General features: G+C 52.0%; 50 protein-coding genes and 2 pseudogenes. 22 read left to right on the top strand and 30 right to left on the bottom strand.

Going from position 1 to position 57,671, the window contains the following annotated elements; all coding sequences use genetic code 11:
- The first annotated feature begins 29 nt into the window (after positions 1–29).
- On the top strand, positions 30–449 hold the full coding sequence (gene umuD, locus UC15_RS00265) for a translesion error-prone DNA polymerase V autoproteolytic subunit (RefSeq protein WP_112286574.1): 420 nt from the start codon (positions 30–32) through the stop codon (positions 447–449).
- A gap of 266 nt (positions 450–715) precedes the next feature.
- Positions 716–1,288 carry a manganese efflux pump MntP gene (gene mntP, locus UC15_RS00260; protein WP_112286573.1) on the top strand — a complete coding sequence of 191 codons (573 nt, stop codon included), beginning with the start codon at positions 716–718 and terminating at the stop codon, positions 1,286–1,288.
- A gap of 10 nt (positions 1,289–1,298) precedes the next feature.
- Here mntP and UC15_RS00255 read toward each other — a convergent pair whose 3' ends face one another.
- Positions 1,299–1,787, bottom strand: a complete 489-nt coding sequence (locus tag UC15_RS00255) for a hypothetical protein (RefSeq protein ID WP_112286698.1) — start codon at positions 1,785–1,787, stop codon at positions 1,299–1,301.
- Positions 1,788–1,985: 198 nt separating this feature from the next.
- On the bottom strand, positions 1,986–2,513 hold the full coding sequence (locus tag UC15_RS00250; protein WP_232829776.1) for a hypothetical protein: 528 nt from the start codon (positions 2,511–2,513) through the stop codon (positions 1,986–1,988).
- A gap of 395 nt (positions 2,514–2,908) precedes the next feature.
- Between UC15_RS00250 and UC15_RS00245 the strand changes: the two are divergent.
- Positions 2,909–3,016 (top strand): annotated as a pseudogene (locus tag UC15_RS00245) (AraC family transcriptional regulator); the annotation flags it as partial.
- Here UC15_RS00245 and UC15_RS00240 read toward each other — a convergent pair.
- Positions 3,008–3,928: a LysR family transcriptional regulator gene (locus UC15_RS00240; RefSeq protein WP_112286572.1), complete on the bottom strand. Its 921-nt coding sequence runs from the start codon at positions 3,926–3,928 to the stop codon at positions 3,008–3,010. The pseudogene UC15_RS00245 and the gene UC15_RS00240 sit on opposite strands and share 9 nt — an antisense overlap.
- 95 nt (positions 3,929–4,023) lie before the next feature.
- Here UC15_RS00240 and UC15_RS00235 point away from each other — a divergent pair.
- Positions 4,024–4,882, top strand: a pseudogene (locus UC15_RS00235) (aldo/keto reductase family oxidoreductase).
- A 55-nt stretch (positions 4,883–4,937) separates the two neighbouring features.
- On the opposite strand, the gene UC15_RS00230 reads toward UC15_RS00235, so the two are convergent.
- Positions 4,938–5,147, bottom strand: a complete 210-nt coding sequence (locus tag UC15_RS00230) for a DUF6434 domain-containing protein (RefSeq protein ID WP_112286571.1) — start codon at positions 5,145–5,147, stop codon at positions 4,938–4,940.
- Positions 5,148–5,245: 98 nt separating this feature from the next.
- Positions 5,246–5,509: a DUF2798 domain-containing protein gene (locus UC15_RS00225; protein ID WP_112286570.1), complete on the bottom strand. Its 264-nt coding sequence runs from the start codon at positions 5,507–5,509 to the stop codon at positions 5,246–5,248.
- Between the two features lie 128 nt (positions 5,510–5,637).
- Here UC15_RS00225 and UC15_RS00220 point away from each other — a divergent pair, with 128 nt between their 5' ends.
- A complete protein-coding gene (locus UC15_RS00220; protein ID WP_112286569.1) occupies positions 5,638–6,525 on the top strand; it encodes a LysR family transcriptional regulator in 888 nt (295 codons plus the stop codon).
- Here UC15_RS00220 and UC15_RS00215 read toward each other — a convergent pair.
- A complete protein-coding gene (locus UC15_RS00215) occupies positions 6,508–7,137 on the bottom strand; it encodes a dTMP kinase (RefSeq protein ID WP_112286568.1) in 630 nt (209 codons plus the stop codon). The two genes, UC15_RS00220 and UC15_RS00215, sit on opposite strands and share 18 nt — an antisense overlap.
- Before the next feature lie 229 nt (positions 7,138–7,366).
- Between UC15_RS00215 and UC15_RS00210 the strand changes: the two genes are divergently transcribed.
- On the top strand, positions 7,367–7,822 hold the full coding sequence (locus UC15_RS00210; protein WP_112286567.1) for a GNAT family N-acetyltransferase: 456 nt from the start codon (positions 7,367–7,369) through the stop codon (positions 7,820–7,822).
- Positions 7,823–7,862: 40 nt separating this feature from the next.
- Here the strand turns inward: UC15_RS00210 and UC15_RS00205 are convergent, their stop codons facing one another.
- Entirely contained in the window at positions 7,863–8,756 is an 894-nt protein-coding gene (locus UC15_RS00205; RefSeq protein WP_112286566.1) for a LysR family transcriptional regulator, read from the bottom strand.
- A gap of 156 nt (positions 8,757–8,912) precedes the next feature.
- Between UC15_RS00205 and UC15_RS00200 the strand changes: the two genes are divergently transcribed.
- Positions 8,913–9,308 (top strand): thioesterase family protein, encoded by a 396-nt coding sequence (locus tag UC15_RS00200; RefSeq protein WP_112286565.1) that lies wholly within the window; start codon positions 8,913–8,915, stop codon positions 9,306–9,308.
- Between the two features lie 48 nt (positions 9,309–9,356).
- Here UC15_RS00200 and UC15_RS00195 read toward each other — a convergent pair whose 3' ends face one another.
- From UC15_RS00195 to UC15_RS00185, 3 genes are all read right to left on the bottom strand, one after another.
- Complete coding sequence (locus tag UC15_RS00195; RefSeq protein ID WP_112286564.1) at positions 9,357–9,959, bottom strand: TetR/AcrR family transcriptional regulator; 603 nt, start codon at positions 9,957–9,959, stop codon at positions 9,357–9,359.
- A 157-nt stretch (positions 9,960–10,116) separates the two neighbouring features.
- The gene (locus UC15_RS00190) at positions 10,117–10,797 is read right to left on the bottom strand and encodes a type 1 glutamine amidotransferase domain-containing protein (protein WP_112286563.1); all 681 of its coding nucleotides are present in this window, start codon (positions 10,795–10,797) and stop codon (positions 10,117–10,119) included.
- Positions 10,798–11,083: 286 nt separating this feature from the next.
- The gene (locus tag UC15_RS00185; RefSeq protein WP_112286562.1) at positions 11,084–11,743 is read right to left on the bottom strand and encodes an SDR family oxidoreductase; all 660 of its coding nucleotides are present in this window, start codon (positions 11,741–11,743) and stop codon (positions 11,084–11,086) included.
- A 580-nt stretch (positions 11,744–12,323) separates the two neighbouring features.
- Here UC15_RS00185 and umuC point away from each other — a divergent pair.
- Positions 12,324–13,589: a translesion error-prone DNA polymerase V subunit UmuC gene (gene umuC, locus UC15_RS00175; protein ID WP_112286561.1), complete on the top strand. Its 1,266-nt coding sequence runs from the start codon at positions 12,324–12,326 to the stop codon at positions 13,587–13,589.
- A gap of 37 nt (positions 13,590–13,626) precedes the next feature.
- On the opposite strand, the gene UC15_RS00170 is transcribed toward umuC, so the two are convergent.
- Positions 13,627–14,655 (bottom strand): alpha/beta hydrolase, encoded by a 1,029-nt coding sequence (locus UC15_RS00170; RefSeq protein WP_112286560.1) that lies wholly within the window; start codon positions 14,653–14,655, stop codon positions 13,627–13,629.
- Positions 14,656–14,723: 68 nt separating this feature from the next.
- On the bottom strand, positions 14,724–15,836 hold the full coding sequence (locus tag UC15_RS00165; RefSeq protein ID WP_112286696.1) for an MFS transporter: 1,113 nt from the start codon (positions 15,834–15,836) through the stop codon (positions 14,724–14,726).
- 314 nt (positions 15,837–16,150) lie between these two features.
- Between UC15_RS00165 and UC15_RS00160 the strand changes: the two genes are divergently transcribed.
- Positions 16,151–17,041 carry a LysR family transcriptional regulator gene (locus UC15_RS00160; RefSeq protein WP_112286559.1) on the top strand — a complete coding sequence of 297 codons (891 nt, stop codon included), beginning with the start codon at positions 16,151–16,153 and terminating at the stop codon, positions 17,039–17,041.
- 80 nt (positions 17,042–17,121) lie between these two features.
- On the opposite strand, the gene UC15_RS00155 is transcribed toward UC15_RS00160, so the two are convergent.
- The gene (locus tag UC15_RS00155) at positions 17,122–18,558 is read right to left on the bottom strand and encodes a glycoside hydrolase family 1 protein (RefSeq protein WP_112286558.1); all 1,437 of its coding nucleotides are present in this window, start codon (positions 18,556–18,558) and stop codon (positions 17,122–17,124) included.
- A 378-nt stretch (positions 18,559–18,936) separates the two neighbouring features.
- Between UC15_RS00155 and UC15_RS00150 the strand changes: the two genes are divergently transcribed.
- The 3 genes from UC15_RS00150 (at position 18,937) to yjiA (ending at position 22,381) form a co-directional block, all read left to right on the top strand.
- Positions 18,937–21,090: a carbon starvation CstA family protein gene (locus UC15_RS00150; RefSeq protein WP_112286557.1), complete on the top strand. Its 2,154-nt coding sequence runs from the start codon at positions 18,937–18,939 to the stop codon at positions 21,088–21,090.
- 59 nt (positions 21,091–21,149) lie between these two features.
- On the top strand, positions 21,150–21,353 hold the full coding sequence (locus tag UC15_RS00145; RefSeq protein ID WP_014341854.1) for a YbdD/YjiX family protein: 204 nt from the start codon (positions 21,150–21,152) through the stop codon (positions 21,351–21,353).
- Positions 21,354–21,418: 65 nt separating this feature from the next.
- A complete protein-coding gene (yjiA, locus tag UC15_RS00140) occupies positions 21,419–22,381 on the top strand; it encodes a GTPase (protein ID WP_112286556.1) in 963 nt (320 codons plus the stop codon).
- Between the two features lie 30 nt (positions 22,382–22,411).
- On the opposite strand, the gene btsR is transcribed toward yjiA, so the two are convergent.
- From btsR to UC15_RS00110, 6 genes are all read right to left on the bottom strand, one after another.
- Complete coding sequence (btsR, locus tag UC15_RS00135; protein WP_112286555.1) at positions 22,412–23,131, bottom strand: two-component system response regulator BtsR; 720 nt, start codon at positions 23,129–23,131, stop codon at positions 22,412–22,414.
- Positions 23,125–24,813 carry a sensor histidine kinase gene (locus UC15_RS00130; RefSeq protein ID WP_112286554.1) on the bottom strand — a complete coding sequence of 563 codons (1,689 nt, stop codon included), beginning with the start codon at positions 24,811–24,813 and terminating at the stop codon, positions 23,125–23,127. Before UC15_RS00130 ends, btsR begins: the two co-directional genes overlap by 7 nt.
- Before the next feature lie 99 nt (positions 24,814–24,912).
- Complete coding sequence (locus UC15_RS00125; protein ID WP_112286553.1) at positions 24,913–27,978, bottom strand: efflux RND transporter permease subunit; 3,066 nt, start codon at positions 27,976–27,978, stop codon at positions 24,913–24,915.
- Positions 27,975–29,117 carry an efflux RND transporter periplasmic adaptor subunit gene (locus UC15_RS00120; RefSeq protein ID WP_112286552.1) on the bottom strand — a complete coding sequence of 381 codons (1,143 nt, stop codon included), beginning with the start codon at positions 29,115–29,117 and terminating at the stop codon, positions 27,975–27,977. The genes UC15_RS00125 and UC15_RS00120 overlap by 4 nt, the downstream gene beginning before the upstream one ends.
- A 95-nt stretch (positions 29,118–29,212) precedes the next feature.
- Positions 29,213–30,394: a cell wall metabolism sensor histidine kinase WalK gene (locus tag UC15_RS00115; RefSeq protein WP_112286551.1), complete on the bottom strand. Its 1,182-nt coding sequence runs from the start codon at positions 30,392–30,394 to the stop codon at positions 29,213–29,215.
- Positions 30,391–31,086 carry a response regulator gene (locus UC15_RS00110; RefSeq protein WP_112286550.1) on the bottom strand — a complete coding sequence of 232 codons (696 nt, stop codon included), beginning with the start codon at positions 31,084–31,086 and terminating at the stop codon, positions 30,391–30,393. Before UC15_RS00110 ends, UC15_RS00115 begins: the two co-directional genes overlap by 4 nt.
- Positions 31,087–31,210: 124 nt before the next feature.
- Here UC15_RS00110 and UC15_RS00105 point away from each other — a divergent pair, with 124 nt between their 5' ends.
- On the top strand, positions 31,211–31,996 hold the full coding sequence (locus UC15_RS00105) for a MipA/OmpV family protein (RefSeq protein WP_112286549.1): 786 nt from the start codon (positions 31,211–31,213) through the stop codon (positions 31,994–31,996).
- A 128-nt stretch (positions 31,997–32,124) separates the two neighbouring features.
- Here the strand turns inward: UC15_RS00105 and UC15_RS00100 are convergent, their stop codons facing one another.
- A complete protein-coding gene (locus UC15_RS00100; protein ID WP_112286548.1) occupies positions 32,125–33,231 on the bottom strand; it encodes an ABC transporter substrate-binding protein in 1,107 nt (368 codons plus the stop codon).
- A gap of 304 nt (positions 33,232–33,535) precedes the next feature.
- Here UC15_RS00100 and UC15_RS00095 point away from each other — a divergent pair, with 304 nt between their 5' ends.
- From UC15_RS00095 to UC15_RS00075, 5 genes are all read left to right on the top strand, one after another.
- On the top strand, positions 33,536–33,727 hold the full coding sequence (locus tag UC15_RS00095) for a hypothetical protein (RefSeq protein ID WP_112286547.1): 192 nt from the start codon (positions 33,536–33,538) through the stop codon (positions 33,725–33,727).
- Positions 33,728–33,881: 154 nt separating this feature from the next.
- Entirely contained in the window at positions 33,882–35,669 is a 1,788-nt protein-coding gene (treZ, locus tag UC15_RS00090; RefSeq protein ID WP_112286546.1) for a malto-oligosyltrehalose trehalohydrolase, read from the top strand.
- Complete coding sequence (gene treY, locus UC15_RS00085; protein ID WP_112286545.1) at positions 35,666–38,191, top strand: malto-oligosyltrehalose synthase; 2,526 nt, start codon at positions 35,666–35,668, stop codon at positions 38,189–38,191. Before treZ ends, treY begins: the two co-directional genes overlap by 4 nt.
- A gap of 338 nt (positions 38,192–38,529) precedes the next feature.
- Positions 38,530–39,027 (top strand): ferritin-like domain-containing protein, encoded by a 498-nt coding sequence (locus tag UC15_RS00080; protein WP_112286544.1) that lies wholly within the window; start codon positions 38,530–38,532, stop codon positions 39,025–39,027.
- A gap of 347 nt (positions 39,028–39,374) precedes the next feature.
- Complete coding sequence (locus tag UC15_RS00075) at positions 39,375–39,647, top strand: YqjD family protein (protein WP_112286543.1); 273 nt, start codon at positions 39,375–39,377, stop codon at positions 39,645–39,647.
- A gap of 146 nt (positions 39,648–39,793) precedes the next feature.
- On the opposite strand, the gene UC15_RS00070 is transcribed toward UC15_RS00075, so the two are convergent.
- From UC15_RS00070 to UC15_RS00050, 5 genes are all read right to left on the bottom strand, one after another.
- The gene (locus UC15_RS00070; RefSeq protein ID WP_112286542.1) at positions 39,794–41,155 is read right to left on the bottom strand and encodes a NosD domain-containing protein; all 1,362 of its coding nucleotides are present in this window, start codon (positions 41,153–41,155) and stop codon (positions 39,794–39,796) included.
- 58 nt (positions 41,156–41,213) lie between these two features.
- Positions 41,214–42,635, bottom strand: a complete 1,422-nt coding sequence (locus UC15_RS00065) for a glycoside-pentoside-hexuronide (GPH):cation symporter (protein WP_112286541.1) — start codon at positions 42,633–42,635, stop codon at positions 41,214–41,216.
- 124 nt (positions 42,636–42,759) lie between these two features.
- On the bottom strand, positions 42,760–43,770 hold the full coding sequence (locus UC15_RS00060; protein WP_112286540.1) for a LacI family DNA-binding transcriptional regulator: 1,011 nt from the start codon (positions 43,768–43,770) through the stop codon (positions 42,760–42,762).
- A 374-nt stretch (positions 43,771–44,144) separates the two neighbouring features.
- Complete coding sequence (locus UC15_RS00055) at positions 44,145–44,981, bottom strand: alpha/beta fold hydrolase (protein ID WP_112286539.1); 837 nt, start codon at positions 44,979–44,981, stop codon at positions 44,145–44,147.
- A gap of 138 nt (positions 44,982–45,119) precedes the next feature.
- A complete protein-coding gene (locus UC15_RS00050) occupies positions 45,120–46,016 on the bottom strand; it encodes a LysR family transcriptional regulator (RefSeq protein WP_112286538.1) in 897 nt (298 codons plus the stop codon).
- Positions 46,017–46,134: 118 nt separating this feature from the next.
- On the opposite strand from UC15_RS00050, the gene UC15_RS00045 reads away from it, so the two are divergent.
- Positions 46,135–47,457, top strand: coding sequence for a serine hydrolase (locus UC15_RS00045; protein WP_112286537.1), 1,323 nt, complete (start codon positions 46,135–46,137; stop codon positions 47,455–47,457).
- Positions 47,458–47,516: 59 nt separating this feature from the next.
- On the opposite strand, the gene UC15_RS00040 is transcribed toward UC15_RS00045, so the two are convergent.
- Positions 47,517–48,629, bottom strand: coding sequence for a mechanosensitive ion channel family protein (locus UC15_RS00040; RefSeq protein ID WP_112286536.1), 1,113 nt, complete (start codon positions 48,627–48,629; stop codon positions 47,517–47,519).
- A 287-nt stretch (positions 48,630–48,916) separates the two neighbouring features.
- Here UC15_RS00040 and UC15_RS00035 point away from each other — a divergent pair, with 287 nt between their 5' ends.
- Both UC15_RS00035 and UC15_RS00030 read left to right on the top strand, forming a co-directional pair.
- Positions 48,917–49,537, top strand: a complete 621-nt coding sequence (locus UC15_RS00035; protein ID WP_112286535.1) for a hypothetical protein — start codon at positions 48,917–48,919, stop codon at positions 49,535–49,537.
- The gene (locus UC15_RS00030) at positions 49,537–49,914 is read left to right on the top strand and encodes a hypothetical protein (RefSeq protein ID WP_112286534.1); all 378 of its coding nucleotides are present in this window, start codon (positions 49,537–49,539) and stop codon (positions 49,912–49,914) included. Before UC15_RS00035 ends, UC15_RS00030 begins: the two co-directional genes overlap by 1 nt.
- 168 nt (positions 49,915–50,082) lie before the next feature.
- Here the strand turns inward: UC15_RS00030 and UC15_RS00025 are convergent, their stop codons facing one another.
- Positions 50,083–51,555 carry an aspartate aminotransferase family protein gene (locus tag UC15_RS00025; RefSeq protein WP_112286533.1) on the bottom strand — a complete coding sequence of 491 codons (1,473 nt, stop codon included), beginning with the start codon at positions 51,553–51,555 and terminating at the stop codon, positions 50,083–50,085.
- An 18-nt stretch (positions 51,556–51,573) separates the two neighbouring features.
- Positions 51,574–52,959 (bottom strand): diaminobutyrate--2-oxoglutarate transaminase, encoded by a 1,386-nt coding sequence (locus tag UC15_RS00020; RefSeq protein WP_112286532.1) that lies wholly within the window; start codon positions 52,957–52,959, stop codon positions 51,574–51,576.
- A 750-nt stretch (positions 52,960–53,709) separates the two neighbouring features.
- Here UC15_RS00020 and UC15_RS00015 point away from each other — a divergent pair.
- Positions 53,710–54,699: an aldo/keto reductase gene (locus UC15_RS00015; protein WP_112286531.1), complete on the top strand. Its 990-nt coding sequence runs from the start codon at positions 53,710–53,712 to the stop codon at positions 54,697–54,699.
- 83 nt (positions 54,700–54,782) lie between these two features.
- Here UC15_RS00015 and UC15_RS00010 read toward each other — a convergent pair whose 3' ends face one another.
- Both UC15_RS00010 and UC15_RS00005 read right to left on the bottom strand, forming a co-directional pair.
- Entirely contained in the window at positions 54,783–55,670 is an 888-nt protein-coding gene (locus UC15_RS00010; protein WP_112286530.1) for an extended-spectrum class A beta-lactamase RAHN-4, read from the bottom strand.
- A 124-nt stretch (positions 55,671–55,794) separates the two neighbouring features.
- Complete coding sequence (locus UC15_RS00005; RefSeq protein WP_112286529.1) at positions 55,795–57,456, bottom strand: methyl-accepting chemotaxis protein; 1,662 nt, start codon at positions 57,454–57,456, stop codon at positions 55,795–55,797.
- Positions 57,457–57,671 lie beyond the last annotated feature (215 nt).

Genomic DNA, 57,671 nt, shown 5'->3' with positions numbered 1-57,671 from the left:
ATATAAAACCAGTATCGCGAGAAATGAGTATGATTTTGTACACACCCGCAGAACATCTGCAAAAAATCACCCTGCCGTTATTCCTGGATCGCGTGCCTTGCGGCTTTCCGTCTCCGGCGCAGGATTACGTGGAGTCGCGTATCGATCTGAACAAGCTGCTGATTGCCCATCCCAGCGCGACCTATTTTATCCGTGTTTCCGGCCATTCGATGAGCGATGCCAACGTCAATGAAGGCGATTTGCTGGTGGTAGACAGCGCCCTGACAGCGGTTGACGGCGATATCGTGGTGGCGGCGGTGGACGGTGAATTCACTGTGAAGAAACTGCGGACTCATCCGGTGCTGCAACTGGTGCCAATGAATCCGAATTATCAGCCGATCACTTTTCAGGATGAAGAGTCACTGGAGATATTTGGCGTAGTGACGTTTATTGTTTACGCCGCACGATGAGTAAGCGCGAGCTTTTGCGGATGAGATTCCGTGAATAAAACCGGCTCGCGATAAATCGTTATGATGATTGATGTTTTTCATTCCTGCCGATGCCATTTTCAGCAATTTGCGGGCATTTCAGCCAAATATAGCCTGTGCTAACATTCTTAACCAATACTATAACACATTGAAAATTATGGTTTTTTTATTTTAAGTTCTGTGGCAAACTGCGCGCATCTTTTAATAAACAGCCTTTTTTCTTCATGAAGGCCTGACTGGTCTGTTTTATGCAACTTTACACAATCCTCATTCTGGCGTTCGGCATGTCCATGGATGCGTTCGCAGCAGCAATCGGCAAAGGCGCAGCACTGCACCGTCCGCCGTTTAAAGAGGCATTACGTACCGGACTCATTTTTGGTGTGATCGAAGCGATTACGCCGGTCATCGGCTGGGGTATTGGTCTGGCGGCCAGCCAGTTTATTATGAGCTGGGATCACTGGGTGGCGTTCACCCTGCTGCTGATCCTCGGTATTCGTATGATTGTGGAAGCCTTTAAAAAAGATACCGCAGAAGAGACAGAAGCACCGCGTCGCCACGGCTTCTGGCTGCTGGTCACCACCGCCGTCGCGACCAGTCTGGATGCAATGGCCGTCGGCGTCGGGCTGGCGTTCCTTCAGGTGAATATTGTGGTGATGGCACTGACCATTGGCGCGGCTACCACCATTATGGCGACGTCCGGTATGTTGCTGGGCCGTTTTCTCGGTGCGGCGATCGGTAAATGGGCGGAAATCCTCGGTGGCGTGGTACTGATTGGCATCGGCACGTCGATTCTGGTCGAACATCTGGGATTGCTGGGCTGAGCGTGGGGCGTTATCTAAAGCTCCATTGCACGGTGATCACAAAAACTGAAGGGATAATAATCCCGCTTTCAACGCCGAAATAATCAGTGAAGTTGTATTGAATGGCGTGATAAATATACGGTGAAAAACCAATGCCGGTGACTTTCTTGAAATCGGCATAAGATCCATCATCGCCGCAGTGTTTGAAGGCATCAAAAAAGAACTCGCCAGTGTAACCGTACACGCCTTTGAACACCCAACCCGTGTTGCTCTCCGCCCAGTCGCGTCGCATCCCTATGGCGATACAGCGGTCATCAAAGCTGTTTTTCATCGTCCCGACTAACACGCTATACTTTGAATCTTCAGAAAATTTTCTCTCAACCGAGTAGAAATCGTTATCAAATTTCTCAGTATATTGCCCGTGGTTACCGGTCAGGTGATAAACGAAGGATCCGGTGTTAATCGAATATAAGTTTAATTGATCTGCCTGGCTCGCAGGCAGAGCTACTAATAACGGCAAGCATGAAAGCCCGAAAGTTTTTTTAAGCACGTCAGCCACCGCCTTAATGAAAAAACAGTATTGAAAATCGAACAGCATCAGCCTGAATTTGAGTATAGACGCAGTGAATAAAAAGAATATCAGGAGGAGAACCGAAAGGTATTTTCGGTATATAGGGAGGCGTTATCACATTGAAAAAACACTATTTATGTCAGAACCTTATCGGAAGCTCCACTGGATACTGGTTGCAAAAATATCAGGCGCAATAATCCCCGCTTCAACGCCGAAGAAAGTGGTCGGGTTGTACTGGAGCGCGTGGTAGATGTAAGGCGAAAAACCAATGCCGGTGACTTTTTTAAAATCATGATATGACCCGTGATTGCCGCAGTCACTGAACGCTTTTGCAAAGAACTCACCGGTGTAGGCATAGACCCCTTTTATCATCCACCTGGAATTGATTTCGTGTAAATCCCTTCTCATACCCACCGACAAACAACGATCGTTAAAACTGTTTTTCATCGTGCCCACCAGCATACTGTTCTTCGACTCCTGAGAGAATTTACGCTCAACGGAAAAGAACTTATTCTTGAAAATTTCGTTATAGTCCCCGACATTACCCGTCATATGATAAACAAATGAACCGGTATTGATTGAGTATAAACTCAGTTCGCTGGCATCATTTTTAGCCGCACCTGGCCCCGTAAAGGCCAGAAGCCATAAAAGATTTACCCGGTTAACTCTACGCATAAGATGATTATTCCAGCCTCAGATAATGTATTGAACCACCGGAAAAATTCGTACCTGTTACCGATGAACTGAATTTATTTAATATCTCTTCAGTGTGTATAAAGGATATTTTTAATACTATTATTCTGAGGTGGGAAAACTAAATAAGAGTTAAACAAGGCCGGTCTATACCTTTATTAAGGTAAATGTTATTTATGAGCTTTGGATAAATATATTCTTCATGGGTAATAGTCGTGGATTATATTATGGTTGTGTTAATTATTCGTGTTTTCAAATAGCCATCGCCATCAGCACCGCCAGCAGCAAGATGACACAAATCCGGGCATGCAAAACATCAGGAACCGCAGGGATACACAGGCGGGTAAAGAGCATGCCGGAAAAGCCTGACGCCGTGATACGACAACGGCTCGTCGTTTTCCACCATGTTTCGCCGCGTGACCGGTCAGCCGCCCTCGTCTTATCATCCGGCAGCGACATCGCAGACAGCACAACGCTCAGAGTGACGTTTCGCGGCGCAGATTATCCTCACGTACAAAATCAATAAACGCCTGTAAAGGCGCGGGGATCAGACGGCGATCGTTGTAATAAAGCCACGGACCGGAAAAAGACAGCCACCATGGCTGCAACAGGGGCTCGAGTTTTCCGCTGGTGATAGCGGGGCGCAGCCACTCTTCAAACAGATAAATGATCCCCGCTCCTGCAATCGCCGCTTCCACCGCCAGATCGACCGCGCCACCCACGCTAACTACCAGCGGACCGCTCACCTGCACGCTGAGGGTTTCGCCTTCCCGCTCGAATTCCCAGTCAGGCATGATGCCGCTGGCATAACGCCCGCGCAGACAGCGATGCGGGATCAGATCCCGCGGATGCGACGGCCTGCCGTGGACATCAAGATATGCCGGTGACGCGGCGGCGGCGTAGCGCTGAATACGCGGACCAATGGGGATCGCCACCATATCCTGCTCCAGACGTTCGTCATAACGGATACCGGCATCGCAGCCATCTCGAAACACATCCTGCACATTACTTTCGGCGATGATTTCCAGCTGGATATCGGGATAGCGCTGCAGAAATTCCGGCACTAAAGCAGGTAAAACCAGCCGCGTGGCGCTGACTGGCACATTCAGACGCAATATGCCGCCGGGCGTGTGGCGATAACGGTTGAGCGCATCCAGTGCGGCATTCACTTCATTCATGGCGGGCAGCAGTCGCTCAATCAGCGCCCTGCCGGCTTCGGTCAGAACCACCGTGCGCGTAGTGCGGTGAAATAACCGGATGCCCAGTTGTTGTTCGGCGCGGCGTACCGCATCGCTGAGCCGTGATGCATTACTGCCGGTAACCCGCGCCGCCTCGCGAAATCCCCCGGCTTTTGCCACCTCAACCACTGCGTGCAACAGGGCGATATCCATCGGCATTGTGCGTAGCCTCGTACAGTTTATCCTGATTTCACCGGATAGTTGCACAGCCAGCGCAACGCTACAATCATTGAACACACATAAAGGAGAGTCCCATGTCACAACCCTCAATGACTTATCGTCTCGGCGACCGCGAAGTGGCACGTTTAGGTTACGGTGCCATGCAGCTGGCAGGTCCGGGTGTTTTTGGTCCGGTAAAAGATGAAGCCCGCGCCATTCAGGTATTGCGCGATGCGGTGGCGAGCGGTGTGAATCATATCGATACCAGTGATTTCTACGGTCCGCATGAAACCAATAAGCTGATCAAAAAAGCCCTGCATCCTTACGCTGAACAATCTGTGTATCGTCACCAAAGTCGGTGCGCGCCGGGATGAGAAAGGCGGCTGGTTAACGGCATTTACGCCACAGGAACTGGTCAGTGCGGTGGAAGATAACCTGCGCAATCTGGGGCTTGAGGCAATGGAAGTGGTGAATCTGCGCAGTATGCTGGATACCCATCAGCCGAAAGAAGGATCGCTCGAACCGCAGCTGGAGGCGATGATTAAGCTGAAAGAACGCGGACTGGTTCGTCATATTGGCCTGAGCAATGTCACGGCAAAACAGGTCGAGGACGCGCAGAAACTGACGCCGATTGTCTGCGTGCAGAATATGTATAACCTGGCCAACCGCCATGACGATGCGCTGGTGGATCGGCTGGCGGATCAGAGCATCGCCTACGTGCCTTTCTTCCCGCTCGGCGGATTTTCCCCGCTGCAGTCAACGCAACTCGATGAAGTCGCCGCTGACTTACAGGCCACACCAATGCAGGTCGCGCTGGCCTGGTTGCTCAGACGTTCACCGAATATTTTGCTGATCCCCGGCACGTCATCACCGGAACATTTGCAGGAAAACCTGGCCAGCGCACGGCTGAATTTATCTGATGAGGTGATGGAAAAACTGAACGGAATGAACTGAGGATCTTCTGAACTGAGTCCTCAGCATCGAGGACTCAGGATTTAAAATATCAGCGTTACGGTGACTGCCTGCGCTTCCACTCATCGGCCACGTCGCCCAGCGTTTTTGGCACTCCATTGCGTATCCAGGCCATAAAATCACGATCGAAGCGAAAATCCTCCCCGCACTGTTCAGTCAGGAAACGACGAACATTCTGGGTGTTTCTGTAATGCTTATCCACAAGCGTGGTACGTGTCAGTAAGGCGCTGTGCCAGTCGACTTTCATCTTTCCAGTTCCTGTAAATGCATAAAGGGCAAAGCTCATACAGCGTAGATGAGACGCCCGCCCTTTTCTATATATCTCCAGGCAGCCTGTTGAATGACTCAGTGACCGTGAACCGTTAATCCCACCAGCCGGATAACCACCGGACGGACAACGAGTATGCAGACAAAGGCCGCGGGCATAGCAACCTGATAAGCATTCATCACATTTTCCATGTAATGAGGCCCCATGCCAAATTCAGCCAGAGTGATCACCAGACTCATCAGAAACGCCATAATGGTCGCCATGTACAGCGCAAAAATGTAGGGGGAAGTACGTTTAGGAAAGCGAATACGTGGGATATTTTTAGTCACTGCGTCAGTCATCGGGTTATCCTGTTTAACGGAGGTTTGCGAAACAGCGGATAAACTAACAAGCTAGCCATGACGGTAGTAGAGCGGCTGTGCTTTAATCATTATTAATAAAAAGTGACGAATCGGGCACGGGAGAGACTATGGATGTGTTAGGGCTGATCAGCAATTTTATCCGCGTAGTGGAACACGGCAGTATCGCCGCGGCAGCACGCGGTAAAGGGATGAGTCCGGCGGCGGTGAGCCAGAGCCTGTCGCGACTTGAGACACATCTGGGCGTACGCCTGATATCGCGCACCACCCGGAGCATGACACTAACCGAAAGTGGTAAACGCTATTTCGAGAAAGTCCGTCATATTCCCCATGATATTGATCTCGCTTCGCAGGCTGCTGCGCTTGAAACCAAACCACAAGGGACGCTGTGCATCGCCACGACTGCCGCCTTTGGCCGGTATGTCATCGCACCACTGATGCCAGCGTTCAAAGCGTCATTTCCCGATATTGATGTCGAACTGATCAGCACCGATCGCAACGTTGACCACCGGCTGGAAGGCATAGACGTCAGTATCCGCATTGAGGCACAACTAAACGATCAACTGATTGCCAGAAAAATCGCCTCTTTGCCGTTTATATTCTGCGCCGCCCCCGCTTATCTGGCGCGCGCAGGCATCCCGCAGACTCCTGAAGAACTGAGCCGGCACGCCTGCCTGGTTTTTCGTTATCCCACCGACGGACGTTTTCTGCCCTGGACATTTAAGATTAACGGGCAACCCGTTAATGCGAAACTCAATCCGCAATTCATCAGCGATGACATTGATATTATTGCCAAAATAGCAGAGAACGGCGGCGGTATCGCGCGGCTGGCAAGCTTTATCGCCCAGCCGTTGATTGATAGCGGACGGCTCATGCCTTTGTTCTGCGACAGCGATGCAGAGTCCCTGCCGATGAATATCTATGCCTGCGTCAACGAACGCTCGGCACTGAATTCAAAAGTCAGAGCCTTTATTGAGTTTTTAGAAACGGGGATGTAAGAGGCCGGACACCCTGTAGATCTCAGAAATGACCTGCATCGTTGCGTCTTCTATCGTTCCTTCATTGCGGCATAATACCCAGTCATGATGTGCAACTTCTCGCTCGAACGCCGTGGTACAAGCGACATGCTCTTCCAGCTTAGAAATCACCGTACTTCCCAGCCCGCGTGACCGCGACGCGGCCCTTGCCCAGGAAATTTCAGGCGCAGTCACCACCCCGACATGCAGGTCTGGCGTTCTCACCTTTCGTTCAATGTTAAGCTGTAAAATCTCTGCAAAAGGGAGCATCCGGCGAAATGCGGCATCCGACGGATACCAGCGATCCATCAGGATAATGCAGTCCGCTGGCTGCTTAGTTAGCACATGTTCAGAAATCCAGGCACGGCTATCAGCAAGGCGCTTACAAACCTCTAATTCCAAATCCAGAGTGGGATTTCGGGCGAACTTGTTAACAAGAGCCATTGTTTCGCCCCTGTATGGATCGCTTTTTTTCTCGCAAAGGCGGACCACCTTCTTGTTGTCTGCCCTTAATACTTTCGTAATGGCTTCCAGCAGTGTGGTTTTACCGACACCCTTGGGCCCATCCAGAGAAACAAACAATTGATGACTCATTCTTCAGATGACGATTGATACACGTTTTTTATAAAGCTTGTCGCTGGCAAAAGCATCTTACTTTCCCTATGTTCCGTCCTGTGTGAGGCAGTTTAAGTGATCGGCCAGAAAAACGGAAAACATCACAGGTGGAGCTGTAGAAATCCGGCATTTAACATCATCAAATAAAACATGAGGAATTTACCTTAAACATCTTCTATTCTGACTAAGAACTTTATGAGGGTATCGAATGATAAGAGTAGAGAAATCAGACCCATTTTCGCCAGATTCTTGTTCTTTAATAGAAAAATTGTCAGCGGAGCTTGCAGCGATAACGGGTGATAGTGGAAAAAGTAATTTCACAATAGATTCAATGGATGGTGACAGATCGCTTTGGGTGCTGGCACGAAATGAAAAAGGCTATGCAACAGGATGCGGGGCTATCCGACCGTTAACAGAAAATATTGCCGAACTTAAAAGAATGTTCTCAGACCGAAGCGCCCCTGGGGTAGGAAAAGCCTTACTCAATTTCCTTGAAACATCCGCGAAAAACATGGGATATACAGAGATATGGCTTGAAACCCGACACGTTAACCATAAGGCGGTAAATTTTTATAAGAATAATGGATACGTACTCATAGAGAATTACGGACCCTATATCGGCCGGGATGAGGCTGTATGTTTCTCGAAAGTATTGCGGGACTGAACCATAGCCTGTGAAGGATAAAATTCGTGCCGCTGACGTATTATCCGTTGTCGCGCAGCATATCAATCATCAGCGCAAAAGCTGGCGGATGTTGTTTTCTGCTCGGGTAGTAAAGGTAATAGCCCGGAAACGACGGACACCACGCATCCAGCACCTGAATCAGTTCACCAGATTTCACCCGGTCCTCAACCATGTCCTCCGGCACACAGGCCAGTCCAAATCCTGACAGCACCGCATCGATTCGTTCTGACAGCAAATTAAACGTCAGTTGCCCTTCCACGCGCACCCGTAGCGGCTTTCCTTCTTTCTCAAACTCCCAGTGGTACAACCCACCGGCGGTTGGCAGACGCATATTGATGCACTTGTGGTATTGCAGCTCATGCGGAGTTTGCGGAATACCCTTTTCGGCAAAATAGTCCGGTGAACCAACAACCACCATTCGGAAATCCGGACCGATGCGGACGGCAATCATATCCTTATCTACGCTCTCGCCCAGACGCACCCCGGCATCGTAGCGACCATCGACGATATCGACGAAACCATTATCCACATGCAGTTCGACATTGATTTCAGGGTATTCTTGTAAAAACGGCTTCAGCTTTGGCCACAATAATTTTCTCGCGGAATGTTCCCCCGCCGAGATGCGGATATTCCCGGAGGTCGGGCCGTTAAGCTGAACAAGTGTTTCCAGTTCCTGCTCGAGATCGGCAAGTCGTGGTTCCAGGCAGGCAATAATCTTCTCGCCGATTTCAGTGGGCGCGACACTTCGGGTGGTGCGGGTCAAAAGGCGGATGTTTAAACGTTCTTCCAGCGCCTTAACGGCATGACTGAGTGCCGACTGCGAAACCCCCAGCTTTCCTGCTGCTTTGGTAAAACTTCGTTCTCTCGCAACGACCAGAAAAATCTGCAGTTCGTTGAAGTTTTCTTTCAGCATGGGTTCTTTCCTATAGTCACCGGCTCCCGCAAAGGGATTTTTTTATCCTGATACAAGAGATCTTATATTCTGAAACACGTTGGTTTTTACCAAAAGAACTTACTGTTGTATATATGATGCCCTGTTTAAAAAAATGGACTGGCTACGGAGCAGCAAATGTTTAGTAAGCATTATGAAGTAGATGAAAAACATATCGATTTTCAGGGTGTCGTGGATGGTTTGTATTATCCCTTCTATATGGAATGGACGCGCCATGCCTACATGCGCGAAGCGCTGGGTATTGATATCGAGGCAGAGTTTGCTCAGGGCAACATGTACATGGTGCTGGAGTATTCACTGCGCTTTCGTAAAAGCCTGCAAAAAGGCGATCAGGTTGAAGTAACCTGTGAACTGGCGAGAAATGAGAAACGTAACCGCGTCAACTTCGTTCAGCAGATCAAAGTGGATGGCGTGGTGTTTGCCGAAGCCACTTTTGTGGCAACCTGTCTGACTAACGGACGCCCTTCGATGCCTGATGCAGTGAAAAACGCGTTAGCACAACTGCCGGAATAATCATTTTCGCAAGCGAATGCCAGTCATTTAATATGGCTGGCATTATTTTCAGATGATGTGAATAATCTTTTGCGTCGTCGCCATCGCGGAATCAAACGGGCTCATGTTGCGGACAATCTTGACCATCACGCTGGCACCCAGCCAGAGCTGATACAAACTTTCCGCCACGGTGCGTGGTGTGTCATCAATCGTCAGAGATCCCTCAGCCACACCCGTTTCTAATGCTTCCGCCAGACGCGAGATAATTCCCGCCGTGCCGGAAAGCAGCGTTAAACGCATGGTATCCGACAGATCTGCAACTTCCGCGCCCAGTTTCACGGCAAGGCATTTGCCCTGACAGTCGGAGAATGACTGAGATTCCCGCCATAGCTGCCAGTAATTCATCAGTCGCTGCGCCATATTAAGGCCGGGCTGGCTCAGCGTCCTGTCGAGGTCGGCCAGATAGTCTTCAAAATAGCGCTCAAGCATTCCCACACCAAAAGCCTCTTTCGAGCCAAAATAGTGATAGAAAGACCCTTTGGGCACGCCCGCGTCTTTGAGGATTTCATTCAGTCCGACAGCAGAAAAACCCTTGCCGGCCATAATACGCTGGCCTGTCGCAAGGATATGCTCGCGGACGTCATTGTTATGGTGTTGAGTTGCAGTAGTCATAGGGCAAATTTACCAGAAACTAGACCAGTCGTCTATGAGCGAATGAAAGGACAATATCTTCACGCACGACAATACACTCTGTCACCCCGCAATAACAACAGATCGACACCTGCTAAGCGGGGCGACATTCATGCCTGCCACCCCGCGTGAGGAACGACTATGCGGCCAGTTGCTTAATCAGCAGTTCAGCCGCTTCAGCAGAAGAGCCCGGGTTTTGACCGGTGATCAGCAGACCGTCGATCACCACATAAGAACCCCAGTCCGGTCCTTTGGAATAGATACCGCCTTTGGCTATCAGTTCGTCTTCCACCAGGAAAGGCACCACGTCTGTCAGCCCTACCGCTTCTTCTTCGGTGTTGGTAAAACCGGTCACTTTTTTGCCTTCAACCAGTGGTTTTCCTTCAGAAGTTTTAACATGACGCAGTACGCCCGGTGCATGACAGACCAGCGCCACGTGCTTACCGGCCGCCAGAAACGCTTCGATCAGGGCGATAGAATTTTTATCTTCTGCCAGATCCCACAACGGACCGTGGCCGCCAGGATAGAAAACGGCGTCGAAATCAGCTTGCGACACGCTGTCGAGACGAACCGTTGAAGCCAGCTGAGCGGTTGCCTGCTCGTCGGCCTCGAAGCGGTGAGTCTGTTCAGTCTGGAAATCAGGCTCATTGCTTTTTGGATCTAACGGCGGGTTGCCACCTTCTGGAGAAGCCAGCGTAATTTCCGCTCCGGCATCTTTAAATGCATAGTAAGGCGCGGCCAGCTCTTCCAGCCAGAAACCTGTTTTACGGCCTGTGTTACCCAGTTTATCGTGTGAGGTGAGAACCATAAGAATCTTCATAATAAATCTCCGGCGTAGTGAATTGTGATTTAAGTAGACCAGTCGTCTAGATGTCAGATAAAAAAATCCTGTGAACCCATTACGAAAAGCCTTTGGATCCGGTCTGAACAAAGCAGTGTGATATCGCCCGTTCGCCTTAACCTTGTCGCTACACTAACAACAATTAGACCGGTCGTCTACAGGTAATTTAAAAAACTTTTCATTCAGGCTGCCGGCTCCCCTTTCCGATCCGGCACGCTCCTGACGGGCAAACGTTCTTCTGCCCGCCTGGGAGTGGCAAAATGTTTTAGCGTTTCGCTATATTTTCTACAGCCTGACGAACCGGCACATCTCCCGCTGTCAGTTCAATGATGACGCGGCTGACATCAGGCTGCTCAATGATTTCAGCAAGCGTGGCTGCCACGTCATCACGGGGGATATCGCCGTAAGGAATGGCGGGTCCGGCCTGAATCAGTCCGGTACCGCTGTCATCCACTAATGTTCCCGGTCTTAAGATCACCCAGTCCAGTTCGCTTTGTGCCAGCGCCACATCGGCTTCTTTTTTGACGCGCATGTAGTTTTCAAACGTATCAGAAATGTTTTTACCGCGCCCTGCTTCCGGGAATGCAGATACCAGCAAAAAGCGCGAAACGCCAGCCTGAGTCGCCGCTGCGACCGCGGTTTTCAGCCCTTCGCCATCGACCGCATTGGTCATTTCCGGTCCGCCTTTGCCACCGGCACCTGCGGTGAAGACCACCACGTCGCTGCCTTTCATGTACGCTGCCAAAGTAGTGGCATCCAGCTCTGTCAGGTTCCCGCTGACCGGTTCGGCCCCTGCCTGACGTAACGTCTGTTCCTGTTCAGGTTTACGGTAAAGTGCACGAACAGCATGTCCTTTATCTGCAAGCGTCTTTGACAGGCGGCGCCCTATATTACCCGCCGCGCCGATAATGAAAATCGTGGTCATTAATGCCTCCTTCTCAAATTGTGTGTCGCCATTATTCTTTGCAGCGACACCCGGTAAAAATGGAACGCACAAAATGCAACCACAAAACTAGCCGACCGGTCAACCATTAAGAAATCAGTATGACAGACAACCCAAATGTCTGCGTTATGGTGCTGAGTTGACTATCGCCGCAAAAGAAACCTGTTACGGCGGTGGCGCAAAAGGTTATACCGACTGGTCTGAAGGAATTTACGACTGATTTTCAGGCTGACTTTGCACAAGGTTATCCCCAGATTTTGTGGATAACCTTGTGCGGTTGGGGTAAATACGGGAGCACATCTTCACTTCTCACCTTCTTAAATGCCGCGTCGGCAAGGCGGTGGGGTATTTCACCTGACTGAGAGCAAAACTTGAGCGAATGCTGGCGACACCTTTCAATCTCGGTAAGACACTCGGTGATCAGCAACTGATTTGTATTTCCCGGCTGATTGACGACTCACCCCTTAAGCGTTTTCCATTTCCCACACTTATGATTATACTGTATGCATAACCAGTATTTTATAGGTATGAAGAATGAAACCTTATAAGCGACAACCAAACCATGTTTGCCCTCGTTGATGTGAACTCCTTTTACGCGAGCTGCGAAACCGTGTTCAGGCCAGACCTTCGCGGGCGGCCGGTGATTGTGTTGTCCAACAATGACGGCTGTGTGATTGCCCGCAATGCGCTGGCCAAAAAGGCGCAAATCCCTATGGGCGCGCCCTTTTTCAAGGCGCGTGACGCGATCCGCCAGCACAACGTGGCAGTGTTTTCATCCAACTACGCGCTGTATGCCGACATGTCGAACCGCGTGATGGAAACGCTCGAACGGCTGGCGCCTGCGGTGGATATCTACTCCATCGATGAGGCCTTTCTGGATATCACTAATATCGGAAACTGCATCTCGCTGCATGATTTTGGTAAACAGGTGCAGAAGACCCTCTGGAAGGAGACGCATCTGGCCGTGGGCGTGGGGATTGCCCCCACCAAAACGCTGGCCAAACTGGCTAACTTTGCGGCAAAAACCTGGAAAGGCACCGGTGGCGTGCTGGATTTATCGCAGACCGTGCGTCAGCGGAAACTGATGGCTCTGGTGCCGGTGGAAGAAGTCTGGGGCGTGGGGCGGCGCATCAGTAAAAAGCTCAATATGCTGGGGATCACCACGGCGTTGCAACTTGCCGACTGCCCTTCGGCGCTGATCCGCAAACATTTCAGTGTGGTGCTGGAGCGTACCGTGCGCGAACTGCGCGGCGAATCCTGTCTGGCGCTTGAAGAATCGGTGCCGACCAAGCAGCAGATTATCTGTTCGCGTTCTTTCGGCGAACGCATTACGGATTATCAGGATATGCGCGAAGCCATCTGCAATTACGCGGTACGCGCGGCGGAAAAACTGCGCGGAGAACATCAGTATTGCCGCTACGTGTCAGCGTTTGTAAAAACCAGTCCGCACGATCCGAAAGTCCCCTATTACGGCAATCATGCCGGCATCAAACTGATGACGCCGACACACGACAGCCGCGATATTCTTGCCGCCGCCGTGCGTTGTCTCGATCAGATCTGGAAACCCGGATATCGCTATCAGAAAGGCGGTGTGATGCTGGGCGACTTTTTCAGTCAGGGCGTCGCCCAGCTCAATCTGTTTGATGAATATCAGCCCAAGAAAAACAGCGATCAGCTGATGGCTACGCTGGACAAGATCCACAAGGACGGGGTCGGCAAAGTCTGGTTTGCCGGTCAGGGGATCCAGCGCGGCTGGGCGATGAAACGCGAAATGCTGTCACCGGCGTACACGACGCGGTTCAATGAGCTGGTGCGGGCAAAAGTGTAGTCCGGGCAAAGGCCCGGACTGTTGAGAATCCGCGGGGTTACTTCAGATTTTCTTTAAAGAACGCGGTCAGTTTCGCAAAAGGGATCAGATCGGTACGGTCGTAAAGATCAACGTGACCGGCACCCGGAACGATGTACAACTCTTTCGACTGGCCTGCACGTTTATAGGCATCTTCACTGAATTCTTTTGAATGCGCCTGATCGCCGGTGATAAACAGCATCGGACGCGGTGAAATGGTCTCAATGTCGTTGAACGGATAGAAGTTCATGAATTTCACATTGCTGGTCAGCGTCGGGTGCGTGGTCAGCGCCGGTGATGAACCTTTTGGCGTAAACTCGCCGCGCGGAGTGCGATAAAAGTCGTAGAACTCTTTGGCAACAGGGGGAGAGTTCTCGTCAATTTTATGCGGCGTGCCGCTGGTGTATTTCGTTTCGCCACCGGTGAATTCGCTGTAACGTTGCTCTGCCGCCTCGGCAATGATCTGTTTACGCTGCGCAAGGGTTAACGAATTATTGAGCGCGTGTCGATTTGCCGACCCCATGTCATACATGCTGACCGTCGCAATCGCTTTCATACGCGGATCAATTTTTGCCGCACTGATAACGAAACTGCCGCTGCCGCAAATCCCCAGTACCCCGATGCGGTTTCTGTCGATGTATGGGCGCGTGCCGAGGTAATCCACAGCAGCGCTGAAATCCTCTGCATAGATATCCGGCGCGACAGCATTGCGCGGTTTACCTTCGCTTTCGCCCCAGAAAGAGATGTCTATCGCCAGCGTCACAAATCCCTGCTCGGCAAGCTTTTGCGCATACAGATTGGAACTCTGTTCTTTCACCGCTCCCATCGGATGACCAATGACAATGGCCGGATTTTTCGCGCTTTCATTCATGCCTTTTGGCATGAAAAGATTGCCGGTCACATTCATCTGATACTGGTTTTTAAACGTCACCTTTTGCTGAGTCACTTTATCGCTTTTATAAAAGTTATCTGCGCCGTTGGACATATCGGCGGCTGTTGCAGCAAATGAGCTGACAAACAGCCCTAACAACATCGTTAACACTCTCATGGAATTATCCTTAATCAGGTATTGCGGTGAATGGACATCAGTTCGTCCGGTTAAAAATTCTCGTGTGATCAATGGTCATTGCGTGAAGTGATAAACGTCAGGCCGGACGCCAGTACCAGCAATGCGGCGCTGACAATAAACGTGCTTTGCCAGCCGATATGATCAAAGGCGACGCCCCCTAAGGTCGAGCCGAGCGCAATCGACAGTTGCACCACAGCGACCATCAGCCCGCCCCCGGCTTCGGCATTATCAGGGAAAGTGCTTGCCACCCAGGACCACCAGCCGACCGGTGCCGCCGTTGCCACCAGCCCCCATAACGCCAGCAGAATGATCACGATCCCGGACGAATGGCCAAGAACCATCAGCATGACGGCGATGACGGCCATCAGCAGCGGGATCACCATGAGCGTGAGATAGAAACGCTTTTTCAGAAACGTGCCGATCAGTAATGTCCCGACAAAACCCGCGACGCCAATCGCCAGCAAAATGAGGGACAGCATCTCTGCACTGACCCGTGTGACGGTTTCCAGAAACGGCCGGACATAGGTAAACAGGGCAAACTGCCCCATAAAGAAAATCCCGCACGCAGCCATACCCGCCAGCACTAAAGGATTTTTGAATAAACGAAAGACGTTCCCTGCAGAATTTTTCCTGCTTTCCGGCGCCATAGACGGCAGGCTGATCCACTGCCAGACAAAGGCGATAAGCGCCACAGGCACGAGACACAAAAAGGCACCGCGCCAGCCAATGACGCCCCCCAGATAACTGCCCAGCGGTGCGGCGACCACAGTTGCCAGCGCATTACCGCCGTTGAAAATAGCCAGTGCGCGGGGAACCTGATCCTGCGGAACCAGGCGCATAGCCACAGCGGCCGACATGGACCAGAATCCGCCAATGGCTACGCCGATCAGGGCTCGCCCGATCATGTAAGTCGTATAGCCGGGCGCTAAAGCAATCAGTCCGCCGGAAAATGCCATCAGAATTGTCAGCCCTAAAAGCAGCGCCTTGCGGTTGACGTTACCGGCCAGCCGGGAGATCGTCAGACTGGTTATCACCGCCAGTCCACCGGAGATGGCAATCCCCTGTCCGGCCAGCCCTTCGCTGACGCCCAAATCGCGGGCAACCGGTGACAGCAAGCTCACCGGCATAAACTCGGATGCCACCAGCGCAAACACGCACATCGTTATCGCCCAGACCCCGTTCCAGTGCGCGGCCGGAGTCTGGTTCACAAAATCTTTCTCTGCTGCTGTCGTCACTTGTGATCCTTTTTTCTTTCTGCAGGATGAATTTTTGGCAAGCCGGTGCCGCGTCTTATTCGTGAGAATAAAAACAGTAATTTCATGTGGTTAATCGAATCAGACTAAGGGGTTTTTATCCCGATTCTTTCGTATTCCGGCTTGCGAAAAATTCTACACGACGGGTATAGTCTTACCAGCTAATAAATACTTAATGGGGCTATAAGCTCTGCTTATAAATCGAAAGTGAAGAAGGTGCAATGAAACGTAATTTCAATGATCTCATTGCGTTTGTGACTGTGGCCCGCGAAGGCAGTTTCACACGCGCCGCAGCGCAGCTGGGGGTGACACAACCCGCACTCAGCCAGACCATCACCGCGCTTGAAAATCGCATGGATATCCGGCTGCTGACGCGGACCACGCGCAATGTGTCGCCGACGGCAGCAGGCGAACGTTTATTACAGGCTATCGGCACCCGTTTTGATGAGATTGAAGCGGAACTGGATATGCTGACAGAGATGCGTGACAAGCCAGCGGGAACGGTGCGTATCACCTGCGGCCCGCACGTTCTCAAAACCATTCTGTTACCGAAATTATCCGCATTGCTGCGCGAATATCCCGAGATAAAACTGGAGTTCGATGCCAACCACGGTTTTCGAAACATTGTCGCCGACAGGTTTGACGCGGGTGTGCGGCTTGGTGACACCATCGATAAAGATATGATTGCCATGCCGCTAACCCCTCAGCTGCGCATGGCCGCGGTGGCCTCGCCTGAGTATTTGCGCTCACACCCCATGCCCCTGACACCGCAAGATTTGCTGCAACATAGCTGCATGAATATGCGGATGGCAACATCGGGCGGGCTGTATATCTGGGAGTTCGATAACGATGAGGGACCTGTCAACGTGCGTGTTGACGGGCAACTGACGTTTAACACGTCGGCCCACATGGTCGACGCAGCCTTAGCCGGGCTCGGTGTGGCGTTTTTACCCGAGGAGGAGTTTGCTCCCCATATTGAGGAAGGACGTCTGATACGCTTTCTGGAACCCTACTGCCTGCCGTTCCCGGGTTATTACCTCTATTATCCCAGCAGGAAACAACATTCGCCGGCATTTTCACTCGTAATGGAAGCGCTGAAAATCGAGCGTTAATTCATAATCGCCCGTCAATGAACAGACATTAAGAACAGTCCGGGCATCACCCGGACTGTTTCAGGCCTGACGGGAGAATATCAGCTGATATCTTCCCCGTTCGTTCCGATCACTTTCTGATACCAGTGGAACGATTTCTTGCGGTAACGGTTACCGGTGCCGGAGATCTTATCGTCGAGGTCGACATAAATCAGACCGTAACGCTTGCTCATCTCACCGGTGGACATACTCACCAGATCGATACAACCCCAAGGGGTGTAGCCCATCAGTTCCACGCCGTCTTCAATCGCTTCCGCCATGGCTTCAATATGCTGACGCAGATAGTTGATACGGTAATCATCGGCAATGTAGTGGTTTTCATCCGGCTTATCGACAGCGCCCAGTCCGTTCTCAACAATGAACAACGGTTTTTCATAGCGATCGTACAGCTGATTAAGGGCAATCCGCAGACCGACCGGGTCGATTTCCCAGCCCCAGTCACTGGCTTCGAGGAACGGATTACGCGCGCCGCCGAGCAGGTTACCTTGTGCTGTGACCGCGTCAGGATTGGTTTTGTTGATGGTCGAAGACATGTAGTAGCTGAAACCAATGTAATCCACCGTATGTTCTTTAATCAGCTCTACATCACCCGGCTGAATATCCAGTTCGACGCCCTGCGATTGCCACAGGCTTTTGGCGTAATACGGATATTTACCGCCCGCCTGCACGTCGGCGCAGTAGAAATTAAACGCCTGAGTCTCTTTCAGGGTTTCCAGCTGATTGACCGGATTACAGTCATAAGCGTAATTGGTGGCAAACAAGATCATGCAACCGATCTGGATTTGCGCGTTGGTTTCGTGGGCAATTTTGACTGCCAGACTGCTGGCGACAAACTGGTTATGCCACGCCTGGAACTTCGCCTGCGCCTCAAGCGCGCCGGTTTTCACCGTCAGCCCCTGACTCATGATCGGGAAATGTGCCGCGCTGTTGATCTCGTTGAAGGTCATCCAGTACTTCACTTTATGCCCGTAGCGGGTCAGCACCGTGCGGGCAAAACGCTCGAAGTGACCAATCAGTTCGCGGTTTTTCCAGCCGCCAAACGCGGTCGCCAGATGCAGCGGCATCTCGTAGTGTGAAATGGTGATCACCGGTTCGATGCCGTGCGCGATACAGGCGTCAATCACCTGATCGTAATGCTTCAGCCCGGCTTCCTCAGGCTCCTGCTCAACGCCGTTAGGGTAGATGCGTGTCCAGGCAATAGAAAAACGGTAACATTTGAATCCCATTTCCGCGAACAGCGCGATATCTTCCTGAAAACGATGATAGTGATCGATGCCTTTATGATTCGGATACGTATGGTTTACGGGATCAAGGGTAAAATCAAATTCCGGTGAGGAAACGATCTTCAGACGGTCTTTGCCGCCCGGAATGGCATCGACGATGGACAGCCCTTTGCCATCCTGATCGTATGCCCCTTCCACCTGATTGGCCGCCGTTGCCCCGCCCCACATAAAACCTTGCGGAAACTTACCTTTCATAAAAACTCCCTGAATGTGTTGATTGATCCCTCGGATCATTTAGCAAATGAATAATTTACCTGTCAAAACACGACGGTGCCACAAAAGTTACCCTGCTGTCCTGACCTTTTGACAGGATTTCTACGTGACCTGACTCACAGATTTCACGTCCTTAATCGCTCCCTTAACCGCTCATCCCGCCTGACAACCGCTTATCTCTCTCTGTGACCGCTGACCAACTTTCCCGCCTGTGCAACAGCGATTTTGGCACCCTATACGGGCAATAAAAGTGCGCAAGAAAAATACGCAATAAACAGGCCCAGCCTCTCTGAAAGCAGTGCTTAATAAAGAAAACAGAGACGGGCATTTCGTGAGTTTTTTTAAATAACCGGGTTATTTATGAACAAAAAAGCCTTCTTCAAACACTTACCGTGGATGCTTGTTGCCCTCCTCGGTGCCTGCTGTCTGGGCGTCGTCGCCCTGCGGCGGGGTGAACACATCAGCGCATTATGGATAGTCGTCGCCTCGGTGTCGGTCTATCTGGTGGCCTATCGCTATTACAGTCTGTATATCGCGCAAAAGGTCATGAAGCTGGATCCTTCCCGTTCCACGCCTGCGGTGATCAACAACGACGGCCTGAACTATGTGCCGACCAACCGCAACGTGCTGTTCGGTCACCACTTTGCCGCCATCGCCGGTGCCGGTCCGTTAGTCGGTCCGGTGCTCGCCGCGCAAATGGGTTATCTGCCGGGCGTGCTGTGGTTGCTGGCCGGTGTGGTTCTGGCCGGTGCGGTGCAGGACTTCATGGTGCTGTTCATCTCTTCACGCCGTAACGGCGCGTCTCTGGGTGAGATGATCAAAGAAGAAATGGGGCCGGTGCCGGGCACTATTGCGCTGTTCGGTTGCTTCCTGATCATGATTATTATTCTGGCGGTGCTGGCATTAATCGTGGTGAAAGCACTGGCGGAAAGTCCGTGGGGCGTGTTTACGGTGTGTTCTACGGTGCCGATTGCACTGTTTATGGGCATCTACATGCGCTTTATCCGGCCGGGACGCGTGGGTGAAATCTCGGTCATTGGCGTTGTCCTGCTGGTCGCGTCAATCTATTTCGGCGGCGTTATCGCCAGCGACCCGTTCTGGGGTCCGGCGCTGACGTTCAAAGACACCACCATCACCTTCACGCTGATTGGTTATGCGTTCGTCTCCGCCCTGCTGCCGGTGTGGCTTATTCTTGCGCCGCGTGACTATCTGGCAACCTTCCTGAAAATCGGCGTTATCGTCGGGCTGGCGATCGGTATCGTGATCCTCAATCCGGAACTGAAAATGCCTGCGCTGACCCAGTACATCGACGGTACAGGTCCGTTGTGGAAAGGCGCGTTGTTCCCGTTCCTGTTTATCACCATTGCCTGCGGTGCAGTGTCCGGTTTCCATGCGCTGATTGCCTCCGGCACCACGCCTAAGTTGCTGGCCTGCGAAACCGATGCACGGTTTATCGGTTACGGCGCGATGCTGATGGAATCCTTCGTGGCGGTGATGGCGCTGGTCGCGGCCTCCATCATTGAACCGGGTCTGTATTTCGCCATGAATACCCCGCCAGCCGGGCTTGGCATCACCATGCCAAACCTGCACGAACTGGGCGGCGATAATGCACCGATGATTCTGGCGCAGCTGAAAGATGTTACAGCGCACGCGGCAGCAACCGTCAGTTCATGGGGATTTGTGATCTCGCCTGAGCAGATTATGCAAACGGCGAAAGACATCGGTGAGCCGTCAGTGCTGAACCGTGCGGGTGGCGCACCTACGCTTGCCGTAGGTATTGCGCACGTGTTCCATAAGATCATGCCACTGGCGGATATGGGCTTCTGGTATCACTTCGGCATTCTGTTTGAAGCGCTGTTTATCCTGACCGCACTGGATGCGGGTACGCGTTCAGGCCGCTTTATGTTGCAGGATCTGCTGGGTAACTTTGTGCCGTTCCTGAAAAAAACTGACTCGCTGGTCGCCGGGATTATCGGCACCGCAGGCTGCGTCGGACTGTGGGGTTACCTGCTGTATCAGGGCGTGGTCGATCCGCTGGGCGGCGTGAAAAGTCTGTGGCCGCTGTTCGGGATTTCGAACCAGATGCTGGCTGCCGTCGCGCTGATCCTCGCCACCGTGGTACTGGTGAAAATGAAACGCACCAAGTACATCTGGGTCACCATGGTGCCTGCTATCTGGTTACTGATTTGTACCACCTGGGCGCTGGGTCTGAAACTGTTCAGCACCAATGCGCAGATGGAAGGCTTCTTCTACATGGCCGGTCAGTATAAAGAACGCATTGCTGCTGGCGGCGAGAACCTGACACCGGAACAAATCAGCAATATGCATCATATTGTGATCAACAACTACACCAACGCCGGGCTGAGTATCCTGTTCCTGATTGTGGTGTACAGCATCATTTTCTACGGTATCCGCGCCTGCCTTGAGGCACGTAAAACCGATAAGCGTACCGATAAGGAAACGCCTTATGTGCCGGTTCCTGCGGAAGGGATAAAAATCTCCTCCGGGCACTAACCGTTTACCTGAAAGCCCCGCACACGCGGGGCTTTTCCACAAAATTCAGAGGAGTACGTATGTTTGACAACTTAGGTGCGGCGAAGAAATACCTCGGTCAGGCCGCGCGTATGCTGGTGGGCATACCGGATTACGACACTTACGTTCTGCATATGCAGACCAACCACCCGGATACCACGCCGATGACCTATGAAGAGTTTTTCCGCGAGCGCCAGCAGGCACGTTATGGCGGGGACGGGAAAGGCGGAATGCGCTGTTGTTAAGAGGGCGCTGTAGTTGAGAAGTAGCTGAAGTTAAAAAGAGCACCGTAGTTAAGAGGAAAGCGAACATGACACCGATTGCAGTCACAGTATTAACCGGTTTTTTAGGTGCCGGAAAAACCACGCTTTTACGCCAGATTCTGCATACGCAGCAGGAGATAAAAATTGCGGTGATCGAGAATGAATTTGGCGAAATGCCCATCGACAACCAGCTGATTGGCGACCGCGCCACGCGCATCACCACCTTATCCAACGGCTGCATCTGTTGCACCCGTTCGGGCGAGCTGGAAGCGGCGCTGCTGGATTTGCTCGACAGCGTGGACAAAGGCGAAGTGCAGTTTGACCGGCTGATGATTGAATGCACCGGTATGGCCGATCCCGGCCCGATCCTGCAGGCGTTTTTCGCCCATGAAGTCATATGTGAACGTTATGTCTTAGACGGCGTTATCACGCTGGTGGATGCCGTGCATGCCATGTCGCAGCTGGATCAGTTCCCGCTGGCGCAGTCGCAGATTGGTTATGCCGACCGCATCCTGCTGACCAAAACGGATGTATCCGGTGAATGCCCGGAACTGACAGAACGGCTGCAACGTATTAATGCCCGTGCGCCGGTATATAAAATGGTTCAGGGCGATATCGATCCGGCACTGTTGTTTGATACCCGCGGATTTATGCTCGAAGAAAACGTGATAGCCACAAAACCGCTGTTCCATCGCGTCGCGCCACAGCAAAACACCGTTTCCTCCATTGTAGTGGAGCTGGATTATCCGGTGGCGCTGACCGCCATTTCCGCGGTGATGGAAGAACTGCTGGCCAGCTTTGCCGACAATCTGATGCGGTACAAAGGGATGTTGTGGATAGCTGATCAGCCGTGCCGCCTGCTGTTTCAGGGCGTTCAGCGCCTGTACAGCGCCGACTGGGATCGCCCGTGGCAGCCGGATGAAACCCCGCGCAGTGCATTAGTGTTTATCGGCATACAATTGCCTGAAACCGAAATCCGCGACGCTTTTGCCCGGCTGCGACCGGCTTGATTGATCTGACCAAAAGAAAACCGGCGGGGTTTACAGCCCCACCGTCTCTTTCAGCGATTTGAGATAGCGACGGCTGACCGGCACGACCTGACCATCACGCAGTAACAGCTCCGCCTGATTTTTATCTTCCAGGCGGATTTCCTTCAGATAATCCATATTCACCAGATACTGCCGGTGACAACGTAACAACGGCGTACGGACTTCCAGCGTGCGTAAGGTCAGTTCCGTAAATGTCTCTTTGCCATCCTGTCCGGTGACGTATACCCCGCCGATGCGGCTGCTGACGAATGCCACGTCTTCCAGCTGCAACAACCAGATCCGGTTGCTGCTCAGACATGGGATAAACTTCAGCGGCTGCTGGTATTGCGATAACTGCGAGACATCCTGCTCCTGAAAACCCAGCCGCAACCGCGCCAGCGTTTTTTGTAAACGCGGCGTCTGGATCGGTTTAAGCAGATAATCAAACGCGCACTGTTCAAACGCCTGCACCGCATATTCCTCAAAGGCGGTAAGAAAAACGATGTGCGGGCGGTGCTGCTCATCGAGCATACCGACCATTTCCAGCCCGCTGATGCGCGGCATCTGAATGTCCAGAAACACCACGTCAGGGCGGATTTTGTGGATCACGCCAATCGCTTCAATGGCATTGGTACACTCACCGACAATTTCAATATCGCTTTCATCCTGAAGCTGTAAGCGCAGATTCTCCAGCGCCAGCGGCTCATCATCGACAATCAGCACTCTTAACATGGCGCGCCCTCCGCAGGCAGACGTAACGTGATACGGGTGAAATCATCCGGTTTGCAATTGACGGTAATGCCGAAATCATCGCCAAAACGCGCCCGCAGGCGCTTGTCCACCAGACTCATGCCTAGGCCGTCACCGCTTTCTTCCGGCTGATACAAACCGGCGTTATCTTCCACTTCGACGATCACTGTCTGCCCCTCACTGTAAGCACGAATGATGATATTGCCATTGCTCAGCAACTGGGATGTGCCGTGTTTTATGGCGTTTTCCACCAGCGGTTGCAGAGTAAATGCCGGAAGATGCTGAAAAGACAATGCATCCGGCACCTGTAAATCCACGTTCAGACGCGACGAAAAACGTGCCAGCTCGATTTGCAGATAGGCATTCACATGCTCCAGCTCATCCGCCAGCGTGACAATCTCGGAAGAGCGTTTGAGATTTTTGCGAAAGAACGTTGAGAGATACTGCACCAGTTGCCCGGCTTTATCGCTGTCGTGGCGGATCACCGCCATCAGCGTATTGAGGGCGTTAAACAGGAAGTGCGGATTCACCTGCGCGTGCAGCAGCTTAATTTCAGACTGCGCCAGCAGCGCTTTTTGTTGTTCGAATTTACCGGCAAGGATCTGCGCCGACAGCAGCTGGGCAATGCCTTCGCCCAATGTACGGTTGATGGAACTGAACAGCCGGTTTCGCACTTCGTACAATTTGATGGTGCCGATCACCCGCTGATTCTCGCCGCGCAGCGGTATCACCAGCGTCGAGCCCAGTTTGCAGCTGGGATGCAGCGAACAGCGGTAAGGCATCTCGTTGCCATCGGCGTACACCACTTCGTCGTTCTCGATGGCGCGCCAGGTATAGTCAGAAGCAATAGGTTTGCCGACCAGATGATGGTCGTCGCCGATGCCGGTAAAGGCCAGCAATCGCTCGCGATCGGTTATCGCCACGGCGCCAATATCCAGCTCTTTCAGCAGCACCTGCGCCACTTTCATGCTGTTCTCTTCGTTAAATCCGCGCCGCAAAATACCTTCCGTCGAGGCCGCGACTTTCAGCGCTGTTGCCGAAAACGCCGAGGTGTATTTTTCGAACATCGCCCGCTTATCCAGCAGAATACGCATAAACATGGCGGCACCGAGCGTATTGGTCACCATCATCGGCGCGGCAATACTGCTGACCAGATGGAGTGCATCGGTAAACGGACGGGCAATCAGCAGGATGATCAGCATTTGCACAATTTCGGCGACAAAGGTCACGCCGGCGGCCACCAGCGGATTAAATAGCTTATCGATGCGTCCGCGTTTGATTAAAACGCTGTGGATCAGGCCGCCTAATAATCCCTCGGCGATGGTGGAGATCATGCAGCTCAGCGCCGTCATGCCTCCCATTGAATAACGGTGGATGCCGCCGGTCAGGCCGACTAATCCGCCGACCACCGGCCCGCCAAGTAATCCGCCCATCACCGCGCCGATCGCACGGGTATTGGCAATAGAATCCTCAATATGCAGCCCGAAATAGGTACCCATAATGCAAAAAATCGAAAACGTGATATAGCACAACAGCTTGTGCGGCAGGCGCACCGTGACCTGAACCAGCGGAATAAATAACCGCGTTTTACTCATCAGCCAGGCGATCACCAAAAACACGCACATCTGCTGTAACAGCAGCAACACCAGATTAAATTCGTACATTCCCAAAGTGTCCAAAATCCAACAAGCGGGCAATATATCGTGTTGCGTTAAAATTTACCTTGAAGCAGCCCGAAGAACGGGAAAGCGGTGGTTGACGGATTACATTTTCTCTACCGGGATTTTCTCGCGTTGCATCACCAGACTCAGGGCAGCCGGTAATACGGTTAGCGTCACGAAAGTGGCGACCAGCAATCCGCCGATGATGGCGTACGCCATCGGTCCCCAGAAAACCTGCTCAGCAATCGGCACCATCCCCAGTATTGCCGCACAGGCGGTCAGCAGGATCGGGCGGGACCGGTGAACGGCGGCGGCTTTTATGGCCTCATCGCCACGCATACCGGCCAGAACATTGTTATCGGCCTCACTGATGAGGATCACCGCGTTACGGATGATCATTCCAGCTAAAGCAATAATGCCCAGCAGAGCCACAAATCCCATCGGAGTACCCGTCGGCAGCATCGCCAGCACAATGCCGGGCAGGCCAAAAGGCGCCATCAATAACGCCAGCAACAGGCGGGAAAAACGCTGCAACTGAATCATCAGCAACGTCATCATAATCAGTAAGGTGACCGGTAACACCGCAAACACCGAACTGTTGCCTTTATCTGATTCCGCCACCGCTCCGCCCTCCTCAATCTGATATCCGGCAGGCAGCGAAGCACGAAGGCTGGAAACCAAAGGGGCAAGCTGCTGTGAAACTGCTTCTGCACGCAGCCCCGCGGCTAAATCCGTCTGTACGGTGATAAACGGCAGGCGCTGACGCCGCCAGACCACCGGATCGTCAATTCCCCAGACCGGCGTGGCAACCTGACTCAGCGGTATTTTTTGTCCCGTTGCGCTGGTGATCATCAGCCCCGACAGCGTGCCCACCTCCAGCCGCTCACGATCGTTAGCACGCAGAACCACATCGGTCAGCCGGTTTTTATCCCTGACCGTGGTAACGACGCTGCCTGACCATACGGTATTAAGCAATGCCGCCAGACTTTCTGATGAGACGCCCGCCGCCCGCGCCGCAGTCTGATTCACCTGCAACGTGATGAGCCGCTCCGGTTCTCCGGCGGTCAGATTCACTTCGCGGGTCAGCGGACTGCTTCCCAGTACGCGGGCGAGATGCTGCGCGATCTGTCTGACGTTGTCATAAGCGGGGCCGCTGACCCGATACTTTACCGGCCAGCCCACCGGCGGCCCCAGTTCCAGCGGCGAAACGCGGGTAATAATATCGCTGAAATTACGGGCCAGGAGCGCGTCCAACTGCGCACTCAGCTTATCTCTGTCATCCAGACTTTTCGCGACCACCACCAGTTGCGCGGTGGTCTCGTCATTCAGTAACACATCCATCGGCAGATAAAACCGCACCGCGCCGGATCCGACGTAGCTGGAAAAGTGATCGACGTAAGGATTGCCCTGCAGCGCCTGCTCCAGCCGCGCGGTTTGCCGGGCGGTTTCCGCTTGCGACGCGTTAGCTGGCAAACTCAGACTTACCAGCAGTTCCGGGCGATCAGATGCCGGAAAAAACTCGCCCTGCATAAACGTCGTTGCATACACCGCCAGCCCCAGCAGCAGACAGGCAACACCGATTGTCATTCCGCGGTGCGCCAGTACCTGATTCAGCAGGCGCTGATAGAACCCCATCATCCGGCTGCGTTTTCCCCCCTGTGAAGCCTGTTTTTCAGGCAAGATCCACAAACCCATCAGCGGAGAAAAAAGAATCGCAACCAGCCAGGAACACAGCAGCGCGATACACACCACCGCAAACAACGAGTAGCAATATTCACCGGCGCTGGAGGCGGCGAAACCTACAGGAATAAACCCAGCGATCATCACCAGCGTGCCGGTCAGCATCGGGAACGCAGTGGTTTCAAAAGCATACGTCGCCGCACGCCATTTCGACTCTCCTGCCTCAATACGCGATACCATTGCCTCGACGGTGATCATGGCATCATCGACCAGCAACCCCAGCGCGATAATCAGCGCCCCCAGTGAAATCCGCTGTAAGCCAATTCCCGCCAGCGACATACCGGTAAATGTCATCGCCAGCACAACCGGAATGGCGGCAGCAACGACCAGCCCGGCGCGGGTGCCGAGCGAAACAAAAGAGACGGCCAGAACAATCACTACCGCTTCGATCAGTACCCGGATAAAGCCGCTGACGGCTTGCGAAACGACTGCCGGCTGATCGGCGACTTTACTCATTTCAATGCCGTGCGGCAGTCTGGCACTGATGTCGTCCATCCGCGCATTCAGCGCCTTGCCGAAGGAAAGCATATTGCCGTTGGCCGCCATGGAAATAGCCAGCCCGATAGCCGGTTTACCGTTGACACGAAAGACCGGTGACGGCGGTTCGGCATCCTGACGGCTGATGGTCGCGACGTCCGTCAGCGGAATGTAGCGCCCGGCGATATGCAGCGTCACGGCGCGCAGACTCTGCTCCGTCGTCAGCGCACCGCTCACCCGCAAGGCGATATTGTCACGGTCGCTGCGCAAAACACCCGCCGGTTCGACGGCGTTTTGCGCTTTCAGGGCATCGGTAATTTGCTGTAAATCCAGCCCCATTCCCGCCAGTTGTGCGGGCGAAAACGCAATCACGATATTCTGCTCCTGCACACCCAGCAGACTGGTTTTACCCATGTCCGGCAAAGACATCAGACTGCGGCTGATGTCGTCTACCCGGTCGCGCAGTTCACGCGGCGTATAGCCCTCGGCGGTAAAACCATAAATCGTGCCAAACGTATCATCGAACTCATCGTTCACGCTGGTTTGCACACCTGCGGGTAACGACGGGGCAATGTCCTGCATCTTTTTACGCACCTGATACCAGATCCCCGCCACGGCGGCAGGCGGTGTGTCATCGCGCAAATTAACAAAAATAACCGACTGCCCGGCGCGGGTTTCACTCTGGACGTAATCCAGATAGGGCGTTTCCTGTAATTTTTTCTCCAGCAGATCCGTCATCAGGCTGACCGAATCCGCCACGTCAGCCCCCGGCCAGCGGGCGGTCACCACGGCAGTTTTGATAGTGAATGCCGGATCCTCATTACGCGGTAAATGCTCATAACTGATGACCCCTGCGGTCATTAACAGCAGCATGAAAAAGGCCATCAGGGACTGATGATCCAGCGCCCAGGCAGAAAGATTAAAGGTACGTAAGGAGGGGCGCTGATTCATCCGGCACTCTCACCGGGCATCACTTTCTCGCCTTCACGCAACTGACTCACTCCGGCGATCACCACCTTTTCACCGGGGCTCAGACCAGAAGAGATAAAGATGTCTGAAGCGCTGTAACCCTCTAAAACAACGGGGCGCAGATGCAGCGTCTGTGTTTGGGTATTGACGATAAAAAGGGCCGGATTGCCACCGGCGCGGGTCAGCGCAGAAGCGGGTAACGCGATCACCGGCTTACCGGCATGCACAAGTGAAAGCTGAACACTGGCGCCCAGCGCCATCGCGGGCGGCGGATTATCGAGCGTCAGGCGAACGCGCCACGTGCGGGTTTGCGGATCGGCCTGCGGGCTGATGTCGCGTAAATGTCCCGTCGTCACAACCGACGGGTCAGAAAGCAGCGAGACATTGAAAGTGCCGCCGGTTTGCTGAGAAAGGGACTGCGGACTGGCAACGTCGAAAACCGCGTCACGTCCGCGGCCCGACGCAAGTGTCATCACGGTTTGTCCGGCGCTGACAACCTGTCCCGCCGCCACACTGACCTGCGTGATCACGCCCTCCGCTGGCGCCGTAAGCTGTGCCCAGGAAAGGTTTTCCCGCGCGGTTTTCAGTGAATCTTCACTGCTCAGACGTCGCGAACGGGCGGCCTGCCAGTCAGACTGCGCGCTGTCGAGCTGAGTGCGGGCGATAGCGCCACCCGGCATCAGCAGCTGCATACGCCTGAGATTCTGCGCCGCCACCTGCTCTGCCGCCCGCGCGCTGTCCAGATCGGCCTGCGCACTGTTAAGCTGATTACGGCTGGTGTCACTTTCCTGCGATGCCAGCACCTGCCCTGCCACCACGGGGTCGCCGACATCGACCGCGCGGCTCAGCACCCGACCGTCCAGCCGGAACCCCAGCATCACCTCTTCCTGAGCGCGGATTTCGCCGGTCAGGGGCACAGTAGCGGATGCCGAGGGTAAAGGGGCGATCACCACGCGGACGGGGCGTGCGGGGGCTGCGGGCTTACGGGATTTATCCCCGCAGCCCGTCAGTATCACGGTCAGAACCAGCAGACAGGCTGCGGGGATGAGAGGTGCCAGGCAAATACAGGGGTGCAGATGACGCACCGCGTGGCGCACATAATCAGTCAAAGTCACGGTCATAACAGTCGTCCTGAATTGAGATATCGCTATTCAATCCACTGACTGTCCAGATTCCCGTGATATTTCATCAAGGAACCGTCAAGACGCGGTCTTTTTTATTGTCCGTTTTCCGGCACAGGTAAACTGACGGTCACGGTCAGACCGCCCCCCGCATTTTTCGCAGCACTGATCCGCCCGCCGTGGGCTTCACAAATCGCGCGGGCAATGGATAAACCAAGGCCGCTGCCACCGGAATGTCGGGCGCGGGAAGATTCTGCCCGGCTGAAACGCTCGAACATAACGGGCAGGAAATGGTCATCGACTGCCGGACCCATGTCCCGAAATGCTATCTCATAACCGCCGGTTTCCGGCCTGACCGTGATGTCGAGACGCCGCCCTTCCAGCGCGTAACGCAGCGCATTTTCCATCAGAATGGTAAATACCTGCCCGAGACGGAACGGGTCGCCAACATAACGGCAAGGAGTCTCAGTTGTGAGGAGGATGTCAAAACCGGCCTCCGCAGACTGCGGTTTCAGCCACGCAACCCGTTCGCGCAACAGTTCAGTGAGATCCAGCGGCGTTTTGCTCAGATTCAGCTGACCGGCATCCGCCAGAGAAAGCAGATGCAGTTCGTCAATCAGACGGTTCAGGTGCAGAAGCTGTTTCATTACCATCTGCAACTGGCGTGGCTCCGGCGGAAATACGCCGTCGAGCATCCCCTGCAACCGCCCAACCGCCGCCGTCAGGGGTGAACGCAGCTCATGCGCCATCGCGACATGCGACGCCCGAAGTTCACGCTCATAGCGCGAGAGTTGGAGCATCATGGCGTTAAAATCATCGGTGAACTGCACCAGTTCTGCGGGCGCGTTTTTCACCGGTTCAGCCTGAGTATTGAAATCCCCTTTGGTTACCGCACGGGCCACCTGCGCCAGACGGCTGAACTGTGAGGAAAGAGGCCGTGCGGCTTTTAATCCCAAAATCGCGATAAACGGAATGACCACCAGCACCAGAATGGCGACCATGATCCAGTCAGCTGACGCGATAGAAGGATCCGAGTAACGCGCTCCCCAGCCCAGATCCACAATCTCATGGAAACGCGTAAGATTGAGTTCAGGGTTTTTGCGCAATACCTCAAACTCCTGCCGCATCGCAGGAGACATATGATGCAAAACCCACAGGTTTTCGATCACAAACCGCAGCCACATACACAGCGCAATCACAACCACGCTGCCGATGGCGAGCGTCAGAATGCGCACGCAGATCCAGCGCCATAAAGACTGATAGTGTAAACGTATCATGGCTGTCTGAACCTGTAGCCCACGCCGCGGACGTTGACTAACACATTCAGGATGCCCGCTGATTCAAGCTTTTTACGCAAGTTATAGACATGCGTATCGACTACCCTTTCCAGCGCCTCACTTTCCGGCAGGCATTGCTCAAGCAAATACTGGCGCGAAAATGGCCGCGTCGGGGCGCGCATCAGCGTGCTCAGAATGCTGAATTCGGTCGGGGTTAAATCCAGATAGCGGTTTTCACCCGCCGGGGCGCTGACGGCGGCGGTAAGCGCATCAACATCCACCTCAAGCGACTGCCAGCGCAGCGTTGCTGTATCCTTTTGGCCGGACGCAGTGCGCCGGAGCACGGCGTGTACCCGCGCCACCACTTCGCCGGGGTTATAAGGTTTAACCACGTAGTCATCGGCACCTTCCCGCAGCGCGCCAATTTTGTCCGGCATATCGCCCATCGCCGTCACCATAATCACCGGCGTACGGGTTTCCCGCCGCAGCGTCGCCAGCACGTCGGTGCCGCTCATGCCCGGCAGCATCACATCCAGCAGCACCAGATCGGGCTTCCAGCGCAATGCTTTGTCGAGCCCGGAAACCCCGTCGCCCGCAATCTGCACCTCATACCCTTCACGTTGTAAATAGGCATCGAGAACGTCTGCCGCATCGGCATCGTCTTCAATGATCAGGACTCGTGTTGTTTGCATGTTTGTCGCCTTGACGGTTTCTTCATAAATCCCCGACAGTTTGTTGACACTGCCTCTTCATACTTCGGTTTCAGGCGCGGCTGCAATCCGCTACGAACCATACGTTTGGGTGATGAGGAATTACATGATATCCAGAAAACTAATACTGCACATTACCTGTTTCGCCCTGTCCGCGACAGTGCTTAAAACACTGGCTGAGGATACTCCGCCAGCGACCACCTTCACGGTGGGAATGGGCGCGCAGAACGCGCCGCGTTACAGTGGTTCCGGTGAGCGTAACTGGCTGGTTGCGCCGGTTATTCAGGCGCGGGACGGGGCGTTTTTCTTCGACTCGCTCAAAGGCATAGGCTATGACTTGCAGACGGATAACGGCCTGTATCTGGAACATACGCTGGGATACAGCCTCGGACGCACGGACAAAAATTCCACGTGGCGGGATGGCTCGGCAAAACTCAAAGGTATGGGGCACATTGATGCGACCGCCAACACGGCCCTTGCCGTGGGCTGGTCCGCAACACCGTGGCTGTCTTTTGAAGGCAAAGCGACCCTGCCGCTGACCGACGGGCAAGGCGTGCATTATCAGACTTCCGTAACGTTACTCCCGCTTCAGAATGATACGGACACCATCGCACTCCAGTCGACGGCGCTCTTTGGCGACCGGCGCTACATGAATACCTTTTATGGTGTAAGCCGCGAGCAAAGCAGTCGCAGTCATTTTGGGGCTTATCAGGCCGCCGGAGGATTCTATGGCGTGGACAGCAGCCTGACCTGGAGCCATCAGTTAACCCCGAACTGGAGCGGTCTGGTCAGTGCGGATTACACCTGGCTGGACGATAAAGCCGCTGACAGCCCGATAGTGGAAAAACGCGGCGGGACGACCTTTAATCTGGCAGTGCTTTATACCTTTTAATTCATCCCTTTTAATTCGCGGTCACTGAATGTACGCGGCGACAGGGCGGCACCCCACGAGATGACTGACTCATCGCCGCAACGTATCGCGGCGATGGATTAACAGCAACGATCGGTTATCAGAAACAATTATTGCTGCTCAGCACTGGCCGATAACGCAAAGGTTCCCACCGGCACAACAGGCAGATATTTCGTGTAATAATCGTGATAGTTTTTCACCGGATCAATATCCTTAAATAAATCCGGATAAAGAGATTTGGCAATAAACTGCACCATAGTGAAATCTACCAGCGTACGTGATGCGCCCTGATAAACGCCGAAGAGTCTGTCATTCTGAATGGCCGGTAATGAACTCCAGCCGTCACGATGCGCGAACCCGTTCAGTTTTTTTCTCGCCGTGGCTTCATTGACGCCAATACCCATTTCTAATGCGGTATCGACCTTATTATTTTCCCTGCCGGAAATAAAAATGACATCCGGTTTAGCGACCAGCAACTGCTCAGGGTTAATTTCGCCCCACTGCTTAACAAACGGCGCCGCGATATTTTCACCACCCGCGAGACGCAGCATCACGCCCCACATATTTTCGCCATAGGTAAACGAATACTCCGCCGGACCTTTATTGCCAAACTCAATGTAGACTTTTGGCTTCGGCAGATTTGCCTGTTTGATCCGGTCTTCAATCAGCGTGATGTTATTTTTATAAAGCTGAGCAAGCTCATGCGCGCGCTCAGTCTGACCGGTTAATATCCCAATGATTTCCGTGGATTTCACATGATTTTCCACCGTCTGGTCATTGTAGTCGAGCACCACAACCGGGATGTTCAGACTCTGAAGTTGCGTGACTTCATATTTCAGGGCGGCATACTGCCAGCTGGCTAAAATGACCACATCCGGTTTCAGGCTGATCACTTTTTCCAGTGACACGTTATGCAGATCGATTTCGCCGATATCCGGGATGTCGGCAATGGAGGGACGATGTTTAATATACATATCCCAGTTCGCCGGAACTTTGCCATGCCAGGCTTCGCGGGAGATACCGACAATATGGTCAAACGCCTGTTCCCCGCCAACCGCCATAAAGTCTTCAAAATAGAAACCTAATACCGCTCTTTTTACCGGGGTATTTAAGGTTATTTTATTTCCCAGTACATCGGTCAGTGTGGTTGTTGCCGCACTGGCCTGTCCGGTAATCACCACTGACAGCATGAAAAGCAGAGTTAGAAGAAACTTCATTTAATTCCCTTAGGTATTGTGTGATTATTATCTGAGGCTGAACGCCATTTTATAAAAACCCATTTATTAAACGCTTTATTTCACTTAAGTCACTGCAAAAAGGTAGTTCCGCTATGTCATTATCGCGGCAGGATATTATACATTTGTTCGGCGACTTCAGTACAGTCTGAACCGGACGCTGCGGCAGGCCGGGCATGTCATATCGTCTGATGCCAGTATTGCCGATGAACGTTAATATTCGCTTCAAAAACGCTTCTCTGATGCTGAGCTATAATTAAATTTTACCGACGAGAAGGATACTTATATGGCTCCAGTCGCGAGTATATCAGGTGGCGTAATATTTATTATCATTGGCATCGTGATGCTGTGGTTATTACTCAAGGCTTATAAAGCCAATCAGAACAAGAAGTTCTTCACGCCGAGCAAATGTATGTTGCTCATCGGAACCGTCGTTTCTTTCATTATTTCCATCGTGTTTTTCACCTCATCGTCCTGATGCCAGCACCGCTTTCATCACACTTACCCTTAACGCCCCGGCCTTAACCGGGGCCTGATGCCTGGCAGCCTCCCATCCGCGTCATCCTCGACTATCATTATTATTCGTTGGCTAACTGACCTTTTGATCGCCCATTTTTATGCGAGGTAACGCGATGCATTTCAACGCATTCACCACCAGCTGGGGGGCTAATTTTATTGCCGCCGGTACGGTCCACTTTCGGGTCTGGGCACCGGGTCAGGCAAAATTAACCTTGCGCCTTTCCGGCAAGGACACAGAAATGTCCGCTGCTAAAGACGGCTGGTTTGAGCAGGTGGCAACCGGTGTTTCTGCCGGTGAGGCATACCAGTTTATTCTGGCCGATGGCATGGCGGTGCCTGATCCCGCTTCCCGTGCCCAGCAGGCAGGCGTCAACGGCCCTTCGCTGGTCACGTCTTCAGAAAGCTATCAGTGGCAGAACGCTGACTGGAAAGGACGTCCGTGGGAAGAGTCGGTGATTTACGAGCTTCATGTCGGCACATTTACCCCACAGGGCACGTTCGCAGCGGCGATGGAGAAATTGCCTTATCTGGCTGAAACCGGCATTACCATGATTGAAGTGTTGCCACTGGCGCAGTTTGGCGGTGATCGTGGCTGGGGATATGACGGCGTGTTGCTCTATGCGCCGCATTCTGCTTACGGCACACCGGATGATTTCAAAGCTTTTGTCGATGCGGCGCACGGTCACGGCATCTCGGTGGTGCTCGATATTGTGCTCAACCATTTCGGCCCTGAGGGCAATTATCTGCCCTTGCTGGCGCCGCAGTTTTTCGATTCTGAACGCCAGACCGCCTGGGGCGCGGGCATTGCTTATGATCAGGAAGGTGCCCGTCAGTACATTACCGAAGCGCCGCTTTACTGGCTGAAAGAGTATCACCTTGACGGGCTGCGTTTTGACGCGGTCGATCAGATGAAAGACGCCTCAGACCCGCATATTCTGCCTGAGATCGCCCGGCGTATTCGCGCAGAAATCACCGGTCGCCACGTGCATCTGACCACCGAAGACAGCCGCAATATTACCTCTTTGCATCCGCGCACGCCCGCAGGCGATGTTCCGCTGTTTACCGCTGAATGGAATGATGACTTGCATAACGCGGTCCACGTGCTCAGTACCGGTGAAACGCACGCCTATTATCAGGATTTCGCCGCCGACCCCCTCGGGCTGGCTGCCTGCGCATTCGCGGAAGGGTTTGCGTATCAGGGCGAAATCTCCCCGCAAAGTGGTAAGCCGCGCGGGGAAAAGAGCCGCGATCAGCCACCGGTCGCCTTTGTCGATTTCATCCAAAACCACGATCAGATTGGCAACCGCGCACAGGGCGACCGTCTGATCACGCTGGCAGGTCAACGTAAAACACGCGCCCTGCTGGCCGCATTACTGCTTTCACCTCATATTCCGCTTTTATTTATGGGCGAAGAGTATGGCGAAACCCATCCGTTCCTGTTTTTCACCGATTTCGAGGGTGAGCTTGCGCAGGCGGTTCGCGAAGGACGCGCCAGAGAATTCGAAGGTCACAGCGGATATGGCAAGGAAAGCGTGCCCGATCCTAACGCCGTAGTGACGTTCGAAAGCTCTAAACTGGACTGGCAGAAATCCGCCAGCCCTGATGGCGTGGGCAGTCTGGCGCTGACGCGCACGTTGCTTCAGCTGCGTCGTGAATATGTCATGCCGTTACTCACGCCGGCGCAGGGTAACGTGGGCAAAATAGTGCAGGCGGCGGACGGTGTGCTCGCCGTCACCTGGACATTCTCCAAAGGCATCCTGTCTCTGACCCTCAATCTCGGGGAAACCACACAACCGCTGCCGGACCAGCCGGGTGAAACGCTGTTTGCCTGGCCCGAAGCGACAGAAGCGTCAGAACCCGGCTCCGTTATCGTCCGTCTTTTCAGGGGAGAATCAATGTGAACATACCCGCCGCGACCTACCGTATTCAGTTCCGCGATGGCATGGATTTTGATAAAGCAGTGGCACTGGTTCCTTATTTAAAGCGGCTTGGGATCAGCCATTTATATGCTTCACCGATTTTTACTGCGACTTCCGATTCGACGCATGGCTACGACATTACCGACGCCAACGAAATCGATCCGATAATTGGCGGACGTGCGGGATTTGACCGTTTGTCGCAGGCGCTGAAAGCCGCTGGTCTGGGACTGATCCTCGATATCGTGCCGAATCATATGGCCGCGTCGCTGGAAAACCCATGGTGGCGTGACGTGATTGAACACGGCGAAAAAAGCCGTTATGCACGGCATTTTGATATCGACTGGTCGCAGCGGCTGACCCTGCCTTTTCTCGGCGATACTTTTGAAGAGGTGCTGGAAAAAGGTGAAATCACCCTGAAGCCGGATCCCCGAACCGGCCAGCCTGCACTCGCCTATTTCGACACGTACTATCCCCTTGCGCCAGACACGCACGACGCCAGCGCAACCACGCCGGATAACGGCGCGCTGGCGGAGTTACATCAGCGCCAGCCCTACCGGCTGATGTCATGGCGCGATGCGCCGCGTGAACTTTCCTACCGGCGATTTTTTGAAATTACCGGTCTGGCGGGGGTGCGGGTGGAAGATGACGCGGTATTCGAGGATACGCACCGGTTGATCCTTGAACTGGTGCATTCCGGCGCAGTGGACGGGTTACGGGTGGATCATGTGGACGGTCTTGCCGATCCGAAAGCTTATCTTGAACGTCTGCGGGAAAAGGCCGGTGCGGATTGCTACATCACGGTGGAGAAAATCCTCGGTAAAGGCGAACGTCTGCCCGCTGACTGGCCGGTTTCCGGCACCACCGGTTATGAATTTATCGCCGCACTTTCCGATGTGCTGGTTGAAGATGAAAACATCGCTGTACTGCGCAATCTGTATGAAAACGTGGTCGGCAAGCCAGTGGATATGCGCGAAGAATTGCGCGCCGCCAAACTGATGATGGTGGAGAAAAATTTCGAAGGGGAATTCACTACGCTGTGCCAGCTGGCACTGAATATTGCAGAAGCGGAAGACCACACTTGGGATGCCAACACCCTGCGGGCAGCGCTGCGTGAACTGCTGATCGCCTTCCCGGTGTATCGCACTTATGGCACATCGCGTGGACTGCCTGCCGATGACGCTGCCCTGCTGCATAACATTATCGGGAAGATCACCACCTCATCGCTTGCCGTACCGGCGGATATTCTCGAATTTCTGGCTCGTATTCTCTGTGCGCAAACACCGGAGTCCGTATCCGGTCAGGCTGACCAGTTCCGCACCCGCTTCCAGCAACTGACGGGGCCGCTGATGGCGAAATCCGTGGAGGACACGCTGTTCTTCCGTCAGCACATGGATCTGGCCCTGAACGAAGTGGGCGCAGAGCCTCTGCTGCGCAGGTTTTCCCTCGACCGGTTCCATCAGGAAATGGCCCGTCGACTCGGGGAACAACCGGCAGCACTCTCCACCACGTCAACTCACGATACCAAACGCGGCGAAGATGCCCGCGCCAGACTGTTTACCCTCACCGAAGCGCCGGAACTTTGGGCCGAAAATGTCACCCGCTGGCATCAGATGAATCAGTCGAAAGTCATCACTTTGCCAGATGGCCCCGCACCGAAACTGACCGGCGCATGGATGCTTTATCAGGCGCTGGCCGGTGCATGGCCGGCAACACTGCATCCGGCCGATGAGGAAGGTTTGCGTGAACTCAATGAAAGATTCCAGCTATTCGTAGAAAAGGCGCTGCGTGAAGCCAAGCTGCGCACCAGCTGGGGTGACAGCAACGATGATTATGAAAACGCCGTACTCGGCTATGCCCGTCATCTTCTTTCTCCGGATAACAGTCTGTTTCTGAATGATTTTTACGCTGCCATCCGTCCCTTTATCCGCGCCGGGCTGGTGAACAGTCTGACCCAGACGATGATCAAAATGATCGCGCCGGGTGTCCCGGATATTTATCAGGGCAGCGAAGTGCTCAATTTCAGTCTGGTGGATCCGGATAACCGGCGTCTGCCTGATTTCGGTGAGCTGGAGCGCCTGCTGGTTCAGGGAGAAAAACCGGCGTGGAACGATGAAACCGCGTGGACAAGCGGGCGGCTGAAACAACATATCGTTGCCGTTCTTGCCCGTTATCGTCAGCAAAAAACCGCGCTGTTTCTGCAAGGGGATTATCTCCCGCTGGAAACCACTGGCGACCACGCCGGTAACGTCATCGCTTTTGCGCGGCAGGCAAACGGCGAAGCGGTGATTGTCGCCGCGCCCCGTCTGGTTTTTAATGAGCAAAAAGTTGGCTTTAATCAGCCCGCAGAGGGAGTTGATACGCAGGTGCTGCTGCCAGAATCATTGGCTCACCGCACCTGTCGTGACCTGCTCAGCGGCAGAGAAATCCACGTGACCGACCGGCTGGATCTCAGTACCTGGCCGCGTGATCAGCCGCTGGTGCTATGTTCTGTTTCAGTTGGCTGAGGAGTTGTGAAAAGAAAGAAGAGGTGTTGCAATGTTTTTTATATTCATTGCAACATCTTATTTTAATTTACGCACCTTCCTCAATCGCCTTAAAGTAAATAACATCAACCGGGAAATCATGACCTAACCGTAGGAATGGTATTAAAAAGACCATTTTAAAAAATATTATCCAAAGCAGTTATTTCTAAAAAATAGTGCTTTAAAATAACGTCATACCTTTAAATATTCTTTTTTACATAAACGTTACATTCCACCTGAGAAAATTCTTAATTCACAGTCATTTATTATAATACCGCTAAGCTAAGGGGGATGTCACAAATAACCCACAGGAAAATAAAATGTCTATTACAAATCTGAAAGAACTCTTTATTCATGATTTATCTGACGTTTACAGCGCAGAACGTCAAATTACTAAAGCGCTGCCTAAAATGGCACGCGCTGCAACGGATCCCAAACTGGTCGAGGCGTTTAAGTCTCACCTGGAAGAAACACAGGGTCAGATTGAAAGACTGGATCAGGTTGTCGAGTCCTCCGACGAACTGCGCATTAAACGAATGAAATGCCATGCGATGGAAGGCCTGGTAGAGGAAGCACAAGAACTGATTGATTCTGTAGAAAAAGGTGAAGTGCTGGATGCAGGCCTTATCGGTGCCGCACAAAAAGTGGAGCATTATGAAATTGCTACCTACGGCACCTTAGCTGCACTGGCAAAAAAACTGGGTTATACCAAAGCGGCCAAACTTCTGGAAGCCACTTTGCAGGAAGAAAAAAATGCCGATATTAAATTAACGGCGATAGCTGAATCTGAATCGGCTTCCGCCAACAAAACCCGTTAGTGCATGATAATGCCCGCCTTACAGGCGGGCTCTGCCAACATGGAATAATCTTTCCCTTCAGGCAAAATATAATCAAGTCAAAATAAACACCTTATACAAACTGAAACTTCAATATCTAAGTGGAATAGAAATATCACAATTTTCATTCATTAATGACACAAGTTGCAAATACCTCAATCCGCTTACGCAATCGACATAACTCTTAAAATTGACCCTTCAGATAAAATAAGAAAAATCTCAACCATTAACATATCCTTACAGCATATCTGATTTTTTATTCTGTATTAACACCATAATCTAAAAATATCGACTACGCTTAATAACGGTTAACTAAAGGAGATAGAGATATGTCATCACATGATATCGATGCAGACGCAAACCATCTGGCAGATAAACTCGAAGACAAAGGCAAGCAGCTTGCCGGTGAAGCACAGAAACAATTTGGCGATTTTGTTGATTCTCCTAAGCACCAGATTAAAGGCGCAGCGCGGAAATACTCGGCTCAGGCCGGTGAAGTCGTCTCTGACGTCGCGGAGAAGATCAAAGAAAATCCCCTGTCCGGTCTGATCGCGGCAGGCGCAATTGGTGTTGTGCTGGGTTTACTGCTTGGCCGTAAGTAAGTGAGTAAGCTGGCATAGTCCGCATAAAAAAGGCCTTCGGGCCTTTTTTATTGCCTGAAAGACCCGCAGATACTTTCGACGCCCCTTTGCCTGTCGGCTGCCAGCATGGAAAACTGAGCGGGCTCATCACCCGCCCCCAAAACGCATTAACGTGTCAAACCCGGCACAGGAGTCGCTCTGAATGCGTTGACGTCCTTATCCATCACAACCTGTGAGTCGGCACCCGAATCAAGAATGGTATTTTGATGTGATTCTGGTTCTATGAGGACGTTGGTTACAGAAAGCGCTTCCAGTCCGGCGGTAGCCAGTAACGCCCCCACTTGTGTTGAGAAGCAAGAGCCTGCTGTCGCGGCGGCTGATTGCGCTGTTTCAGTTGTGGCAACAATATGATTGTCAGAAATAAAGTTCCCCACTCCCGCGACAATATGGATAATTACCGGCGTTGCACCTGCTGGAGTAATGTATTGTGTGTCAATGGATTCAGAAATGTGATTGCCAATAATGGAGTTATTATCGCCATTGATATAGAGCAGGCCATACAGATCATCTAACCCATTGTGGTAAGCCTGCATTGGCGCCCAGGGTTCACGTTCACGGAAGAAATGGTTCGCAGAGACAAGATTTTCTGCACTGCCCTCCTCCAGCACCATCATTCCCGGATAAAAGGAATGGAATCTGTTAGCGGACACAGAGGAACGCACAACGCCAGAAAGATGCACACTGCTTTTGCCGCGCGGGAAAATATTGTTTGCCGTAATTAATAACCCGCCGAAATTTTGAGCATAAATCGAATACCCGCGATAACCGGCGCCGATCAAATTATCGGTTATTTTCGACGCTTGCCCGGACTCACGTAATTCAATGCAGTTACCACATTCAGCGATAAAATTGTCATGTATGGACAATGCATCGGCGTTATACACCGTCACGCCATGTTCCAGATAGACGAACCCCATGCCGGAGACGCGAAACGAGTCCTGAGCGCTGGCAATATAAATACCGGTTTTGCCATTGAGATAACTATTTTCCGGATCGTCACTTCCTGAACCCTCATCGACAAAGTGCAATCCATCAATACAAAAGTCACTGAACTCAACTGAACTTATGCGCGGTTCACCGCTGCGTGCGACATAAAATGCAGCGCCAGTATATTCCTCAGCATCAGCCGGAGGAGTTATGTTGACAAGGATCCGGCTGCCGCCCGGCCACAGTTCGTGCCAGTTTGGCCATTCACTTTGTGGCGTATTATATCGAATACTCGAAGAGGTAAAGCCATGTCCTGAACCCATAATTTTCAGATAGCTGATATCAATGACCACCTGACTGAGAAGAGAATAATCTCCCGGCGGAATATAGATCACAGCACCGGGTTTTCCTCCTTCATTATTATCCGTCTCAGTTTGTCGGCTTTTAATATCCGCAATAATACTGTTGATCACCTCACCAATATCCTGATAAGGATTACCGACACTCCACTCAGTGACATCGTAATAGTTGTTGCTCGCCATTTATTAAATCCTTCTATGAAATTAACACGAATGAAACTAAATCTGACTGGCTCTTTTATTAAAGAACAGGAGCATCTTTGAATGCCTGCGAGGGGACAGCGCCATTTTCCAGCTGACGTTTTGCGAGATCGACTTTAATTTTTTCGAGAACAGTGTTGTTAAGTTTAAAATAACGCACCATGAATGCGCTGATAAAATAACTTACCATCGGCAGTAATGAGAACATGATAATAATTCCCTGCAAAGTCTGCGCATTTTGTTGCGGCTTATTGGCAATGTACCCTGTATAGGACAATATCCAGGCAACGATCGCCCCGGCTACCGCCAGCCCCATTTTCAACATAAACAGATTGCCCGCGAAAGAGATACCGGTCATGCGTTTGCCGAATTTCCAGTCCCCGTAATCGTCAACGTCGGACATCATGGCCCACAGAATGGGCCCGGACTGAATTAAATGCAGAATATTGATAATCACAAACAATGTGATCAGCGGCGCCAGTGATTTTGGATCAACGAACCATAGGGCAAAAGAGAGGATGCCGAGAATAATATTGATAATGCGGAATAACTTAACTTTATCAAAGCGGTCAGTGAGAGGTTTAGCGATAACACTGCCCAGCATATTGCAGGCGACACCGAGCGCCATAAAAAAGGTAATAAATCCAACAGAAGCCTGCATCACATAGGTCGCGTAATATATGGTTACCGCACCGCGAATAAAAGCGGGGAAAACGTTAAGAAAGGTAATCGAAATCATCAACAGCCATTGGTCATTTTTAGCGATATCTTTCAGATCCTTCAGTAACGAATCACCGGACTTAACCGAAACAACGCGTTCTTTAATACTGGAAAAACAGAACAGGAACATGAGCGTTGCGGCACCGCCCATGATCGCCATCGTCAACTGAAAACCAGAGGCCCGGCTGCCGTTCCCCAGCCAGTCGGTTAACGGTAAAATGGAGGAGGAAACAATCAGCGTTGCCAGACCATTCAGAAAGAAACGCCATGACAAACAACCCAGCCGCTCCTTTTGATTAAGTGTAATCACGCCTGCTACTGAGCAATAGGGGATATTGATAGCGGTATATATCAGCGACATAATCAGGTAAGTGACCCAGGCATAAATAATTTTTCCGTTCATGCTCAGGTCAGGTGTCGTGAACATTAATATGGCACCAAGACCAAATGGCAGCGCCATCCACAATAACCAGGGCCGGAATTTACCCCAGCGGGTTTGTGTGCGGTCGCAAATCGCCCCCATGATCGGGTCGCTGAAAGCGTCAAAAACACGGATCACCAGGAATAATGTCCCCACCACTGCGGGAGATAATCCGTACACATCGGTATAAAACCATGTCAGATAAAGCGCCAGCACACTCCAGATCATACAAGAGCCGGCATCCCCCATTCCGTATCCGATCTTTTCTTTCAGCTGCAGCTTTCCGTAAGCACTTTGCTTTTCCATTGCAATATCAGACATAAAGTTACCTCAATAATGCACAGTCATGAATTTAAACACAGGTTATTACCACCAGTACCGGTGTCAAAAATTAGAAAAATATCTCATTTACTTTCAAACAACGTTAAATCGTAATGCGAAGATATTACAGTGTGGTGATATTAATCGTTACACTACTCTCGCGGATAATAAGCCGTGAGACAATCTCATACATTTCGATATTTTCCTGCTCACTTTCGTTATTGACCATCGTAAATGCCAGGTGTGCGATTTCGTTTATAGGTTGAACCATGCTGGTGATCTTTTTAGTTTGTGCCAGAAAGGTATTATCGAAACTGGCGATAGCAATATCCTGAGGTACCGCTACCTGCCTTGCTTTTAATCCATCGATAATATAACTGGCAGCGACATCATTATAAACCCAGAGGCATGTACATTGATTTTTCCGGGCTGCTAATTTCTCAACAATATCCTCAAGGATACTGATGTGGCCTGATATTCTTTCTCCTTTACCCTTCTCAATCCAGAATTGATTCTCTTTGTCTACAGTTAAACCCTGACTCGTTATTTTCTTACTCCAGGAGGAAACCTTTCTATTATCGACTCCTTCCTGAGCAACAAAACCAAATGTGGTATGTCCGCTTTTTATGAAATGTTCTGCGATACTTTCCGCACCTTTACTTTGGTCTATAGAAACGGAATTAAAAAAGCGTGAAACTTGTGTTACCACCGCAACCGGAATATGGGTGGCGATTAACCACTCCGAAAGTTCGGCCTCTGCTTCTGTTGGCACCCACAACAGACTGTCTATTCCCATGCCAATTAACGTGTGAATAATTTGCTTATCCTGCTGAGGCTGATTCTGGTGAGTTTTCACGATCACCGATTTTCCGATATATCTTGCTTCCTCTTCAAATGTTGCCAGTAACTCGCAAAAATGAGGGTTAACAAGGTTGGGCAAAACCACTGCAATAAGCCCTGAACATTTACCACTGAGCTGGAACGCACTCTTACTTGGCACATAGCACAGGTAATCCATTGCCTCACGAACCACTTTACGTGTTTCTGGTATCACACCGCGATGGTTATTCAGAACGCGTGATACGGTAGCAGTAGAGACTCCCGCTTTTTTGGCTACGTCTTTGATGGATGCCATAATAATGAGCTGCGTCGCTTAACAAGGGCTTCACTATAAAGTGTGATAAAGGTCAAAAATGTAAGCCAGTTCACATGTTGTCGCGTTACATGGATCCGTGTTTATCCGCTCAATTTAAGTATCCTCTGCGGTTATTCTGCACCAGCCGTGGAAAATGGTTTTGCGAAAAGAACCAGAATTCTCCTACACATTTCTGTCACACAGGGAGTGTATAGTGAACATCTCTGTAGCAACCTACAGAAATCTCAAGACTTCCCCTTGTAACCTTAAAAACGCCCGTTTCCCCTGACGGGCTTTTTTATGCCTTGCAGAAAAAACCCGCCATTTCAGCGGGTCTTTGTTTAAAAAAATGTATGACGTAAATGACGCAGGAATTATCCGCGAATAAACGCCAGAATATCCTTATTGATCACGTCGGCGTGCGTGGTGTGCATACCGTGAGGATAGCCCGGATAAATCTTAAGGGTGCTGTCTGCCAGCAGTTTATCCTGCAGGAGAACAGCATCTTTATAGGGTACAACCTGATCGTCATCCCCCTGCAAGACCAGCGTCGGCACAGTAATGGCTTTCAGATCGTCGGTCTGATCCGTTTCTGAAAACGCCTTGATTCCTTCGTAATGCGCATTGGCGCTGCCGGTCATACCCTGACGCCACCAGTTATTGATGGTGCCTTGTGACACTTCTGCCCCATCGCGGTTAAACCCGTAGAAAGGCCCGGAAGCGACGTCTAAATAAAACTGCGCGCGGTTTGCGGCGAGCGCACTGCGAAAACCATCGAAGACGGCAATCGGTGTACCGTCGGGATTAGCATCCGTCTTCACCATCAGCGGCGGAACCGCGCTGATCAGCACCGCTTTCGCCACACGTCCCTGCGGCTGGCCGTATTGCGCCACATAGCGGGCAACCTGTCCCCCGCCCGTTGAATGGCCGATATGCACCGCATCATGCAGATCAAGATGTTCGGCGACAGCGGAAGCATCGGACGCATAGTGATCCATATCGTTACCTTCACTGGTCTGATCCGAACGCCCGTGTCCGCGACGGTCGATGGCGATCACACGAAAACCTTCGGAGAGGAAGAACAACATCTGATTGTCCCAGTCATCCGCACTCAGCGGCCATCCATGATGGAAAACAACCGGTTGCTTGTCTTTCGGCCCCCAGTCTTTGAAGAAAATATTGACGCCGTCTTTCGTTTTAACAAAAGGCATAGAATGAACTCCTCAGCAGATTTTCGGGAAAACAGTATGGTTTGCAGGGCGAGGTTCAGATACAGGATGCTAAGAAAGCGTAGCAAAGCCCGCTGAAATTGCCTGCCTGAGGGCACGTTTATCCGGCGATCACATCCTTCAGCCCTGAAGGCTGTTACGCCATAATTCCGGCAGTGCACTGATTAATCTGCCAGTGACCGGTTGCTTTGTCTGACCGGGCTGCCAGATAGCCACCATCGTAATGGTCAGTCCCTGATTGCCCACTTCCGTCTCAATCGCCTGCACATCCTTCCATGTCGATGCCTGATAATGTGTGGGTAAAAATCCCCACCCCTGCGCATTTTCCAGCAAACTGCGCAGCGCAGAACGCTCGTTGACATACAGGGTATGCCCGGAAATTTGTAACCGGCGGGCAATCTGCTCATCATGTTTGTGATGCATGACCAGCTGAGGTTTCAGGGAAAGATTGAGCAACGTCAGCGGACGCTGCTGATGCTGAAACAAACCGCTTGCGGCGTAAAAATCCAGTTCAATATTGCCCAGCGCGCACCATTCCATATCCATCCCCAGCGCACGATTATTTGCCTGACAGACTGCAATCTGGGCCGTCCCGGCAGTCAGAGCCGCTTCGGCCTCTTCCCGCGATGCGCTCCATGCGCTGAAACGGATCCCCTCTTTCGACATCATCACGATAACCGCGTCGATAAACGCCTGCGAGATGAAGGGGTCGTAGACCATCACCAGTTCCTGCTGCTCAGGCTGCGGCAGCGACTGCGCGTAAAACTCAAAGGCCTGAGCCTGACGCATCAGCAAATGTGCCTGCCGGTGGAGTTGCTGTCCTTGCTCCGTCAGCACCAGCGTGCGCCCCTGACGGATAAACAGCGGATAGCCCAGCGCATCCTCGAAATAATCAATTAAATCACGCAGCGTGGTGCGATCTTTACCCAGTGATAACGCGGCACGGGATAAATTCCCCTGTTCAGCGACACAGGCAAAAGCCTCTATCTGTGAGAAGGAATAACGTAACGCTGACATGTTCTGCTCCCTGTAAATGTCATTTTATTGGGGGATTTTCCCCCATCAGCTGATTTTTTTAAACCATTTACCCTCCTTATACTCATATTTCCCGATACTCTGATGGATAAGTGAAAACATGAAAACACGGAATCATCCCCTCTTAAAACCTCTGATGCTGGCTGTGGCCATGAGTGCAGCAGTCTCGTTTATGACGCCTGCTTTTGCAGAACAACCACAGGACTGCGGTGGTATCGAACTCAGCACCTGTCCGACGCCATTCGATAAAACGCTGCCGGATACCAAAGACATGCTGAACTGGGATCAGGCCGCCCGTGTCATCGGTTTTCGTAACGACTACCGCAATTATGCTGGCGACGTTTTCCGTCATGGCAAGGCCACGCCATTCGTACAGGCAGAAAAACAACTTCAGGATCCGACGTACAGCGTGAACGGTAAAACCTATACGCTGCAGGATTACCTGAAGCGTGAAAATGTAACCGGCATGCTGGTGCTGAAGAACGGCAAAATCGCGTACAAATATCTGGGCGAAGGCAATACAGACCACACCTTGTGGACATCGCGTTCTGTAGGGAAATCCGTGGTGTCAACACTGGTCGGGATTGCGATCAAAGAGGGAAAAATCAAATCACTGAATGACCTCATCACCGATTACGAGCCGGATCTCAAAGGCACCGCGTGGGAAGGCGTCACGCTGCGCCAGCTTATTCAGCACACCTCCGGCGTGGCATGGAATGAGGACTACACTAATCCTGAATCAGATTTTGCTCATCTCACCCAATGTGAAGCGCAGCCGGGCACCTACGATTGCGTTCGTAAAATCATTACGGGTTTGAAACGCGCGCATCCGGCGGGTGAATCCTGGTCGTATTCTTCTGGCGGTGCATGGCTGCTGGGCGATGTGCTGGAAAAAGCCACCGGTATGCCGCTGGCGAAATATTTGGAAAAAACCCTCTGGCAGCCTTACGGCATGGCCCAGGATGGCGTCTGGCACTCGTATCAGCAGGGAAAACATGACGTAGGGGCGCACGGCTTTAACGCGACGTTAGAAGACTGGGGACGTTTCGGCGAGTTTGTAATAAGCGGTGGCCAGTTGCCGGACGGTAAAACAATTCTGCCTGAACACTGGCTGGAACAGGCGGCAGACTGGAATAAGGCGAAGAATTCGGTTTCAGCTGCGCATCCGGAAGGGATGTACGGCTATCAGTGGTGGAATAATGCCGTGCCCGCCAATGCCAAAAACGTCACGCCAGCGCCGTCTGAATCGCTAAAAGGTTCGATGTGGGCGCTGGGTATTTATGGTCAGGTGATTATGGTGAATCGCGCGGAAAACCTGGTTATTGTTCAGTGGTCAACATGGCCGCAGGCAGAACCTGATTTCAGCGCGCAACCGCTGGAAGCGTCGCTGATGTACAGCGCCATCGCACAGCAGTTACGTTAATCAGATCCAAAAAAGACAGGGTTGCAGCGTTTCGATATGCGGCAAACCTGTCTTTTATCCTAACCCTGCGGTTTTGCGCTGGCAGCTTCCCATTCTCCAACGCCACTTTTCTCCGGTGTTTTAACAATCATATTAGGCAGCGCCATCTCAATTCCTTTTTCCATGAGCTTTTCGATAATGCGGATATTAATTTCCTGCTGGATATCCATATATTTATTGTAGTCGGCGGTATTAACGATATGAACCACCTCAATATTCAAACGGTCGGTGCCAAAGCCCAGCAGATGAGCCCGGTCAAATTTGGTTTCGCCGACATCGATAATAATCCCTTTGACCATGTCACCGATATTGCGCAGCTTATCCGGCGGGGTATTGATGGCGATACCATAATTAAACACGATGCGGCGGGTCTGCATACGCTTGTAATTATGCAGCGTCTGCTGAAGCAAAATGGCATTCCCGCAGACAATCTGTTCCCCGCTCAGGCTGCGGATGCGCGTGGTCTTCAGGCCGATATGTTCAACCGTACCGGCGACATCATTGAACACCACAAAATCACCAATTTCGAAAGGCTTATCAAAGCCAATCGACAGCGAGGCAAATACATCGCTGAGGATGGTCTGGATAGCCAGCGCGATAGCAATACCGCCCACGCCCAGACTGGCGACCAGCGCGGTAATGTTGACGCCAACGTTAGCCAGAATGGATAACAGCATTACCGACCAGACCATCGCGCGGAATATCAGCCCGGTGATCACCAGCGTCACCGGATTTTTGTTCATGCCCGGCTGCCGCATGATATGCCGCAACCACGACACCACACCCTGATCGAGCCATAGCGCCATTTGCAGCGCCAGCACCAGAAACCACGCATGGCTGATGGTGTTGTAGAGATTGTCCGGCAGATTGACGAACCGCAGGCTGAACAGGAATGCGGCGACAAATATCAGCAGATTATTAGTGCGGTTGAGCATATCGCCCAATATAAATCGCATTCTGTTGGTCGCCGGATGCACCTCTCCCCAGCTCTTAACGCCTTTGCGCAGAAACGACAGTAACCAGCTCAGCAGCCAGTAAGTCACCAGCGTAACCACCACCATCGTCGCGACGCCAATCCAAAATGCCGGTGTCATCACCAGCGCGATAAAATTGAAGTGTGACAGAAAATTCATCGTCCCTCCCCGTTTTCAGCACAAAGTACCAGTATAGGAAACGAGGCCCGGGCGGTCGGAAGAATAGGAAAGTTCGGTGAATAGGCGGGTTTTCTGAAAAGAGAACGTGCTAAAGGCTTAGCGCCATCGGTATATAAATGAGTGACTGGCTCGTTTACTATGATTTCTGGGGCGAGTCCGATGTTATGAAATCCGATGTTATGAAATAAGTAAGGATCTGCCCGAACAAAGATTACGGGCTGTTTGCGGTAAAGGGATATACACCATAAACTCAAAGGATGAATGAGATGATTGGCATTGAAGCTTTGGCATTTTTTAGCCCCGACCTGGATAAGGTTGATGGCATATTTAGAAAGGCTTCTCAGGCGGTTGAGCGGCCCCTGGATGATTTTGATCGAAGCCATCATCGTTCACTGACTAAAAAACAGGTGTTGGACGCAATAAAGAAAACAGATGCCATTGTTGATTCGGTGAGGCTTCAATGTGTCGAAGGCAGCAAAATGATTTTGGCTCTGAAATCAGGAACTGAAGCAGACATAGAAAGCCTTCAGATTAAAGAGAACTCAGCCGAAAATCTTCGTTCACGGGTTGCTGAGATTTCGCTAGGTAATAAAAGAATGCTATATACCTTTTTTAAAGCCGAAATGCATGAAGCCTGGGCTCCCCACATCATGCATCTGCGATATATGAAAACGAAGGCACTGCAATCTTTTGAAGATTATCAAAAAATAACTACTGAACTCTGTGAGCTCGTTGCTCTGTATCAGACCCAAAGCAGCGACGAATTTTCGTATGACCTTAACGTGATGTCCCAATCTATCCAGTCAAAAAGCGTTAACCACCCTGATTGGGTTACTACTGGTGAAGAGTTTGCCAATTGGATCGAGTCAATGAGAAAGGATGCATAATGACTGTCAGTGTAACTTATTCACAATCATTCATTAATTTGATGTTAACCCTGAAAAAAGAAGAGGTTAAGGTCGTGGGCGACTTCGTCGCATTGCTGAAGTCAAGTGGATTTAGTTCCCTGCCGGGAAGGAATAAGTCCTCAGCAGGAGTCAGTCTCAATCACACCAGGAGGCTGGAATTGATCCAGTATGCAATCGCCAACAGACTCTGGCATTACCATGTCGGTCACCAGTCATATAATCAGAGCAAGCCGTTTGGTGACTGGACATCAAGCCATGTGGTGCATTATCAAAATGAAAATACTACATCGGCAAGATTTGTTCATTACTCCGCTCACCCGCCAATGAAATTACCTGACAAGCAAACCCTGATTTAGCTGAGTCGCATACTTTAAGCATTACGCCTTACACAGCCCACCATCAGGTGGGTTCTTTTTTCCCGTGGTTCAGCAATACAAAGGGCCTGCGGTGAATAAGGACATAAAAAAGCCGGTGACATTTTCGTATCACCGGCTTTTCGCAGCGTTTGGGCGCAGAACTAAAACTTACTGGTTCAGCAGTTGCTGTGCGGTTTTCTCAACAAGCGCCAGCAGAACTTTTACGTCTTCCAGCGTCACCGTCGGGTTCAGCAGAGTCAGTTTCAGGCAGGTCACGCCGCTATGCTCAGTAACACCTACGTTGGCGCGACCAGATTCCAGCAGCGCATCGCCGATTTTCTGGTTCAGCAACGCGATAGCCGCATCGCTGCTGCCCGCCAGTTGCTCAGGACGATAACGGAACAGCACGCTCGCCAGCTGCGGCTTCATCACCAGTTCCAGCGCGGCTTCAGAGGTCACATACTGCGCGACTTCCTGCGCCATCGTCACACCGTGATCGATGATAGCGGCATACTGTTTCTGGCCTAACGCCTCAAGACCCATCCACAGTTTCAGTGCATCGAAACGGCGGGTGGTTTGCAGTGATTTGGACACCAGATTCGGTACGCCAGCAGCTTCGTCGAACTCAGAGTTCAGATAAGCCGCCTGATAGCGCATCAGCTCGTAATGACGTTCTTCTTTAAGCAGGAACGCGCCACAGCTGATGGTCTGGAAGAACTGTTTGTGGAAGTCCAGAGTGATGGAATCCACTAACTCGATGCCGTCCAGATAGTCGCGGTATTTTTCGGACAGCAACAGAGCACCGCCCCACGCCGCATCCACATGAACCCAAATCTGATGCTCAGCGGCCAGTTCAGCAATGGCGCGCAGCGGGTCGATAGCACCGGCGTCGGTGGTCCCGGCGGTCGCCACGATCGCGAGTATCTGATCGCCATTGGCCTGCGCCTGTGCGACTTTCTCGCGTAGATCGTTGAGATCCATACGCGCGAACTCGTCGGTTTTCACCAGCGTCACGCACTGATACCCCAGACCGAGCAATGCCATGTTCTTCTGCACAGAGAAATGCGCGTTTTCAGAACATAACACTTTAACTTTACGCAGATTACCGACCAGACCATCCTGCTGAATGGAATGACCCTGACGGGCAAAGAAGGCATCACGCGCCAGCATCAGCCCCATCAGATTGCTCTGGGTGCCGCCGCTGGTGAACACGCCCGCGTCTCCAGCCTGATAGCCAACCTGAGTACGCAGCCATTCGATCAGTTTCATCTCGATGATGGTCGCTGACGGGCTTTGATCCCAGGAGTCCATGCTCTGGTTAGTGGCGTTGATCAGCACTTCCGCGGCCTGGCTGACGACCAGACTCGGGCAATGCAGATGCGCAACACACTGCGGATGATGTACAGACAGACTGTCTTTTAAAAAGTATTCAATGGCGCGTTCAATCGCGGCCTGGTTACCCAGGCCGTTTGGATTGAAGTCCAGTTTGATACGTTCGCGCAGCTCAGCAACGGTTTTGCCCTGATACATCTCAGGTTGTTGCAGCCACTGCACAACAGCTTCACTGCTCTGCGCAATGGCTTGCTGATAGGCTTCAGTGCTTTGCGCTGAACCTGCCAGAATCGGGTTTAACTCGGACATCAGAATCTCTTACTCCGCTCAGACAGGCTTGACGCCAGCCGCTAACAGCGCCTGCTCAAACTTATCGAGGAAAATACCCAGCTCATCATTGGTGATCAGCAGGGAAGGCAACAGGCGAAGAACGCAACCATTACGGCCACCGCGTTCGAGGATCAGACCTGCTTCGAAGCATTTTTTCTGCAACAGGGCAGAAAGCTCGCCGTCAGCCGGATAGCAACCCATATGATCCTGCGCTTCGTTCGGTTTCACGATCTCGATACCGATCATCAGACCCAGACCGCGCACGTGACCGATTACCGGGTAACGTTTCTGCATCTCAGCCAGTTTGCCTTTCAGCCACTCGCCCTGTGCAGCCACTTTCTCGGCAATTTTTTCTTCTTTCAGGATTTTCAGCGTGGTCAGGCCGGTCGCCATCGCCAGCTGGTTGCCGCGGAAGGTCCCGGTGTGGTGACCCGGCGCCCAGGCGTCGAACTCTTTTTTGATACCCAGAACGGCAAGTGGCAGACCACCGCCCACCGCTTTAGACATCACAATGATGTCCGGCTCAATACCTGCGTGTTCGAAGGCGAACTGTTTGCCGGTACGGCAGAAACCCGCCTGTACTTCATCGAGGATCAGCAGAATGCCGTGTTCCTGAGTTACTTTACGGATGCGCTGCAACCACTCAGCCGGAGCCGGGTTCACGCCGCCTTCGCCCTGAACGGCTTCCAGGATCACAGCCGCTGGTTTGCGAACGCCGCTTTCCACGTCGTTGATCAGGTTTTCGAAGTAGTAAGTTAATGCTTTCACGCCAGCGTCACCGCCAATGCCCAGCGGGCAGCGGTACTGGTGCGGATAAGGCATAAACTGCACTTCCGGCATCATGCCGTTAACCGCTTCCTTTGGAGACAGGTTACCGGTCACTGCCAGCGTGGCGTGGGTCATGCCGTGGTAACCACCAGAGAAACTGATGATACCGGTACGGCCAGTGACTTTCTTAGCCAGTTTCATTGCCGCTTCAACAGCATCAGCACCGGACGGGCCGGTGAACTGCAGGCAATATCCTTTGCCCTGTTGTGGCAACACAGAAAGCAGATATTCGGAGAACTGATCTTTCAACGGTGTTGTCAGATCCAGTGTATGTAACGGCAAGCCGCTGGTAATGACATTTTGGATGCTTTGCAGCACGTCAGGATGATTATGTCCCAGAGCCAGCGTACCCGCGCCTGCCAGGCAATCAAGATATTGATTATTCTCAACATCAGTGATCCACACGCCATTGGCTTTCGCGATTGCCAGAGGCAATTTACGAGGATAGCTCCGAACATTCGATTCAAATTCAGCTTGTCTCGCCAAATAGGTTTCATTGTTTCCGTTTAATGAATTCGCACCTAAACTGTCAATACGGACTTTATCCGTCATCATATCTCTCCTACAACCGCGGGTTATTGGTAACGCCGCAATTGAATAAATGGAATTTAAAAGTAAGTACCCTGTGAAAAACGCGGCCAATATATGGCTTTTTTGCCCCCACCTCAATAATTTATTTTGTATAGAATTGTTTATTCTTTTGCATACTAATCAATATGTTGCTGATTTAATGAACGATCGTGCTGAGTTAAGCCCATTACGGGGTCATTAATAAAGGCCTAAAAAGCACTTCCGGCCTCTAAAACACAGGCTAAACAGGGGTCCCGGCAGGCACTTCCTGCTGACGAAATCGCGAAGAGGTTTGGCCAGATAGCCGTGACGCCGTACAGGTTGGGATACCCGGATCAGACGCAATAGTGAATATTGCAATTATAGTCCCGGGGACAGCAGACGGGCGTCAATAATAATTATATCGCCAGTAACTGGCTGAATATTGGCCTGATATAAATGTTTAAATATATTACAATGAGATCAATTCCACTTAGGGACGAAATAATCCGGACTTTTATGACTGCTTATTATAACCGTTAATACAGGGCGACTTTTTAAGGATATAACAACGGCCTCATATTGATTCATGAATCCTGCTCATAAGCTCTTGCAGATAACCCCCTCTAATCTGATGAAAGTCCAGCGTCTAGTATTACTGGCACTACATCACCTGCCGTTGCCCGCAACGGGAAATCCCAAAATTCCATAATCACAAGATGACAGGATTTCAGAAATTAATAAGAGGAAAACCACATGCAAAAACGTCTGCTGGGAAAATCCGGCCTTGAAGTCTCATCACTCGGTTTGGGTTGTATGGGTCTGAGCCATGGCTACGGGCCTGCCACAGGAACCAAACAGGCGGTTGAACTGATCCGCGCTGCCGTCGAACGGGGCGTCACTTTCTTTGATACCGCTGAAGTTTATGGCCCTTATCTCAATGAAGAAGTGGTTGGCGAGGCGCTGGCACCGGTTCGTGACAAAGTAGTGATAGCGACAAAATTTGGTTTCACTTTCGGCGATGATAATAAGCAGCAGATCCTTAACAGCCGCCCGGAACATATCCGCCAGGCCGTTGAAGGCTCGCTGAAGCGTCTGAAAACCGACGTTATCGACCTGCTCTATCAGCACCGTGTTGACCCGGATGTACCGATTGAAGACGTCGCCGGTACGGTGAAAGAGCTGATCAGCGAAGGTAAGGTGAAGCATTTCGGACTGTCTGAAGCGGGCGCGCAGACCATTCGCCGTGCGCACGCGGTACAACCGGTGACCGCACTGCAAAGTGAATATTCGATGTGGTGGCGTGAGCCGGAGCAGGAAATCATCCCCACGCTGGAGGAACTGGGCATCGGCTTTGTGCCATTCAGTCCGCTCGGTAAAGGCTTCCTGACCGGATCGATTACCGCAGATTCAACGTTCGGCAGTGATGATTTCCGGAGCCTTGTGCCACGTTTTTCTCCGCAAGCACTGGCGGCCAACCAGCAGTTGATCACAGTTATTCACCAGATTGCTCAGGACAAAAAAGTGACGCCCGCGCAGATAGCGTTAGCCTGGCTGCTGGCACAGAAACCGTGGATAGTGCCGATCCCTGGCACCACTAAACTGCACCGTCTGGAAGAAAATCTCGGCGCTGCTGAGGTCACGCTGTCAGATGCCGAACTGCGCACCATAGCCACCGCACTGGAGACCGTGAAAGTTCAGGGCGACCGTTATCCGGCTTCACTGATGGCACGCGTTGGCCGTTAACCGGATCAGGCGTTAAACAGACACAAAAAAGGGTCCCTGCGGACCCTTTTCTTATTGTTTTAATTAATCTTTATGCGCGTGGATCAATAACCCTGCGTCACAATCTTCGCCGCACTTGCCAGCACATCACGACGGGATTTTGCATCTTTTTCCGGTTGGGTGAAATACGTCACCAGCACCAGCGGCGCTTTGTTTTCAGGCCAGATCACTGCGATATCATTGGTCGTGCCGTAATCACCGCTGCCGGTTTTATCGCCGACAATCCAGGTCGCCGGTAATCCTGCGCGGATGCTCATCGCGCCGGTGGTATTCCCTTTCATCCATTCCACCAGTTGTGCGCGCTGCGGTTCCGCCAGCGCGGAGCCCAGCGTCGCGTGTTGCAGGCTCAGCGCCATCGCACGCGGTGACGTGGTGTCGCGCTCATCGCCCGGAATGGCGGTGTTCAGCGTCGGTTCGGTGCGATCCAGACGGAAAGTGTTGTCGCCCAGCGTACGTGCATAATCGGTGACTTTGTGTGGCCCGCCGAGATGTTCGATAAGCTTATTCATGGCGGTGTTATCACTGTATTGCAAGGCCGCTGCCGCCAGTTCGCCAATCGTCATACCCTCGTTGAGATGCTTTTCGGTAATCGGGTTGTAATTCACCAGATCCGATTTTTTCAGCCCGACATGCTGAGTAAGGAGATTTTTCTTCACTTCGCTCTCTTTCAGGATCGCCGAAGCCGCCATGAACTTACTGGTGCTGCACATCGCAAAACGTTCATCCGCACGATAAGCAATTTGCGAGTTGTCCGCAGTATCAATCAGCATCACGCCAAGACGTCCGCCGCTTTCTTTTTCCAGCGCCGTCAGCTGTTGCTGAACTGACGTCATTTTCGTCGCAGTTTGCGCCCATGACGGGGCGCTGAATGCGAGCATTGGCACCACAGCCGCTGCCATCAGCACGGTTTTACGCAGGGTATTTTTCATCATCAAAGCCTTCTCCTTTATATTGGCGAAGGGATTATGGCAAAAGCTGACACATAAAGTAAAAAACCCGACAGAATTTGTCGGGTTTCAGACGTAAAACAGAAATTTTCAGAAACTATGCGGAAGTTTAAAAGGTTTCCCAGTTACCTTCTTCAACGGCAGGAACCGGCTGGCGGTTTGACAACAAGGCCGGTGTTTTCGCGTGAGCAGCCTTACGCAGCGCCGTCGCAGAACCAGCGCTGACTTTAAAGATGCTGATGGCTTGTGATAAACGCTCCGCCTGCTCATTGAGAGAATACGCTGCCGATGACGCTTCCTGAACCAGTGCGGCGTTCTGCTGCGTCACTTCATCCATCTGCGTAATGGCTTTATTGATTTCCTCAATGCCGGTGCTCTGTTCGTGACTGGCGATAGCGATTTCGCCCACAATGTCGGTCACGCTTTTCACGCTGGACACCACTTCCGCCATCGTCGAACCGGCTTTGGCGACCAGTTGCGTGCCGTTATCCACTTTCGCTACAGAATCGTCAATCAGCACTTTGATCTCTTTCGCAGCACTGGCAGACCGTTGCGCCAGATTCCGCACCTCAGAAGCCACTACCGCAAAACCGCGCCCCTGCTCACCGGCACGCGCGGCTTCAACCGCAGCGTTCAGCGCCAGAATATTGGTCTGGAACGCAATACCGTCAATTACGGCAATGATATCGACGATTTTTCGTGAAGACGCATTGATGCCTTCCATGGTGTGAACCACTTCGCCCACCACTTCTCCGCCCTGCACAGCCACGCGGGAAGCCTGCGCCGCCAGCTGATTGGCCTGACGCGCGTTATCCGCATTCTGCTTCACAGTCGCGGTCATCTGCTCCATGGCCGAGGCCGTTTCTTCCAGCGAACTGGCCTGCTGTTCGGTGCGTGAAGACAAATCCAGGTTTCCGGCCGCGATTTCACCGGACGCGCTATGGATCGCGTTGGTACCCGCACGCACTTCGGTCACAATCTTCAGCAGGTTTTCGTTCATGTTTTTCAGCCCCTGCATGAGCTGACCGGTTTCATCGTTTGATGTCACGCGGATTTGCGTGGTCAGATCCCCTGCCGCGACGTTTTCCGCCACTTTTACGGCGGTATGCAGCGGACGGGTGATAGAACGGGTGAGGAAGAAGCCCAGCGCGGCCGCCACCAGAACCGCCAGCGCGGAGAAAATCAGTGTCAGCTGAATCGCCGTTGCGCCATCGGCAATCGCCGTTTTGCCTTCGCTCTGTAACTGCTGATCCTGCGAGTCGGCAAACGCCGTTGCCAGATCCAGATAAGCATTTTGCGACGTGGTCAGTTTGCGCAGAACGAATTCCGTCGCGCCGTCCATATCCCCGGCACGCGCTAAATTGACCAGTTGTTCTTTCGCGGCTTCAAAGGTATCACTCGCATCCTGCAACGCTTTAATCTTCTGTTTGCCGACCACGGTAGTCTGAATAGCGGCGATTTTATCCATCGCTAAATTAGTTTGTTTAACGGTGTCATCAAGCTGTAAATAACGTTTTTTATTTTGCTCAGGATTTTTGGTATCGATGACAATACCGCGAAGATATTTAATCTGATCGTTCACCCCGTCACGGACATCAAATGCCAGCCGCACTTTGACATAACGGTCGCTGACTATTTGTTCGATAGTGCTGTTAATACTGCTTAATTTCGTCACTGCCGTTACGCTGACGATGATCAGCAGCAGTATCACCAGACTAAATGCCGCACCCAGACGGGCACCGACACGCATATTGTTGATCGCTTTAAACATTCTTTCTCCCTTGTTTCCTGGCCAATAAAATAAATACAATGAAAAAATATTTCAAAATATTGATTACATAGAGGAACTACTTTGCAGATATTTATTTAATCCAACAGGGTTATCGGTATAAATAAAGGAATCTTTAGCGAAGAGAATATTAGGAAAGTGTAAATAAGGATGACCATTCTGCTCCCTCCCCTGCGAAGGGGAGGGTTGGGGTGGGG

Source organism: Rahnella sp. AN3-3W3 (assembly GCF_003263545.1).
Lineage (GTDB): Bacteria > Pseudomonadota > Gammaproteobacteria > Enterobacterales > Enterobacteriaceae > Rahnella > Rahnella variigena.
Note: the sequence above shows the minus strand (reverse complement) of the source record. Positions and strands in the feature narration are given on the sequence as shown.

Bases quoted from the DNA above. Each gene is read 5' to 3' on its own strand.
- yjiA (WP_112286556.1), top strand. From the start codon at position 21,419: ATGACACCGATTGCAGTCACAGTATTAACCGGTTTTTTAGGTGCCGGA.
- umuC (WP_112286561.1), top strand. From the start codon at position 12,324: ATGTTTGCCCTCGTTGATGTGAACTCCTTTTACGCGAGCTGCGAAACC.
- UC15_RS00150 (WP_112286557.1), top strand. From the start codon at position 18,937: ATGAACAAAAAAGCCTTCTTCAAACACTTACCGTGGATGCTTGTTGCC.
- treZ (WP_112286546.1), top strand. From the start codon at position 33,882: ATGCATTTCAACGCATTCACCACCAGCTGGGGGGCTAATTTTATTGCC.
- UC15_RS00170 (WP_112286560.1), bottom strand. From the start codon at position 14,655: ATGAGAGTGTTAACGATGTTGTTAGGGCTGTTTGTCAGCTCATTTGCT.
- UC15_RS00040 (WP_112286536.1), bottom strand. From the start codon at position 48,629: ATGAATTTTCTGTCACACTTCAATTTTATCGCGCTGGTGATGACACCG.
- UC15_RS00195 (WP_112286564.1), bottom strand. From the start codon at position 9,959: ATGACTACTGCAACTCAACACCATAACAATGACGTCCGCGAGCATATC.
- UC15_RS00230 (WP_112286571.1), bottom strand. From the start codon at position 5,147: ATGAAAGTCGACTGGCACAGCGCCTTACTGACACGTACCACGCTTGTG.
- UC15_RS00010 (WP_112286530.1), bottom strand. From the start codon at position 55,670: ATGATGAAAAATACCCTGCGTAAAACCGTGCTGATGGCAGCGGCTGTG.
- UC15_RS00125 (WP_112286553.1), bottom strand. From the start codon at position 27,978: ATGAATCAGCGCCCCTCCTTACGTACCTTTAATCTTTCTGCCTGGGCG.
- UC15_RS00130 (WP_112286554.1), bottom strand. From the start codon at position 24,813: ATGTACGAATTTAATCTGGTGTTGCTGCTGTTACAGCAGATGTGCGTG.
- UC15_RS00075 (WP_112286543.1), top strand. From the start codon at position 39,375: ATGTCATCACATGATATCGATGCAGACGCAAACCATCTGGCAGATAAA.
- UC15_RS00190 (WP_112286563.1), bottom strand. From the start codon at position 10,797: ATGAAGATTCTTATGGTTCTCACCTCACACGATAAACTGGGTAACACA.
- UC15_RS00240 (WP_112286572.1), bottom strand. From the start codon at position 3,928: ATGCCGATGGATATCGCCCTGTTGCACGCAGTGGTTGAGGTGGCAAAA.
- UC15_RS00080 (WP_112286544.1), top strand. From the start codon at position 38,530: ATGTCTATTACAAATCTGAAAGAACTCTTTATTCATGATTTATCTGAC.
- UC15_RS00160 (WP_112286559.1), top strand. From the start codon at position 16,151: ATGAAACGTAATTTCAATGATCTCATTGCGTTTGTGACTGTGGCCCGC.
- UC15_RS00045 (WP_112286537.1), top strand. From the start codon at position 46,135: ATGAAAACACGGAATCATCCCCTCTTAAAACCTCTGATGCTGGCTGTG.
- UC15_RS00025 (WP_112286533.1), bottom strand. From the start codon at position 51,555: ATGTCCGAGTTAAACCCGATTCTGGCAGGTTCAGCGCAAAGCACTGAA.
- UC15_RS00250 (WP_232829776.1), bottom strand. From the start codon at position 2,513: ATGCGTAGAGTTAACCGGGTAAATCTTTTATGGCTTCTGGCCTTTACG.
- UC15_RS00050 (WP_112286538.1), bottom strand. From the start codon at position 46,016: ATGTCAGCGTTACGTTATTCCTTCTCACAGATAGAGGCTTTTGCCTGT.
- UC15_RS00220 (WP_112286569.1), top strand. From the start codon at position 5,638: ATGGATGTGTTAGGGCTGATCAGCAATTTTATCCGCGTAGTGGAACAC.
- UC15_RS00015 (WP_112286531.1), top strand. From the start codon at position 53,710: ATGCAAAAACGTCTGCTGGGAAAATCCGGCCTTGAAGTCTCATCACTC.
- UC15_RS00225 (WP_112286570.1), bottom strand. From the start codon at position 5,509: ATGACTGACGCAGTGACTAAAAATATCCCACGTATTCGCTTTCCTAAA.
- UC15_RS00060 (WP_112286540.1), bottom strand. From the start codon at position 43,770: ATGGCATCCATCAAAGACGTAGCCAAAAAAGCGGGAGTCTCTACTGCT.
- UC15_RS00110 (WP_112286550.1), bottom strand. From the start codon at position 31,086: ATGCAAACAACACGAGTCCTGATCATTGAAGACGATGCCGATGCGGCA.
- UC15_RS00030 (WP_112286534.1), top strand. From the start codon at position 49,537: ATGACTGTCAGTGTAACTTATTCACAATCATTCATTAATTTGATGTTA.
- btsR (WP_112286555.1), bottom strand. From the start codon at position 23,131: ATGTTAAGAGTGCTGATTGTCGATGATGAGCCGCTGGCGCTGGAGAAT.
- UC15_RS00185 (WP_112286562.1), bottom strand. From the start codon at position 11,743: ATGACCACGATTTTCATTATCGGCGCGGCGGGTAATATAGGGCGCCGC.
- UC15_RS00155 (WP_112286558.1), bottom strand. From the start codon at position 18,558: ATGAAAGGTAAGTTTCCGCAAGGTTTTATGTGGGGCGGGGCAACGGCG.
- UC15_RS00005 (WP_112286529.1), bottom strand. From the start codon at position 57,456: ATGTTTAAAGCGATCAACAATATGCGTGTCGGTGCCCGTCTGGGTGCG.
- UC15_RS00165 (WP_112286696.1), bottom strand. From the start codon at position 15,836: ATGTGCGTGTTTGCGCTGGTGGCATCCGAGTTTATGCCGGTGAGCTTG.
- UC15_RS00035 (WP_112286535.1), top strand. From the start codon at position 48,917: ATGATTGGCATTGAAGCTTTGGCATTTTTTAGCCCCGACCTGGATAAG.
- UC15_RS00145 (WP_014341854.1), top strand. From the start codon at position 21,150: ATGTTTGACAACTTAGGTGCGGCGAAGAAATACCTCGGTCAGGCCGCG.
- UC15_RS00105 (WP_112286549.1), top strand. From the start codon at position 31,211: ATGATATCCAGAAAACTAATACTGCACATTACCTGTTTCGCCCTGTCC.
- UC15_RS00095 (WP_112286547.1), top strand. From the start codon at position 33,536: ATGGCTCCAGTCGCGAGTATATCAGGTGGCGTAATATTTATTATCATT.
- UC15_RS00100 (WP_112286548.1), bottom strand. From the start codon at position 33,231: ATGAAGTTTCTTCTAACTCTGCTTTTCATGCTGTCAGTGGTGATTACC.
- UC15_RS00115 (WP_112286551.1), bottom strand. From the start codon at position 30,394: ATGATACGTTTACACTATCAGTCTTTATGGCGCTGGATCTGCGTGCGC.
- UC15_RS00070 (WP_112286542.1), bottom strand. From the start codon at position 41,155: ATGGCGAGCAACAACTATTACGATGTCACTGAGTGGAGTGTCGGTAAT.
- UC15_RS00120 (WP_112286552.1), bottom strand. From the start codon at position 29,117: ATGACCGTGACTTTGACTGATTATGTGCGCCACGCGGTGCGTCATCTG.
- mntP (WP_112286573.1), top strand. From the start codon at position 716: ATGCAACTTTACACAATCCTCATTCTGGCGTTCGGCATGTCCATGGAT.
- UC15_RS00210 (WP_112286567.1), top strand. From the start codon at position 7,367: ATGATAAGAGTAGAGAAATCAGACCCATTTTCGCCAGATTCTTGTTCT.
- umuD (WP_112286574.1), top strand. From the start codon at position 30: ATGATTTTGTACACACCCGCAGAACATCTGCAAAAAATCACCCTGCCG.
- UC15_RS00215 (WP_112286568.1), bottom strand. From the start codon at position 7,137: ATGAGTCATCAATTGTTTGTTTCTCTGGATGGGCCCAAGGGTGTCGGT.
- UC15_RS00055 (WP_112286539.1), bottom strand. From the start codon at position 44,981: ATGCCTTTTGTTAAAACGAAAGACGGCGTCAATATTTTCTTCAAAGAC.
- UC15_RS00200 (WP_112286565.1), top strand. From the start codon at position 8,913: ATGTTTAGTAAGCATTATGAAGTAGATGAAAAACATATCGATTTTCAG.
- UC15_RS00020 (WP_112286532.1), bottom strand. From the start codon at position 52,959: ATGATGACGGATAAAGTCCGTATTGACAGTTTAGGTGCGAATTCATTA.
- UC15_RS00065 (WP_112286541.1), bottom strand. From the start codon at position 42,635: ATGTCTGATATTGCAATGGAAAAGCAAAGTGCTTACGGAAAGCTGCAG.
- UC15_RS00205 (WP_112286566.1), bottom strand. From the start codon at position 8,756: ATGCTGAAAGAAAACTTCAACGAACTGCAGATTTTTCTGGTCGTTGCG.